The 56,551-nt window shown below is 64.5% G+C and carries 51 protein-coding genes and 1 pseudogene (2 of these 52 only partly in view); 30 read left to right on the plus strand and 22 right to left on the minus strand.

All coding sequences use genetic code 11. The features are described 5' to 3' along the window. On the plus strand, nt 1–1,213 hold the 3' portion of the coding sequence (locus GWC77_RS07745; RefSeq protein ID WP_173256317.1) for a circularly permuted type 2 ATP-grasp protein. 1,427 nt of this gene lie to the left of the window's left edge; only the last 1,213 of its 2,640 coding nucleotides appear in the window; the start codon falls outside the window, past its left edge; it ends in the stop codon at nt 1,211–1,213. Next, nucleotides 1,210–2,097 (plus strand): transglutaminase family protein, encoded by an 888-nt coding sequence (locus tag GWC77_RS07750; RefSeq protein WP_173256318.1) that lies wholly within the window; start codon nt 1,210–1,212, stop codon nt 2,095–2,097. Before GWC77_RS07745 ends, GWC77_RS07750 begins: the two co-directional genes overlap by 4 nt. A 15-nt stretch (nt 2,098–2,112) precedes the next feature. Here the strand turns inward: GWC77_RS07750 and GWC77_RS07755 are convergent, their stop codons facing one another. Beyond that, the gene (locus tag GWC77_RS07755; protein WP_173256319.1) at nt 2,113–2,688 is read right to left on the minus strand and encodes a hypothetical protein; all 576 of its coding nucleotides are present in this window, start codon (nt 2,686–2,688) and stop codon (nt 2,113–2,115) included. A 316-nt stretch (nt 2,689–3,004) separates the two neighbouring features. Between GWC77_RS07755 and GWC77_RS07760 the strand changes: the two genes are divergently transcribed. After that, complete coding sequence (locus GWC77_RS07760; RefSeq protein WP_254366871.1) at nt 3,005–3,601, plus strand: putative colanic acid biosynthesis acetyltransferase; 597 nt, start codon at nt 3,005–3,007, stop codon at nt 3,599–3,601. 196 nt (nt 3,602–3,797) lie between these two features. Further along, complete coding sequence (locus GWC77_RS07765) at nt 3,798–5,519, plus strand: FAD-dependent oxidoreductase (RefSeq protein WP_173256321.1); 1,722 nt, start codon at nt 3,798–3,800, stop codon at nt 5,517–5,519. An 82-nt stretch (nt 5,520–5,601) separates the two neighbouring features. Here the strand turns inward: GWC77_RS07765 and GWC77_RS07770 are convergent, their stop codons facing one another. Both GWC77_RS07770 and GWC77_RS07775 read right to left on the minus strand, forming a co-directional pair. Next, complete coding sequence (locus tag GWC77_RS07770) at nt 5,602–6,801, minus strand: glycosyltransferase (protein ID WP_173256322.1); 1,200 nt, start codon at nt 6,799–6,801, stop codon at nt 5,602–5,604. A 5-nt stretch (nt 6,802–6,806) separates the two neighbouring features. Next, nucleotides 6,807–8,324: a hypothetical protein gene (locus GWC77_RS07775; protein ID WP_173256323.1), complete on the minus strand. Its 1,518-nt coding sequence runs from the start codon at nt 8,322–8,324 to the stop codon at nt 6,807–6,809. Nucleotides 8,325–8,654: 330 nt separating this feature from the next. Here GWC77_RS07775 and GWC77_RS07780 point away from each other — a divergent pair, with 330 nt between their 5' ends. After that, nucleotides 8,655–9,854: an acyltransferase gene (locus GWC77_RS07780; protein ID WP_173256324.1), complete on the plus strand. Its 1,200-nt coding sequence runs from the start codon at nt 8,655–8,657 to the stop codon at nt 9,852–9,854. An 11-nt stretch (nt 9,855–9,865) separates the two neighbouring features. On the opposite strand, the gene GWC77_RS07785 is transcribed toward GWC77_RS07780, so the two are convergent. Beyond that, complete coding sequence (locus GWC77_RS07785) at nt 9,866–11,155, minus strand: glycosyltransferase family 4 protein (protein WP_173256325.1); 1,290 nt, start codon at nt 11,153–11,155, stop codon at nt 9,866–9,868. Between the two features lie 266 nt (nt 11,156–11,421). Here GWC77_RS07785 and GWC77_RS07790 point away from each other — a divergent pair, with 266 nt between their 5' ends. Together GWC77_RS07790 and GWC77_RS07795 are read left to right on the plus strand one after the other, a co-directional pair. Beyond that, complete coding sequence (locus GWC77_RS07790) at nt 11,422–12,657, plus strand: oligosaccharide flippase family protein (RefSeq protein ID WP_173256326.1); 1,236 nt, start codon at nt 11,422–11,424, stop codon at nt 12,655–12,657. Beyond that, the gene (locus GWC77_RS07795; protein ID WP_173256377.1) at nt 12,654–13,730 is read left to right on the plus strand and encodes a glycosyltransferase family 4 protein; all 1,077 of its coding nucleotides are present in this window, start codon (nt 12,654–12,656) and stop codon (nt 13,728–13,730) included. Before GWC77_RS07790 ends, GWC77_RS07795 begins: the two co-directional genes overlap by 4 nt. Nucleotides 13,731–13,791: 61 nt before the next feature. Here the strand turns inward: GWC77_RS07795 and GWC77_RS07800 are convergent, their stop codons facing one another. Next, a complete protein-coding gene (locus GWC77_RS07800; RefSeq protein ID WP_173256327.1) occupies nt 13,792–14,580 on the minus strand; it encodes a sulfite exporter TauE/SafE family protein in 789 nt (262 codons plus the stop codon). Nucleotides 14,581–14,916: 336 nt separating this feature from the next. On the opposite strand from GWC77_RS07800, the gene GWC77_RS07805 reads away from it, so the two are divergent. Beyond that, nucleotides 14,917–16,014, plus strand: coding sequence for a glycosyltransferase family 4 protein (locus GWC77_RS07805; RefSeq protein WP_173256328.1), 1,098 nt, complete (start codon nt 14,917–14,919; stop codon nt 16,012–16,014). 52 nt (nt 16,015–16,066) lie between these two features. On the opposite strand, the gene GWC77_RS07810 is transcribed toward GWC77_RS07805, so the two are convergent. From GWC77_RS07810 to GWC77_RS07825, 4 genes are all read right to left on the minus strand, one after another. Beyond that, complete coding sequence (locus GWC77_RS07810; protein ID WP_367949014.1) at nt 16,067–18,694, minus strand: FG-GAP-like repeat-containing protein; 2,628 nt, start codon at nt 18,692–18,694, stop codon at nt 16,067–16,069. Further along, on the minus strand, nt 18,691–20,166 hold the full coding sequence (locus GWC77_RS07815; protein ID WP_173256329.1) for a sodium:solute symporter: 1,476 nt from the start codon (nt 20,164–20,166) through the stop codon (nt 18,691–18,693). The genes GWC77_RS07810 and GWC77_RS07815 overlap by 4 nt, the downstream gene beginning before the upstream one ends. Further along, nucleotides 20,163–20,378 carry a DUF3311 domain-containing protein gene (locus GWC77_RS07820; protein WP_173256330.1) on the minus strand — a complete coding sequence of 72 codons (216 nt, stop codon included), beginning with the start codon at nt 20,376–20,378 and terminating at the stop codon, nt 20,163–20,165. Before GWC77_RS07820 ends, GWC77_RS07815 begins: the two co-directional genes overlap by 4 nt. Before the next feature lie 131 nt (nt 20,379–20,509). Beyond that, nucleotides 20,510–20,995 carry an aminoacyl-tRNA deacylase gene (locus GWC77_RS07825; protein ID WP_173256331.1) on the minus strand — a complete coding sequence of 162 codons (486 nt, stop codon included), beginning with the start codon at nt 20,993–20,995 and terminating at the stop codon, nt 20,510–20,512. 231 nt (nt 20,996–21,226) lie between these two features. On the opposite strand from GWC77_RS07825, the gene GWC77_RS07830 reads away from it, so the two are divergent. The 3 genes and pseudogenes from GWC77_RS07830 to GWC77_RS07840 all read left to right on the plus strand — a co-directional run bounded on the left by GWC77_RS07830 (nt 21,227) and on the right by GWC77_RS07840 (nt 25,529). After that, nucleotides 21,227–22,537 carry a DUF1800 family protein gene (locus GWC77_RS07830; RefSeq protein WP_173256332.1) on the plus strand — a complete coding sequence of 437 codons (1,311 nt, stop codon included), beginning with the start codon at nt 21,227–21,229 and terminating at the stop codon, nt 22,535–22,537. A gap of 196 nt (nt 22,538–22,733) precedes the next feature. Further along, nucleotides 22,734–23,195 (plus strand): annotated as a pseudogene (locus GWC77_RS07835) (DUF1501 domain-containing protein); the annotation flags it as partial. Between the two features lie 54 nt (nt 23,196–23,249). After that, the gene (locus GWC77_RS07840) at nt 23,250–25,529 is read left to right on the plus strand and encodes an ATP-binding protein (RefSeq protein ID WP_173256333.1); all 2,280 of its coding nucleotides are present in this window, start codon (nt 23,250–23,252) and stop codon (nt 25,527–25,529) included. A gap of 22 nt (nt 25,530–25,551) precedes the next feature. Here GWC77_RS07840 and GWC77_RS07845 read toward each other — a convergent pair whose 3' ends face one another. The 3 genes from GWC77_RS07845 to GWC77_RS07855 form a co-directional block, all read right to left on the minus strand. Continuing rightward, nucleotides 25,552–26,502, minus strand: a complete 951-nt coding sequence (locus GWC77_RS07845) for an anti-sigma factor (RefSeq protein ID WP_173256334.1) — start codon at nt 26,500–26,502, stop codon at nt 25,552–25,554. Then, nucleotides 26,492–27,118 (minus strand): RNA polymerase sigma factor, encoded by a 627-nt coding sequence (locus GWC77_RS07850; protein WP_367949015.1) that lies wholly within the window; start codon nt 27,116–27,118, stop codon nt 26,492–26,494. Before GWC77_RS07850 ends, GWC77_RS07845 begins: the two co-directional genes overlap by 11 nt. A 94-nt stretch (nt 27,119–27,212) precedes the next feature. Next, entirely contained in the window at nt 27,213–27,608 is a 396-nt protein-coding gene (locus tag GWC77_RS07855; protein WP_173256336.1) for a cupredoxin family copper-binding protein, read from the minus strand. Nucleotides 27,609–27,697: 89 nt separating this feature from the next. Between GWC77_RS07855 and GWC77_RS07860 the strand changes: the two genes are divergently transcribed. Beyond that, nucleotides 27,698–28,741 (plus strand): RNA-guided endonuclease TnpB family protein, encoded by a 1,044-nt coding sequence (locus GWC77_RS07860; RefSeq protein WP_173256337.1) that lies wholly within the window; start codon nt 27,698–27,700, stop codon nt 28,739–28,741. Between the two features lie 13 nt (nt 28,742–28,754). On the opposite strand, the gene GWC77_RS07865 is transcribed toward GWC77_RS07860, so the two are convergent. Both GWC77_RS07865 and GWC77_RS07870 read right to left on the minus strand, forming a co-directional pair. After that, nucleotides 28,755–29,720: a metallophosphoesterase gene (locus GWC77_RS07865; RefSeq protein WP_173256338.1), complete on the minus strand. Its 966-nt coding sequence runs from the start codon at nt 29,718–29,720 to the stop codon at nt 28,755–28,757. Between the two features lie 194 nt (nt 29,721–29,914). Next, nucleotides 29,915–31,897, minus strand: coding sequence for a sigma-54-dependent Fis family transcriptional regulator (locus tag GWC77_RS07870; protein ID WP_173256339.1), 1,983 nt, complete (start codon nt 31,895–31,897; stop codon nt 29,915–29,917). Between the two features lie 267 nt (nt 31,898–32,164). Between GWC77_RS07870 and GWC77_RS07875 the strand changes: the two genes are divergently transcribed. From GWC77_RS07875 to GWC77_RS07890, 4 genes are all read left to right on the plus strand, one after another. Beyond that, nucleotides 32,165–33,139, plus strand: coding sequence for an alpha/beta fold hydrolase (locus GWC77_RS07875; RefSeq protein WP_173256340.1), 975 nt, complete (start codon nt 32,165–32,167; stop codon nt 33,137–33,139). A 356-nt stretch (nt 33,140–33,495) separates the two neighbouring features. After that, nucleotides 33,496–35,223 carry a methanol/ethanol family PQQ-dependent dehydrogenase gene (locus tag GWC77_RS07880; RefSeq protein WP_173256341.1) on the plus strand — a complete coding sequence of 576 codons (1,728 nt, stop codon included), beginning with the start codon at nt 33,496–33,498 and terminating at the stop codon, nt 35,221–35,223. A 98-nt stretch (nt 35,224–35,321) separates the two neighbouring features. Then, entirely contained in the window at nt 35,322–36,563 is a 1,242-nt protein-coding gene (locus GWC77_RS07885; RefSeq protein ID WP_173256342.1) for a c-type cytochrome, read from the plus strand. A 244-nt stretch (nt 36,564–36,807) separates the two neighbouring features. After that, entirely contained in the window at nt 36,808–38,334 is a 1,527-nt protein-coding gene (locus GWC77_RS07890; RefSeq protein ID WP_173256343.1) for an aldehyde dehydrogenase family protein, read from the plus strand. Nucleotides 38,335–38,467: 133 nt separating this feature from the next. Here the strand turns inward: GWC77_RS07890 and GWC77_RS07895 are convergent, their stop codons facing one another. Next, complete coding sequence (locus tag GWC77_RS07895) at nt 38,468–39,661, minus strand: porin (protein ID WP_173256344.1); 1,194 nt, start codon at nt 39,659–39,661, stop codon at nt 38,468–38,470. A gap of 300 nt (nt 39,662–39,961) precedes the next feature. On the opposite strand from GWC77_RS07895, the gene GWC77_RS07900 reads away from it, so the two are divergent. Continuing rightward, nucleotides 39,962–41,518, plus strand: a complete 1,557-nt coding sequence (locus tag GWC77_RS07900) for a methyl-accepting chemotaxis protein (protein ID WP_173256345.1) — start codon at nt 39,962–39,964, stop codon at nt 41,516–41,518. Between the two features lie 10 nt (nt 41,519–41,528). On the opposite strand, the gene GWC77_RS07905 is transcribed toward GWC77_RS07900, so the two are convergent. Further along, the gene (locus tag GWC77_RS07905) at nt 41,529–42,275 is read right to left on the minus strand and encodes a FadR/GntR family transcriptional regulator (RefSeq protein ID WP_173256346.1); all 747 of its coding nucleotides are present in this window, start codon (nt 42,273–42,275) and stop codon (nt 41,529–41,531) included. 168 nt (nt 42,276–42,443) lie between these two features. Continuing rightward, entirely contained in the window at nt 42,444–43,487 is a 1,044-nt protein-coding gene (locus GWC77_RS07910; protein ID WP_254366872.1) for a beta-propeller fold lactonase family protein, read from the minus strand. 255 nt (nt 43,488–43,742) lie between these two features. Between GWC77_RS07910 and GWC77_RS07915 the strand changes: the two genes are divergently transcribed. Further along, a complete protein-coding gene (locus tag GWC77_RS07915; RefSeq protein ID WP_173256347.1) occupies nt 43,743–43,880 on the plus strand; it encodes an entericidin A/B family lipoprotein in 138 nt (45 codons plus the stop codon). 634 nt (nt 43,881–44,514) lie between these two features. On the opposite strand, the gene GWC77_RS07920 is transcribed toward GWC77_RS07915, so the two are convergent. From GWC77_RS07920 to GWC77_RS30270, 3 genes are read right to left on the minus strand one after another with little or no spacing between them, the layout of a single operon-like run. Then, nucleotides 44,515–44,793, minus strand: a complete 279-nt coding sequence (locus tag GWC77_RS07920) for a hypothetical protein (RefSeq protein WP_173256348.1) — start codon at nt 44,791–44,793, stop codon at nt 44,515–44,517. Further along, on the minus strand, nt 44,793–45,083 hold the full coding sequence (locus GWC77_RS30265) for a tlde1 domain-containing protein (RefSeq protein ID WP_367949016.1): 291 nt from the start codon (nt 45,081–45,083) through the stop codon (nt 44,793–44,795). The genes GWC77_RS07920 and GWC77_RS30265 overlap by 1 nt, the downstream gene beginning before the upstream one ends. Beyond that, entirely contained in the window at nt 44,987–45,280 is a 294-nt protein-coding gene (locus GWC77_RS30270) for a tlde1 domain-containing protein (protein ID WP_367949018.1), read from the minus strand. Before GWC77_RS30270 ends, GWC77_RS30265 begins: the two co-directional genes overlap by 97 nt. 262 nt (nt 45,281–45,542) lie before the next feature. On the opposite strand from GWC77_RS30270, the gene GWC77_RS07930 reads away from it, so the two are divergent. After that, nucleotides 45,543–45,872 carry a hypothetical protein gene (locus tag GWC77_RS07930; protein ID WP_173256349.1) on the plus strand — a complete coding sequence of 110 codons (330 nt, stop codon included), beginning with the start codon at nt 45,543–45,545 and terminating at the stop codon, nt 45,870–45,872. Between the two features lie 605 nt (nt 45,873–46,477). Here GWC77_RS07930 and GWC77_RS07935 read toward each other — a convergent pair. Then, on the minus strand, nt 46,478–47,119 hold the full coding sequence (locus GWC77_RS07935; protein ID WP_173256350.1) for a GNAT family N-acetyltransferase: 642 nt from the start codon (nt 47,117–47,119) through the stop codon (nt 46,478–46,480). Nucleotides 47,120–47,797: 678 nt separating this feature from the next. On the opposite strand from GWC77_RS07935, the gene groES reads away from it, so the two are divergent. From groES to GWC77_RS07955, 4 genes are all read left to right on the plus strand, one after another. Beyond that, complete coding sequence (gene groES / locus GWC77_RS07940; protein WP_173256351.1) at nt 47,798–48,088, plus strand: co-chaperone GroES; 291 nt, start codon at nt 47,798–47,800, stop codon at nt 48,086–48,088. A gap of 45 nt (nt 48,089–48,133) precedes the next feature. Further along, on the plus strand, nt 48,134–49,774 hold the full coding sequence (gene groL / locus GWC77_RS07945; protein ID WP_173256352.1) for a chaperonin GroEL: 1,641 nt from the start codon (nt 48,134–48,136) through the stop codon (nt 49,772–49,774). Between the two features lie 305 nt (nt 49,775–50,079). Continuing rightward, the gene (locus GWC77_RS07950) at nt 50,080–50,337 is read left to right on the plus strand and encodes a hypothetical protein (RefSeq protein ID WP_173256353.1); all 258 of its coding nucleotides are present in this window, start codon (nt 50,080–50,082) and stop codon (nt 50,335–50,337) included. A gap of 24 nt (nt 50,338–50,361) precedes the next feature. Further along, the gene (locus GWC77_RS07955) at nt 50,362–50,886 is read left to right on the plus strand and encodes an AlpA family transcriptional regulator (protein ID WP_173256354.1); all 525 of its coding nucleotides are present in this window, start codon (nt 50,362–50,364) and stop codon (nt 50,884–50,886) included. A 33-nt stretch (nt 50,887–50,919) separates the two neighbouring features. Here the strand turns inward: GWC77_RS07955 and GWC77_RS07960 are convergent, their stop codons facing one another. Beyond that, entirely contained in the window at nt 50,920–51,786 is an 867-nt protein-coding gene (locus GWC77_RS07960; RefSeq protein ID WP_173256355.1) for a hydroxymethylpyrimidine/phosphomethylpyrimidine kinase, read from the minus strand. 182 nt (nt 51,787–51,968) lie between these two features. Here GWC77_RS07960 and GWC77_RS07965 point away from each other — a divergent pair, with 182 nt between their 5' ends. The 7 genes from GWC77_RS07965 to GWC77_RS07995 form a co-directional block, all read left to right on the plus strand. Further along, a complete protein-coding gene (locus tag GWC77_RS07965; protein ID WP_173256356.1) occupies nt 51,969–52,139 on the plus strand; it encodes a rubredoxin in 171 nt (56 codons plus the stop codon). A 60-nt stretch (nt 52,140–52,199) separates the two neighbouring features. Further along, the gene (locus GWC77_RS07970) at nt 52,200–53,552 is read left to right on the plus strand and encodes a hypothetical protein (protein ID WP_173256357.1); all 1,353 of its coding nucleotides are present in this window, start codon (nt 52,200–52,202) and stop codon (nt 53,550–53,552) included. 218 nt (nt 53,553–53,770) lie between these two features. Continuing rightward, complete coding sequence (locus GWC77_RS07975) at nt 53,771–54,349, plus strand: YqgE/AlgH family protein (protein ID WP_173256358.1); 579 nt, start codon at nt 53,771–53,773, stop codon at nt 54,347–54,349. After that, nucleotides 54,346–54,780 carry a Holliday junction resolvase RuvX gene (ruvX, locus tag GWC77_RS07980; RefSeq protein WP_173256359.1) on the plus strand — a complete coding sequence of 145 codons (435 nt, stop codon included), beginning with the start codon at nt 54,346–54,348 and terminating at the stop codon, nt 54,778–54,780. Before GWC77_RS07975 ends, ruvX begins: the two co-directional genes overlap by 4 nt. Further along, the gene (gene pyrR / locus GWC77_RS07985) at nt 54,767–55,303 is read left to right on the plus strand and encodes a bifunctional pyr operon transcriptional regulator/uracil phosphoribosyltransferase PyrR (protein ID WP_173256360.1); all 537 of its coding nucleotides are present in this window, start codon (nt 54,767–54,769) and stop codon (nt 55,301–55,303) included. The genes ruvX and pyrR overlap by 14 nt, the downstream gene beginning before the upstream one ends. 60 nt (nt 55,304–55,363) lie before the next feature. Beyond that, nucleotides 55,364–56,386, plus strand: a complete 1,023-nt coding sequence (locus tag GWC77_RS07990) for an aspartate carbamoyltransferase catalytic subunit (RefSeq protein WP_173256361.1) — start codon at nt 55,364–55,366, stop codon at nt 56,384–56,386. Nucleotides 56,387–56,490: 104 nt separating this feature from the next. Next, nucleotides 56,491–56,551, plus strand: the start of a protein-coding gene (locus tag GWC77_RS07995) for a dihydroorotase (protein ID WP_173256362.1). It continues 1,217 nt past the right edge of the window; the window shows 61 of its 1,278 coding nt (coding positions 1–61); the start codon lies at nt 56,491–56,493; its stop codon lies off the right edge, out of view.

A 56,551-nucleotide genomic window follows, 5' to 3' on the forward strand; every position in this document is an offset into this window, starting at 1 on the left:
GCAGGTGCTGCCGGGCGCTTTCACGCGCATGGCGGGCGACCGGCAAACGAGCGTCTCGATGCAGTCCGGTGGCAGCAGCGTCGATACCTGGGTGCTGTCGAGCCGACCGGGCTCGACGTTTTCGCTGTTGCCCACTCCGATGAAGCCTGGCGATTTCGCGTATCGCCGCCGCACCGTATCGAGCCGCGCCGCCGAAAACCTGTTTTGGGCCGGGCGCTACAGCGAGCGCGCGGAAAACAGCGTGAGGCTCGCCCGCCTCATTCTCGGCTCGCTCGACGGCCACGATTCCGAGGAGATGCTGGGCACGCTCGTGGAGCTCGCCGCGCGCTTCGAGCTGATTGGACCTGCCGAACCGGCGGCCCAGACCACGCGCCATGCGTTCGAACGCGCGCTGGTGGCCAGTTTGCACGAGCACTCGGGCACGGCCAGCATCGGTCGCATCATCGCGAGCCAGGCACGAGCTTGCGGCGAAATCCGCGCGCGGCTCTCGAACGACCACTGGCGGACGATTCTCGCCGCGCGCAACGATTTTCGCGATGCGCTGCATGCGCTGTCGCTCGTGCCGCCATCGAACACGCAGGACGAGGACGCGGGGCAGGGCGAGCGCTACGATTCGTACGATCGGGTCGCGCTGATGAACGCGCTGGAGACGCTCGCGATGCAGCTTTCGGCCATCAGCGGGGCGCAGGGCGATCGCATGGTCCGCGACGAAGCATGGCGGCTGCTCTTCGCGGGCCGGCACATCGAGCGCGTGATCGGGATGACGACGCTGTTGCGCGTCGTGGCCGACGCCGGCGTGTTGGCCACGCCTGCCGGCTTCGATCTGCTGCTGCAGCTTTTCGACAGCACGCTGACCTATCGCTCGCTCTATCCGGGGCGGCTCGAGGTGCCCGCATTGATCGATCTCGTCGTCGTGGACCCGACGAATCCGCGCGGGCTCTACGGAGTCTACGAGCGGCTCGCGAAGAAACTCGACGAGATCGCCGCGGCTGCGGGCGGCGCGGTGCGGCGTCCGTTCGGCGAGGCCATGCCTCCCGTATCGTCGCTGCCGACGCTCGAGCGCCTTTGCAGTACCGACGCCGCGGGGCGCTATGCGACGCTCGCCGCGCTATGCGACGAACTGGCCTCCCACGTGGCCGCGGCGTCGAACGAGATCAGCAGCCGCTACTTCTCCCATGCGGACAACCCGCTGGCAGCGAGGCTATCGACATGAGCGGCGAGCTGAAGTTATCGGTTTCGCACGTCACGACCTATCGCTACACGATGCCGGTCGAGACGGCGCAGCATCTCGCCACACTCCGTCCGCTCGATTGCGCCTGGCAGCGTGTGGTCTCGCATCGTTTGAAGATCGACCCCGCGCCCGCTTACGAGAGCGCTCACATCGATGCGTTCGGTAACGAGGTGCGTTACTTTTCCTTCGAGGCCCCGCACGACTACCTCGAAGTCACGAGCGAAACGACAGTCCAGTTGGCCGAGCGCTGGGCGGCGCTCGATGTGTGGGCGACACCGGCCTGGGACACTGTCGCCGCCGCCCTGCGGTATCGCGCCGGCGAACCCTATATGCCCGAGAGCGAATTCCTCTTCGCATCGCCGAACATCGCGCTCGCACCGGAGCTGCGGGCGTACGCCCAATCGAGCTTCGCGCCTGGCACACCGCTCGTCGTGGGGGCCACCGACCTCATGCATCGGATCCATGCCGATTTCGTCTACGCGCCGCAGGCCACCGAATTCGATACGCCCGCGCTGCGCGCGTTTCATTTACGGCAGGGGGTCTGCCAGGACTACGCGCAAGTGATGATTGGATGCCTGCGTTCGATCGGCTTGGCGGCTCGCTACGTGAGCGGCTACTTGCGCACGGTGCCACCCGAGGGGACACCGCGGCTCATCGGCGCCGACGCTTCCCACGCGTGGGTATCGGTGTTTTGTCCCGGGATCGGCTGGGTCGATCTCGATCCCACCAACGATGTGCTGGCCGACCTCGATCACGTGACGCTCGGCTATGGGCGCGACTATACCGACGTATCGCTGCTGCGCGGCATCATCCTCGGCGGCGGGGAGCATACGGTCGAAGTCGCCGTCCATGTAGCCGCGCAGTAGTCGCGTCCTCGCGCGCTACCACGGCATCCGATAGACGGCCTGTCCGTTTGCATTGCCGTTGGCCGGGCCCTTGAACGCGTCGCGATAGGCGGCTTGCGCGGCGGCTTGCGGCGTGCGTGCGGGCCCGTTGTCGGCCCCGGCTGCGCCCCCGTTCGCGGCATCCACCGGAGGCGGCCGGCGACGACCGCCCGGCGGCAGCGGATCGTAGCCGAAGCCAGGGCCGCCGCCTGTCGGCACGCGCTCGGCCTTCATCAATTCCGTTTGGCGCGTTTCGTCCGCGACGCCAGCTGCCTGATACGGATCGCGATAAGCGGAGGGCCCGCCCATGAGCGCTTCCTCGTTACCGACGCCGCGCAACTGATTGGCAGTGGTCCGTGCGGCTGCCGTCCGGTCCGCGGCCGTGGGGGGCGCGGCTTCCGGACCCGGCGCGGCAGCCGGGTTGTTGTTGCGGGCATTGCCGGCGCCGGGCGCAGCAGCGGGCGCCGCGTTGGGTGGCTGCGCGGCGAGGGGCGCAGCGGCGCAGAGCGCAACGCATGCTGCGGCAGATACCAACGCGGCATGTATGGCCTGCGCGAGTTTGCTTTCCGGCACGCCCGCCAGTCCCTCACGGTGCGCTTTCCCGCCTTGTCCAGGTTCGGCTCGAGATCGATGCTGCGAAAACAGTGTCACAAGAAAACCCCCTTGTGCAACTTCTGACACTTCCCATGCTCGCGCGGGCAGACCCTGCCGCGCCGCCAAAACACCGTGCCGGCCCGCCATCCGTGCGGCTGCCGACAAATCGTGGCATGTGGCGCGCTCGATAATCACCCCACGAGAGCAAGAACATTCGAGGGCATCGGCGATGGAGCGCCATATCGACCACGACGAGGCCGCGCAAGCGCGCCTGGACAACGACGACCTGTCAGCGATGCGGGCCGGCAGCGCGGGCTTTGCGAGCGCACCTGGCGGCTCGGCCGCCGCGGGGCGCGTCATCGACTTGTCGCGGGCCGGCAAGGGCAATTACGTTGCACGCCGCAGCAGGCTGATCGAAGCGATCTGGTTCCTCATCGAAGCGTGCGTGATCAACAACAAGCTCCTGCCGATTTCCGCTGTCCGCGTTGCGCTGTTGCGGCTGTTTGGCGCGAAGATCGGCACCGGCTGTCGTTTCGTGCATCCGCTGCGCGTGAAGGCGCCGTGGAATCTCGAAGTCGGCGATCACTGCTGGTTCGGCGTCGATGTCTGGATCTATAACCAAGCGCCCATTCGAATCGGCTCGCACGTTTGCATCTCGCAAGGCACGTTTCTGAGCGCGGGCTCGCATGACATGTCGACGACGATGGATTTGCACGTGGCACCGATCGTCATTGAAGACGGCGTCTGGATCACCTCTAAATGCGTCGTGCAAATGGGCGTCACCATCGGGCGGTCCGCCGTGGTCACGCCGCTGTCGGTCGTGCATCGTTCGCTGGATGCGGAGGGCGTTTTCGGCGGCAATCCGTGCCGACTGCTGCGCAAGCGTTTCTGATAATGCAGATTAAAGGAGCAAAGGTGACGGTATTGCGTAATTCATCGGATCGTATGCGCAATGCTTTTTTGATTTTTAGCTTCGCTTTGCCGCTTATTAGTGATTGAACTGCAATTTCGTTGGCTGGAGGCGGCGCGAAATTGGCCGACGACGAAAATGCGCCGGCTCATTATTCCAATAAAACTGGGGAAAAAGAATGTTTGTCGATACGCGGACTGTCGATGAGGGATACATCGTCGAAGCTACGGTATGTATTGTCGGCGCGGGCGTGGCGGGGATTACGCTCGCACTTGAAATGAATCGGCTCGGCATCGATACATGCCTGCTCGAAAGCGGCGGATATAAGGCCGACGACGAAACGCGGGATTTGTATCGGGGAGAGAATGCCGGCCTGCCATACTCTTTCGCCGATGGCAGCCGCAGCCGTTTTCTCGGCGGGAGCAGCAATTGTTGGGGCGGCTGGTGCCGCCCGCTCGATCCATGGGACTTCGACAAGCGCGAGTGGGTGCCGCATAGCGGCTGGCCTTTCGGGCTCGACGAGCTGGCGCCCTACTATGCGCGCACGCATGCGTGGCTCAAGCTCGGCCCGAACAACTTCGATCCGGACTTCTGGGAGCGCGCGATCGGGCGGCCGGACGTGCGCCGCATTCCGCTCGTGACGGGCAAGGTGCGCGATACGGTCGCGCAGTTCAGCCCGCCCGCGCGCTTCGGCAAGCTCTATCGCAGCGCGCTCGAGCGTTCGGCATGCGTACGGGTTTTTCTGCATGCCAATGCGGTCGATATCGAGACCGACCGCACCGCCTCGCACGTGACGGGCATTGCAGTCGCCACGCTATCGGGCCGCCGCATCGCCGTGCGTGCGAAACAGTACGTGCTTGCCGCGGGCGGTATCGAGAACGCACGCATTCTGCTCGCTTCCAATCGCGTGCAGCCGGCGGGGCTCGGCAACGGCAACGATGTCGTCGGCCGGTTCTTCATGGACCATCCGCGCATCATGTCCGCGAGCGTCCGGTTCTCCGACGCGTGGGCGCGCAACAAGCTCTACGACATCAAGTTCCATTACCAGAACGCCGCCGTGGCCGCGTTGGGCACACCGATCTCGTCGCAGTTCGCGTTGACGCCCGACGTGCTGCAGCGCGAGCAACTGTTGAACTCGCGCGTCTGGTTCTTCTCCCTGTTCTACGGCGAGGGCAGCGCCGGCGCCGAGGCGCTGATCCGCTGCAAGCAGGCGCTGTTGAAGAAAGATCAACCGGGGTGGCGCTTGCGCGACGATGTGGCCACGATGGCCGCCCATCCCATCGATACGATCGGCTTTGGCTTGACGCGGCTTTTTCAGCCGCGTGCGCTGATCACCGATGTCAAACTGCAGGCGATCGTCGAGGCGGCGCCGAATCGCGATTCGCGCGTGACGTTGAGCGAATCGCGCGACCGGCTCGGCATGCCACGCGTCAAGGTTGCATGGCGGCTCGATTCGCTCGTGCAGCGCACGTTCGACCGGACCTTCGCCTTGCTGGCCGAGGAACTGCGTGCGACGGGCGTCGCGCAAGTGCGGCTCGACGAGCCGCTCGAGGGCCGTGCGTGGCCGTCGTCGCTCGAAGGGACCTGGCATCACATGGGCACCACACGCATGCACGATTCTCCGCGCGAAGGCGTGGTCGACCGGGACTGCAAAGTTCACGGCGTCGACAATCTGCACATTGCCGGCTCGTCCTTGTTCCCGAGCGTGGGCGCCAATTTTCCCACCATCACGATCACGGCCCTGGCGCTGCGGCTGGCCGAGCGACTGGCCTCTTCGCTCGGCAGGGTCGATGCATTCCCGGCGAGCAACGATGCTTACGCGAACGCCGGCGGCAACAACGCGAAGGTCGATTCCCTGCCGTTCGCGGCCGCGACGCTCTCGCGCATTGCAAAGGAGTGAAGAGCGGCCGCTGTGATGTCGCGCGATGTGCGGGCTGCCCGCGCGATCGCGCGGGCATTCGGCGGTTACGGGCGGACATCGTCTATGACGACGATAATCGCGCCGAACGCTCGAGCGGATAAGTCGGACGCGCCGCATCGGCCTCGAGCACGTCGATCAGCCGCCTGGCGTGCGCTTCGACAGTGAAGCGCTCGCGGAACGTCGCGGCAGCCTGCGTGCGCATGCGCGTGCGCGCTTGCTCGTCGAGTGCGAACCAGCGCCTCAAGTTGCGCTCCGTACCCGCCACGGTATCGGGGGCGACGAACCCCGCACCATCGCCGGCCACTTCGCGCCAGATGTTGACCTTGTCCGAAATCAAGACGGGCACGCCGCACGCGAGCGCCTCCACGACGGCGATGCCGAAGTTTTCCTGATGCGATGGCAACACGAACGCATCGGCGGCATAAAAGGCGCCCCATTTGAGGTCGCCCGTGAGCATGCCGGCCCAGGTGACGCGTGCTTCGATGCCGGCGCGTCGTGCTTCGTCGCGCAGCGCGGCGAGTGTGTCGTCGCTGCCCGGGCCTGCCAGCACGAGATGCGCATCGCCCGCGAGCTGCGCGAGATTGGCGAACGCGCGCAGCAGCAGGTCGCAGCCCTTTTTCGGGTGGATGCGGCCGAGAAAGAGAATGAGCCGCTTGCCCTCGAGCTCGGGCCGCGCCGCGAAGAACGCTGCGCGCAACGGGGCCGCGTGAGCGGGCGGTGCCGCCGTGCCATATGAAACCACCTGCTCGCGCGCGCGATACAGCCAGAACGATTGGCGTGCGAGTACGCGTTCCTCTTCGGTCGTGAACAGGACCGCGCGCGCATCGCGCAGCACGCGATATTCAGCCCAGGGCCAATAAAGCCACTTCTTCAAATGTTTGAGCGGATACGCACGCTTGAACCAGGGGTCGAGCATGCCGTGCGCGAACACGTAGTACGGCACGCCGAGGCCTCGCAGCGCGCGCCACGCGGCAAAGCCGTGATACTGCCAGAGGCCGTTGACGACGACGGAGTCGAAGCGCGGCCCGTGCTCGCGCAGCCATGGCACCGCATGGGGCGTGCGTCCGTATTTTCCTTGCGGCGGGCCGAGTCCGGTGACGGTCGCACCCGGCTGAGCGAGGAACGGCGCATCGGGCGCATCGAGCGAGGCGATCTCGACACGATGCCCGAGCGCGGCAAGCGCCTGCACGCTTTGCCGCACGCCTTCGGCCGGACCGCCTGCTTCCGGATCGAGCGTGGCTGTCAACTGGAGGATTCTCATAGCGTCTATTGCGGCTCGATACGGTCGTCGTCGCGGCGCTGCGTGAGCGCCGGCGTCGCAGGCATTGGCGGCGCGAGCGACGGCTCGTGCCGGTCGTCGACGCCGTCGCTCTGTCGCCGTTGCGCGCCGAGCGCGGTCTGCGGCACGGGCCGACCGACCGCCGGTTGATGTCGCACCGGTGCCGGCCTCATCTGCGCTCCCAGTCGCCGTAACTGCACGTGCATCGCGATCATCAATCCGAGCGATACACCGAATACGAGGCCGGAGAAACGCGGACCGAGCGGATTGCCGCCGATCGAGGTGGCGGGCAAGGCCGCCGTGAGCAGAATCGCGCGGCCGAGCACGGGTAGATAGGGAACATGCGGCATATGCATGCGCCATCGCCGGTAGGTGATCGTGCAACGATAGAGCGCGAAAAGGATGGCTACGGGCATGGCGACGCCGAAGAACAACCCGCCCGCGAAGAACTGATAGACCCAGAAATTGTGTCCAGCCGACCAGTCATGAATCGCGTAGAAGTCCTTTTTGGTCATCTGCCCTTGCAAATCGGGCAAATAGCTCGGCGAATAGCGGTACTCGTGTCCGTAGCCCATACCGAAGAGCGTCGATACCGGCGAGGACGTGACTTCGTCGTACTGATATTTCATTTCGGCCAGACGTGTGACGGTCGTCGGATCCTTTCCCGTCGTCGTGGCCTTTTCGGCGAAGAAAAGCCGCTGCGTCCAGTGGCCGGCCACTTCGGGAAAAAGCGTGGCTGCCCCGAATGCCATCCCGCCGAGCAGGATCGTGGCGACCGTCGCGCGCAGGAGCGCCCGCACGAGATAACGCGGCGAAGGCGCGCTCATCCAGACCGCAAGCGCAAAGAGGAGCGCCGTGCCGACGAGCAACGAGCGCGTGACACTGAGCAGTTCGATGAGGATCGTCCCCATGAACAGGACGAGCGTGAGCGCCGTGAACCGCTTGGCGATCACGAACTCGTGCAGCAGCACGCCTTGCAATCCAAGAAACGTCGCAGATACGATGCGGTAGCGCACGTCTTCGAGCGGCCCGCCCGTTGCCATGCCATAGACGAACGTGAAGGCCAGCGCAATGACATTGGCCCAAAACATGGCCTTTTCGAATTGCTCGACACGGCTTTCCTGCCACGGGCGGCAGGCGACGATGAAGCCCATCTGGAACAGCACGAAGGGCAACAGCACACGCAGGTATTGCCCGATCGGGTTGTCCACGATCAATTGCGTGACAAGACTGCCGGGCACGGCGAGCGCAATCGCGAGCCAGACGAACGAGCGCAGGCTCGAGCGGTCCGTGAGGCGCGGAGCGATCAACATCAGCATCGCTCCCCCGGCCAACGCCGGCACCGCCAGCAGGATTTGCGCGAGATGGCTCGAGGTATCGCTGACGGCCTTGTAGTCCATCGCGAGCGGGCAGATGAAGATCCAGATCCACAGACTCGCGTAGCGGTTGTTGCGTGACACGGGATGCCCGGCCAATGTCGATTGATAGGGCGGAGCGGCTGCCATTGGAGTGGTTTCTCCCTGATCGTTGTACGAGCGCCTTCGCTCGACCTTCCTCCTTCGGCCGGCGCAAAAAGCAAGCCACGGGGAATGGTTTTCCTGTCCGACTATAACGTTGGCAGGCTCTTCGAGAGCGCGGCTGGCGGATCGCGACTATCGTTCGGCGTCGCAAGGCAGACGGCACTGATGCGCGAGCGCAACGGTCAGGCCCCATGTCGCTCGTTGGCGCGATATTGGCGGACGAAGGCGGCGGGAGCATCGGAACATCCCTATAGGCAGCGCGCTTCGCAAGCAACCTGCGCGCAAAGAAGATAAAGAGAGAACGAGGTGAAACAGATGGGCACTCTCTTCGGAGGAGCCAAGGCGATCGTACGGAATCGAACGATCGAACTGGACTTCCTGCGCGGCATCGCGATCATCGCGGTGATGGGTTATCACTTTCATACAGTCGATACCGGCTTTCGTGTGATCCCCATCATCCAATACCCATTCACGCATTTCGGCCGGGAAGGGGTGAACCTGTTTTTCACGCTGAGCGGTTTTCTCGTCGGCGGGTTGCTGCTGCGCCAATACGCGAGCACCGGCGTCATCGATGCACGCCGCTTCATCGTCAGGCGGATTTTCAAGATCTGGCCTGCCTACTATGTACTCATTGCGTTTCATATGGTGGCGGGCCGTCATCCGCTGAGCACGTTCGCCGTGCAAAACCTCACGCATTTGCAGAACTACCTGGGGACGTCGATTTCCCAGACCTGGAGTCTCGCAGTCGAAGAACACTTCTATCTGCTGCTGCCGGCGCTGCTGCTCGTCTTCGCGCGGTGGAAGCTGCGTGCCAATGCGATCCTCGCGATGCTGGGCCTGATTTGCCTCGCGGTACTGATCGCACGCTCGATCACCGTCGCGCACGGCGGGCTCGAGGCCGCATTCTTTCAGACGCAATTCCGCATCGACAGCCTGCTAGCGGGTGTCATGCTCGCGGCAGTGTATTGGATGAAGCCCGATCTCTATCGCCGCCTCGCGCAAAAGAGGGGCCTGCTGCTCGCGATCGTCGGTTTCCTCGTGGCCTGGCTCGCGTTCGCGACACGCCATAATGCGCTCGACGAGAGTATCGGCTACAGCATCCAGTCGGCTGGGTACGTGGCGCTCATCGTGCTCATGCTCGAACATACGGGCTCGATGTCGCGGATGTGGCTTTTCCGCGCCATCGCATGGGTCGGCGTCTATTCGTATGGGATCTATCTCTGGCATTCGATCGCGTTCGCCCCGGCCGATATCCTGATCGCGAAGGCGAGCGCGCTCGGCTTGCCGGCGCTGATCATCTGGGCGCTCGCGCTGGCGTTTCAGATCGCGATCGCGATATCCGCGGGCTACATCACGACGCGGCTCGTCGAGTTTCCGTTCCTGCTTCTGCGCAACGCGCTGTTCCCAGCTCAGGGTGCGGCCAGCACCGAGCCGAGCGCACCGGTGCCCGTCGTGCCGAAGACGACGGCGGCTGAGCCCGAGAGCGTGCCTGTCGTCGGCAGCCAGCCGTCGTAGGCGCGGTGCGCTCAGGCCATCGCTTCTTGCAGCGTACGTTTGAATTGATCGAGCGTGTTGCGTTCGAGCAGACGCTCGTGCGCGCCTTCCGGCGCTTGCGTGCGATCGGCCGGAGCCACGCCTCGCGCAAACACCCTTTCGATCGCGGCGGCGATGGACGGTGGCGAAAGATCGTCGATGACGGGGCCCAGCGTACCGCCGCGGCAAAACCAGCCGATGAGGCCCTCGGCGGTCGCTATCACCGGTTTGCCGAACCGGTAGGCCTGCACCAGGACGCCGCTCATGCCGTAGTGCCCCTTGTAGCCCAGCCAGACGGCATCGCATGCCGAGAAGAGATCGAACTCCATCTCGTTCGTGATGAAGTGGTCCAACACGACGGGCGCAGGCGTCAAGCGCGGCGCTCGCATGCGCAGGAATTCGCGCGTCTCGCTGTCCTGTTCCCCGGCGACGACGAGTGTCGGCGCGTCATGCATCGTTTCCAACGCCGCGACGAGTTCTCGAATGCCCTTGCGGTCGGTGATCGAGCCGTACACGAGCAGATGACGCGCGTGGGGCGCGAGACCGAGCTTTGCGCGGGCCGCGGCAGGGTCGTCCGCACGCGCATCGGGAAACGGGTCGGCCAGATAACGCACGACGGCAGCACGCTGGCCGAGCGCCTGCGCGCTCCATTCGCTGAGCGTCGGGTCGATCGACAGCAACGCGCGCATGCCCTTCACGCGCACGGCCTGGCGAAACAGGTAAGCCTTTACCGCGTTGGCGACGCGCCGATCGGGGGCTTTGACGCCGACCGTTCTGTGGTGAAACGACGAGCGCATCGTGATGCCGACCCAGGGAGCGCCGCCGAACGGCGAACCGAGAAACGGCAGCGCGTAAAGAAAGTAGTCGACGTAGGGCACGACGACGAGCGAGACCGGCTGGAACTGTGCGATGAGCCGGTACGCGTAGCGGAAATAGCGGTGATGGCGCACATATGAAATGCGCTCGAGACCGGCCGCGCCGCCGGGCCGCTCCTGCTGCGGATCGACGAACGCGATTTCGAGATCGTCGCGCGCGGCGCTCGTGATCTTGCGCGCGAGGCGGTGGTCCTCGTTACGCGATTCGGTCACCACGACGCAACGATACCCCGCATCCGTGTACGCTTCGGCCGCCCACTGCGCGTACCGCCATCGATGTCCGGTGAAATTGGGCTCGATGACGAGCACGGTTTCGCGCGGTGTCGGTTTGCACGTCGCATCGGGCAGCGCCGCCGGTACCGCTTCGGGTATGGCGCGTGCGCCGGGGGGAGAAATGTCGTTTTGCATCGTCTCGTCGCTCTCGTCGCTCTCGCCGGTCTTGCGGCCTGAAGCTGTTGGGACACGATGACCGTACCACCGGCTGCGCTCCGTCATCCGTCATTTTTGCTCACGTCATGGCGGAAAAGAACAGGTCGTCTCGCCAGGATGGCGGGTTCGGCCTACTAGATGGCGCGCCGAGCCGCCGCCTACAAGGTACTTTGTGCTTTCTACTTCTGAATCGGGGCAGTTTTTCCAACGTGAGCGCATCGTGGGGCAGGGAAGTGAGATCGAGCATGTTTGCGACGCTATCGATGCGCGCGGGGCTGGGCGCGAGCGCGGCCACGTGGGTATTGCTGCAGCAGGTCGCGGTGCGGGGCCTCGTGGCGCTCAAGTTTCTCGCCATCGGGCGCATCCTGGGGCCGACCGCTATCGGTAGCGTCAGTGTGGCGCTGCTCGCCGTGGCGATCGCCGAGTCGCTGTCCGACACTGGGCTCGCGCAGGCGGTCATCCAGGGGCGGGAAGCACCGACGCACGCCGAACTGGGCGCAGTATGGACAACGCTGATGGCGCGGGGCGCGTTCGTCGCGTTGTTGCTGCTCGCGCTCGCGCCGGTGATGGCTGCGCAATTCCATCTCGATGGATCGATCCTGCTGCTGCAACTCGCCGCGGTGCTGCCGCTCCTGCGCGGCGTGGCGTCGCCGGCTTACTTCGTCGTGCAGCGCGAGCGCCGTTTCCAGCACATTGCCGCGGTCGAGATCGCCGCGGCGTGTGCCGATTGCGCAGTGGGCCTGTTGCTGGCCGTCGCGGGTGCCGGCGCGATATCCGTGTTGATCGGCATGGCGCTCGGCGAGGGGCTCAAGAGCACGCTGACCTGGGCCACGATGCGGCCGCGCCCGCCCATCGCGCTGCGCTGGCATGGCATCGGGCACTATGTCGCGTTTTCCCGCTGGATCTGGGCGAGCAGTGTCGTGAACCTCGTGCTCAATCAGTTCGACAAACTGGTGGTCGGCAAGATGCTGGGGCCGGCGCAGCTCGGTGCCTATCAGATGTCGTCGCGCCTCGCGCAGATGCTGCTCGCGGACGCTGCGATCGCCATGTCGCAATACCTCTTCCCGACTTTCTCGGCCCATCACCGCAGCGACGCGGCCCACGCCGCACGCATTTTTCACCTCTATCTCGTGGCCGCCGGCTTCGGGCTCGCGCTGATCGTCGTGCTGTTGCGATGGCTCGCGGCGCCGCTGTTTTCGCTCGTGCTCGGACCGCAATGGATGCCCGCTGTACCGCTGTTCCGAATCTTTGTCATCAACATGGCGTTGGGCGCATTGATCGCGGTGCTCGTGTCGTACCTGCGAGCCGTCGGCGACGCGCGCGCCGCAACGCAGGCGTCCGTGATGCAGGTCGTCGTACTGTTCGCGGTCGTGCCGCCCGCGACCCACTACTGGGGCGTGACCGGCATTGCCTGGGGAATGACCGCGGGACTCGCCACGGCAACGCTATGGATGCTGTACCGAACGGTAAAGGCCCGATGATGCGGATTCTTCATCTCGTGCTCGCGCCGCGGCTGTCCGGCGCCGAAGTGCTCGCTACCGAGCTCGCCTTGCATCAGCGGGCCGAGGACCACCATGTCTCGTTGACCTCGCTGTTGCCCGCGCACGACGATTTCGAGCAATTGCGTCGCGAGCTTGCGCAAGGCGATGTACCGTGCCGCTTTCCGCTCAAGCGGCACGGCATGGCCGGCAAGCTCTGGCATCTTTACCGGGTCATTCGCATCGTGCGGCCCGACGTGATCTTCGCGCATGCAACGATACCGGCGTTCTATGTCCGTGCGCTGCCGATCGCAACGCCCATCGTCTACATCATGCATTCGGCAACGAATGACTTCGAGCGGAACCTCTTTAGACGTGTCGAGCGGATTTTGTCGGCGCGTGCGCGTGCGGTGGTCGGCGTATCGCGCACGAACGTGGACGACTACATCGCCATGGTGGGGCCGCACCCGCACATGATCGTGATTCCGAACGGGGTCGACCCGGCGCGCTTTCTCCACGAGGCGCCGGCCGAAGCGAGCGGCGGCGCTCCGGAAATCGTGCAGATCGGACGCTACAACGCAATCAAGAACCAGTTGCAGACCGTGCGCGCGTTCGCGCAAGTGAAACGCGAAGTGCCCGACGCCCGGCTCGTGCTGTGCGGCGTGATCGAGGATCCCACTTACCACGCGCAAGTGATCGAGCTCGTTGCGACGCTCGGTCTCACGCATGCCGTGGCGATAGAGGGCCCACGCACCGACGTCTCGCGGATGCTCGCGCAAGCGAGTGCGTTCGCGATGCCTTCGCGCTCGGAAGGGCACAGCATCGGGTTTCTCGAAGCGCTTGCATCGGGCATTCCGGTGGTGGCGAACACCATCGAGCCGTTCCGTTTCGCGAGCGACTTTCCGGGCGTGCAGCTCGTCGACACGGATGACACGGCCGCCTATGCGAGCGCACTCGTCGCGGCGCTCAATCAAAGCCGCGTGCAACGCGAACTGACGGGGCTCACGCTCAAGGATTCGGCCGAGCGGTATCTCGACGTCGCTCGCAAAGTGGTCCGTCAAGGCGTCGTTTTCTGATTATCCGGATACCGCGCGCACCGCGTACGCCGCCGATATAAACATGGCGTTCAGGGCGACGTCACAGCACGACGAGCCGCACCCCGATCAGCACGAGCACGGCCGCCAGCAGATTGCGTAGCAGCGTTTCGGGGGCGCGAGCCGACAAGTGGCTGCCCAGCGCGATGCCGGGCAGCGAACCGATCAGAAGCGAGAGCAGCATCATCCAATCGACCGAGCCGAGCAGCCAGTGCCCCATGCCCGCGGCGAGCGTGAGCGGCACGGCATGGGCGATGTCGGAGCCGACGATGCGCGATGTCGGCAGCGACGGATAGAGCAGCAACAGCACCGTCACACCGATGGCGCCCGCGCCGACCGAAGTCAGCGAGACGAGCACGCCGAGCACGGCGCCCGTCAGGATCGTCAAGGCAGTGGTGCTGCCGGCCGAAGGCTGGCGTCGTGTGCGCGCCGCGAATCGCATCAGTTGCGGGCGGAACACGAGCGCGATCGACGTGATCAGCAACGCGGTGCCGAGGATATGCTGCAAGAGCGCTGTCGCGCGCGGCGAGTGGATACCGTGATGCTGGAGCCACCACAGCGTGAGTGCCGCTGCCGGCACACTGCCGGCGGCGAGCCGGCCCGTGATACGCCATTCGACCGATCCCTTGAGACCGTGCACGAGCGTGCCCGCCGATTTGGTCGCGGCCGCGTAGAGCAGGTCGGTGCCGACGGCCGTCGCCGGATGCACCCCGAACAGCAGCACGAGCAGCGGCGTCATCAGCGAGCCTCCGCCGACGCCGGTCAATCCGACCAGGAATCCAACCGCGAGGCCGGATATGGAGTACATGAGATCGATATGGGGCAGGGCCATGTGCGATAGGGTGTGGCCGCGGCAAACGGCGCGAAAGGACCGGAAAACGGATCGATAGCGGCGACGCGGTGGCGCGGCACACGCACGATCGACGCGCGAAAAACAGCCATTGTCGCAAAAGTGGCGCCGGAACGCTCGATAAGGTCAGATAAGACCGGTCTGTCGACCGGTCTGCCGATTTTCGCCGGCCGTGCCAGGGCGGGCCGAAACCTACTACAAGATGGCGAGCGCACTCGCCCTGCCGCACGTTATTTTGGTGCGCGGGCGGCATGCGGCAACGTCCAATGCATGCCGTGGATGGGGCAAACTTCTGCCCTTATTCGCCACTGGGACACTATGCGCATTTTCCAGCTGATCCTCGCGCCGAGGCTTTCTGGCGCCGAGATGCTCGTGAAGGGGATCGCGATCGACCATCAGCAAAGCGGACACAGCGTTTGCGTCGCTTCCCTGCTGCCGGCGCACGGCGACTTCGCGCCGGCAGCGGGCGAGCTGGCGGCGCATCGTGTCACGTGCGTCTTTCCGCCTCGGCGCTACGAAAAGCTTGGCCGCCTGCTGTTTCTCTATCGCGCGATTCGCCGCTTCAAGCCGGACGTGATCTTCGCACACGCCACGATTCCCGCGCTGTACGTGCGTGCGCTACCGGTACGCGTGCCGATCGTCTGGGTCATGCACTCGGGCGTCGATGATTTTCAGGACAACCGCCTGCAGCGTGCCGAGCGGCTTTTGTCGCTGCGTGCCAAGGCGGTGATCGGCGTATCGCAGAAGAACATCGATGAATATCGGCGCGCGATTGGCCGGCATCCGCCGCTCATCGTCGTGCCGAACGGTGTCGACGCGGAACGTTTTCGCCATCGCGAATCGGTGCGTGGGCCGCGCGGCGAGGCGGGTTCGGCCGGCGCGGCAAAGGGCGGCGATGCCGCGAAGCGCATCGTTCAGATCGGCCGTTATATTGCGGAAAAGGGGCAGCTCGACACGGTACGCGCGTTCAAGCGGGTGCTCGATGTCGAACCCGAAGCGCGGCTCTTGCTGTGCGGTGTCGTCGAAGATACCGCTTACCATGCCAAAATCCGCGCCCTGGTCGACGAGCTGGGCCTCGCTGCGCATGTCGAGGTCAAGGGGCCGCAGACCAATGTTGCAGAGATTCTGGCCGCCTCGAGCGTCTTTGCGATGCCCTCGCGCTTCGAAGCGCACAGCATCGGCTTTCTCGAAGCGCTTGCGTCCGGTATCCCCGTCGTCGCCAATACGATCGATGCGTTCGCCTTCTCGCGCGGATGGCCCGGCGTGCAGCTCATCGACACAAGCGACATCGACCGCTATGCCCAAGCGCTTGCATTAGCGCTCGGCGAGCCTCGCGCGCAGCGCTCGCTCGACGGTCTGACGCTCGAGGATACGGCCGAGCGCTATCTTGCCATTGCGCGGCAGGTGATCGGCTAGGGCGGTGCCCATCCGGTTCTCCCTCCGGCTTTCGGCAGACGCCGGCCGAGGCTTATTGCAGACGGTCCTGCCGCAGCGTCTCCGTGTATCGGCCCGGTAACGTGCCGAGCCGTTGTTCGGTTCCCAGCGCGTGCCCGTCGGCCTCGAAGTCATAGCGCGCCAACGCGGGAGCGCCGCCCCAATAGTGATACTCGTCGAGCTGGGCATCGGTTCGTTCGAACAGAACGAGCCGCGAGCGTCCGGTGCCACCTGTGCCGCTGCCGCTGCCCGACTCGCGCGTCAACGCAGGCAGCGCAGGCAGCGCAGGCAGCGCAGGCAGCGCAGGCAGTGCATCGGTCCATGCCACGTCGAGGGTGCCGATATGCGTGGGCGCCGATAACCGTTGCTCCGAGCGGTCTGTGGCAATCGTCCAGACGTCGATGCCGCCGCGACCCTCCGGTGAGGGCGCGCGCGCGCCAAGCAGTACGAGGCCGTCCTGTCCGCTCGAGTCGATCGGCCCTGCCGCGATACGTGTGAGCGCGGGTTCGAACGACGCCGGCAGCACGCGGCGATCGTGCTGCGAAAATGCCCGGCCCGAGCTTGTCCAGTGGGACAGTGCAAGCGAACGATCGTTGCGTTCCGCGGCGACCATGTCGGCACGCGGCCAGCCGGCGACGCGCAGCGCAAAGAATTGCGTCGCGGCCGCGAGCGGCTCGGCCGCCCGCCATCGCGACGGGGCATTGCCCGATGCGCCACGGCTCGTCAGCACCCAGAAGTCGAAGCCCCGGCCGTCGACGGTGCGTTGCACCGCGAGGAGATCGGCGCGGCCGTCGCCGTCGAAATCGCCCGCCAGATACTGCTGCGCGCGCACGGGTGCGAGCGTGGCGTCGCTGCGGTACCAGAGGCTCGGCGCGGCGAACGCGCTTCCAGTACTCGCGAAGCGCCAGAACGCCGTCCCGCCGCGGGCGTCCGGTGCGATCGCCATCAGGTCGGCGCGGCCTTTGCCATCGAAATCGCCGAGCACGAAGCGCGTGCTGTCGAAGCACAGTGCGTCGCCGCGGCAGCTCGGCACCATCGCGTCCGCGTCGAACCGAATGGGGTTGGCGTACCAGCGAGCCGCCCGCGCGCCCGGGGCGAGCGGCGCGACCCAGATATCGAAGCCGGGGCCGTCGGTCCGGCGCGCGAGATAAACCGCGCTGGACTGGCCCGTGCCCGAGACGTCGCCATAAAGCGCAGCATCGAGACGCAGGTCCCGCCACGGCGCCGCCAACTCCGACGTCCAGCGATAGGCGGTCGTGCGTTGCCCGCAAGCGGCGAGCGTGGGCGTGTCTCCGCTTGCGCCGAGGCAGTGGCCGAGCGGCGTACGGACGATGCCAAAGTCCCAGGGGGTGAAGCGCTGCGCGAGCGTTTCGTCGTCGCACGGTTCTTCGACGAGCCGGCCCGCGCGCTCCGCGACGCAGCGGCCGCTCGCCACGCTCATGAGGGCCGCGTCGTGCGGATTGCCGGGGTAGCTCGGCACGGGCCGCCAACGCCATGCGCGTGCGGGGGCGCCGTCGCAGGCCGCGAGCGTGATCGTACGCGTGCCAGGTGCGACGCTCGCAGCGCTCGCGGTACTTACTGTACGCGCGTCGGCACCGCTCAAGCATCGGCTCGTGCGCACGTTGACGAGATTGAAGGCGGCCATGGCGCCAGGCGACGAACGCGCTGGCGACGATAGGGGCGAGGGGTCCGAGCGGTCCGCGAACGAGGACTTGGCCGGTAGAGCCGGCGACGACGCAACGGCTCCCGACGCGCCGAATGCATAGCGCCGGGCCACCCAATTACCGTTCCATTCGTATTCACCGAAGACCTGCGCGATGTCGCCGCCGTCCATCGCGAAATAAGTGGCGACCTGATCCCGCTTCGTCTGGATTGCCTGAATGGACAGGTTCGCCGGCATGCCGGCGCTCACGTAAGTGAGGTGATAGGCGATCGGCACCTGCACGCCGGCGACGCGTGCGGCCTCGCGCGTCGCGCGTGCAGCATAGATGTGATCGGGGTGTTCGAGAAACGGAACCGTGTCGGGATTCAGCGTATAGATTTGCGTCGCATGCGCGAGTATCGCGCCGAGCGTCGCCGTCAGCGCGGGGCGATCGTAGCGGGTCGCACCGCGGCCATCGGCCGCCATCGGGTAGCTGGAAACGGATGCGCCCTCGTCCCACAACAGCGCGAGCGGCGCGCGCCCGCCGCGCACTTGCGCGCCCGGCAGCCGGAGCTCGTAGAGCGCGACGCGCGGCATCGCGTCGAGGACCATACGATGCACGGGCCGGCCGGCGATCGATACCGTCGACTCCGTCCATGCGTTACGCACCCCCGCCATGCGGGCATACGTCCGGCGGATCGCCCGCTCGCGTGTGAGCACGTAATCGAATTTCGAGTTGTCTGCACCGCCGATCAGATGGACGGTGACGATGCACCATCCGGCGCGCAGCCGGTCGGTGATGCCGGGATTGACGAACAGCAGGTCGTCATCGAGGTGCGCGACCACGGTGACCAGCGTGCCGGCGCTGCATTCGCGTGGCAGGGACATCCCCGCCTGAGCAATGGACTGACGGGTGACGGCCGCGACCGGATGCGTCGCTCCACGCACCGCGGCGAGGCCGGCCGCAACGGCGAGCGCGGCGAACGCCGCGCTCGACCGCGCACGCAAACCAACGCTCACAGCGGATGCGCCTGCGACTGACCGGCCGTGCGAGACTGAGTGAGCGCGCTGACGATGAGCAGCACGAGAATGTTGACCGACAGAGCGACGAGGCCGATGTTCGTATCCTTCAGCCGCTCGGGCAGAAACGGAAACCATTGGCCGAGCGTGGCATGCGTCAGCGTCGTGACCGTGACGACCGCTACACCCGCGACGACACCCGCGAATGCGCCTTGCCACGTCACCCAGCGCCGCGCCGCGAGGCTCGCGAGCACGGCCGGAAAAAGCTGGGTGACGAAACTGTAGCCCATGAGCAGCAGCGCGACGATCGTTTCGCCGCCATGCAGCGTGAAGCCGACCCCCACGAGTGCGATGACCGGCACCAGCACGCGGGCAAGCCGCGTCACCTGCGCATCGCTGGCATGACGCGCGACGCCGCCGCGATAGATGTCGTTGGCGATCAGCGTGGCCGCTGCATTCAGAATCATCGAACCCGGCACGAGCGCGGTCAGCACGCCGGCCGCGCCGATCACGCCCACGAACCAGGGGTCGAACGTTGCGAGCGAGAGCCGGAACAGCGACAGATCGATGTCGCCGCCCTTGAGGCCGGGCACCTTGAGCGTTGCCGCGAAACCGACGAAGAAGACGAACAGCAGAATCAGCTGATAGACGGGCAGCACGGCCGCGTTACGCCGGAAGATGCGCTCGTCGCGCGCGGTGAACACCGACGCGAACGTATGCGGCCACATGAAGAAGCCCAGTGCGGTAAGCACGACCGTCGATTGGAACCAGGTCACGCTCGAGCCTTTCTCCGGGAACGAGAGGAATCCCGGCTTCGCGGCATCGATGGCGTGGAACATCGGCGCATATCCGCCGTAGTAGTGCAACGGCAGATAGATGCCGAGGAATACCACGACACCCAGAATCATCAGGTCCTTCGTCACCGAATTCCAGGCCGAACCGCGCACGCCGGAGATCGTCACATAGGCCGTCACGACCAAGGCGCCGATCCAGATGGCGGCCGCGGGCGAGATGGCACCGTACGAAGTCGTCGCCACGATGATGCCAAGCCCCTTGAACTGAAGGACGAGATACGGCACGAGGGCGACCACATCGACGATCGCGACGAGTACGCCGAGCGCGGGGCTCGCGTATTTGCTCGCGAGAAAATTCGGCTGCGAGACGACGCGGTTGGCCTTGGCATAGCGCCAGATCGGCGGTAGCAGCCAGTACGAAAGGATATAGGCGAGCGTGGCGTAGGGCAGGATGTAGTAGACGGGGGCACCCTTGCCATATGCGAAGCCGCTGCCGCCGAGGAACGTGAACGTCGTGTAGATCTCGCCGGCCATCAACAGAAAGACGAACGCCGTGCCAAAGCTGCGTCCGCCGACCGACCACTGCTCGAGATTCATGTCGTGCCCGCGGCGGGCGCGCAGGCCCAGGCCGAGCGCCAGCAAAGTGAACGCCGCGATGATCAGGAGTGCGCTGCTCATGGGCGCACCTCCTCACCGGGCGATGCGGCCGTGCGGTTGGCCGGGTCGAGCCGGTAGACGAGCGCCATGATGACGGCGGTCAGCACGACCCAGCCGACGATCCATGCGAGCACGAGCGGCATGCCGAGCACGAGCGGCTCGACGCGATTGACGAACGGGACACCGAGCAAAATGCCGATGAACGGCAGCGCGGCGAGCAACCTGAGAACCATGATGAAATCACTCCTGGAAGGGGTGCGACATGATCGGACTGCGCGCCACACTCTATGCCCAACATCGGTGCGCCGTAAACACTTTCAAAAAAGCACTCCGGCGCCTGTCCGCCACGCTTTTTCGTAGGGCGTCAAATCGACAATCCCTGCATCCGATGGGCGAAATGCGCGCGCTCGGCTTGCTCCATCAGGGCGAGGAACTGCTCGATATCCATGTGAACGAGCGCTTCGTGGTCGCCCGCTTCGAAGTAGACGTCGGGCTCGCGCACGAGGCTTTCGTCGAGATACGTCTGCATCCCGTAAGCCATGCCGACAGGGGGCAGCGCACCGATATCGCAGTCCTTGAAGATTTCGCGAACGTCGGCCTCTCTCGCCACGGCGAGTTGCCTGCCCGTGCGCGAGCGCAGCTCGGACAGTCGGACCGCATGCGTCGATGGGAGCACGGCCGCGACGTAGCCGTTTTCGTCCGCGAGGAGCACTGTCTTGGCCAGGCGCTCGCCCGGCACGTGCGCGGCGGCGGCCGTTTCGGCGCTCGAGTGGCTATAGGCATGATGCAGTACATCGTAGCGGGCACCCCGGTTGTTCAGACACTGCTCGAGCGTAGCTGACATGGACATGGCACACCTCCGTCGTTCTAGCGAAAAACGCGTTTGAAACGCGGCCTGCATACGGTTCTCCTAGCATAGGTCGTTTGCCGCGGTGCTGCGGTGCTACGGATATCTGGAGCATGCCGCGGCGCTGCGCCGGCGTAACAGTTTTTACTCATATGTAAATGACAAGGCGTTGGAACGCGCTACATTGAACGCCGAGCCGATATGCGCAGCAGCCGGCGTCCCATGCGAGACAACATGGCCAATACAGAACATATGAGCGGCGCGGCGATCGCGTTGAATCGATTCGGGCTTGGCGCGCGCGCCGGCCAGGCCGCCCCCGACGACCCCAACGGCTGGCTGTTGGCACAACTCGACGCCTACGAGCCGTGGCCGGCCGCCTGGGCGCAGGAGCCCGGCTCGCATGCCGCACTCGAAGCCGTGACCGAGGCGCGCCGCGTGCGCAAGGAGGCGAAGATGGCCGCGAGCACGGCGGCCGCGAGCCAGGCCGGGCCGGCGGCAAGTCAGGCGGCCATCCAGGCGGTGCGCAAGGAGCTGCGCGACACCTATGTGTCGGCCGTCGACGCTCGTGTGAACAGCGCACTCGCGACGAATACTCCGTTTGTCGAACGGCTCGTGCATTTCTGGGCGAATCATTTCGCCGTGTCTGCGGACAAGCCGGAGGTCGCGTCGCTTGCCGGCGCCTTCGAGGCCGAGGCGATTCGCCCATACGTGCTCGGATCGTTCGAGGACATGCTCGTGGCCGTGGAATCTCACCCGGCCATGCAGATTTACCTGGATCAGGTCCGTTCCGTCGGCCCGAACAGCCCGGCCGCATTGCGCGCCGGCGCGCGCAACCCCGCAAAACGGCCCGGGCTCAACGAAAACCTCGCGCGCGAGATCATGGAGTTGCATACGCTTGGTGTGCGCACGGGCTACACGCAAGACGACGTGACCGAGTTCGCGCGGGCCCTGACAGGCTGGAGCATCGCCGAGGCCCCGGGCGCGGCGCCGGCGATGAGGCGCGCCGCAGGCGCCAAGGCTGTCTCGGGCACCGCGATCGCCGGCACGTTCGTGTTCCGGCCTGCGCTGCACGAGCCCGGCGGACGAACGATCATGGGCCGGCGCTATGCGGCGGCCGAAGCGGATACCGGTGCGACGCAAGCGCTGGCCGTGCTCCACGATCTCGCGCGGGCACCGGCGACGGCGCGTCATATCGGTTTGAAGCTCGCGCGCCATTTCTCGACGGACAACCCGAGCCCGGCCATGGTCGAGCGGCTCGCGCATGCATTCGAGGCAAGCGGCGGCGATCTACCGAGCGTCTATCGAGCGCTCGTTGTGTCGCCCGAGGCATGGCAGCCCGTCGCGACGAAGTTCAAGAGCCCCTGGGATTGGACGATTTCCGCTTGCCGCGGCATCGGCCTGACCCGACTCGACAATCTGCATGCGGCGCCGCTTCTCGCGCAACTGGGACAGCCGGTGTGGCGGTCCGGTTCGCCGGCGGGCTACGACGATACGAGCGCGAGCTGGGCGGCGCCCGATGCGCTGAGAGCTCGCCCACGCGCATGAGGACGTGGCGCTGCTGCCGCGCGACGCGGCCCAGGCGATCGCGTTCGCGCCGACGGGCAGCGTACGGCGCAGTTCTCGTTCCCACTTCGACGGACAGAACGTGCAGCGCCAGCGCGGTCGGCAGGCTTTCGGCATGCGCGATCGCCGCCGCGGTGGCCGGCATCGGCGCCCCGGCGAGCAGCGTTGGCGCCAGCGTGCGCGGATCGAGACCGGGGGCTGGGATACGCATAGCGCGCAGAACCCGCGGCTCGCCGCGCAACTGAAAGCGCTCGACACGATGCTCGGTGCACTGCGCGACGGGCTCGGCACCGTGTGGTCCGACACGACAGTGGTGGTCGCCACCGAGTTCGGGCGCACTGCCGCGGCGAACGGCACCGCGGGTACGGACCACGGTACCGGATCGCTGGCGATGCTCATGGGTGGGGCGGTCGCGGGCGGACGCGTCATGGCGGACTGGCCCGGCTTGCGCGCGGGCGATCTTTACGAGGGCCGCGACTTGCGCGCGACGACGTCGCTCGATGCGTTGGTCGCCGGGGCGGCAGCCGAAACGTTCGGCCTCGATCCGGCCCGTACCGTGGCCGCGCTCTTTCCGAAGCGTCGCGCGCTCGCACCGGTCACCGGTGTCGTTGCCGAAGTGGGGACAGCGCGACACGCGTGAGCCGCGGCACGGGCGTTGCTTGCCGCGCTAAGGGTATCTACATGGAGACGCTTCATGAGCAACGCCGCTCGCGCCCCTATTCCGCGGCGGGACTTCACTGAACATTTTGTCCGCTTCTACGACGACGAGTTGCCGGTCATCGACGAAGTCGTCCAGTTTGCCCTGCGCGCCTTGCGCGACAAAGGTGTAGCGATCGTCATCGCGACGGACGCGCATTTGTCGGCGATCGTGCCGCGCCTCCAGCGCGCGGCGCGGGGACCGCGTTCGGGCAAGCTGATTTGCGCGGAGGCTCAGGCCGCGCTGGCCGGGTTCATGGTCGACGGTTGGCCCGACGACGAGCGATTTTTTGCAACGATCGGCGCGCTCGTGGCTGACGCGGCGGCGCGCGCGGACGCGGCGCCGATTCACGCATTCGGCGAGATGGTGGCGATATTGGGCGCAGCCGGACAATACGATGCCGCCCTGCGGCTCGAAATGCTCTGGAACCAATTGGCGCGGCGCCATGCGTTCAAGCTCTTTTGCGCTTATCCGCAGGCGCTTTTCTCGCATCCCGAGCAACTCGGTGCGTTCAGCGAAATCTGCCGTGCGCACGGGCGCGTGCTGCCCGCCGAAATCCTGACGGACGTGGGCGCCGCCACGGCCAACCGGCTGATCGCTCCGTGGCAGCGAAAGGCGGCTGCGCTCGAAAGCGAAATACAGCGGCGGCGCGAAGCGGAAGCGGCGCTGCGCCGCCGCGAGTGCGAACTGGCCGACTTCATCATGAATGTGCCCGTGGCGGCGGCGTTCCTCGCGGGGCCCGACCACGTCTTCAGATTGGCCAATCACGGATATCGCGAGCTCGCCGGCTGTGCCGAGCCGATCGGCCGCACTTACGCCGACGTATGCCCGGGCGAGAAGCTCGGTGGAGAGATCGCTCAGTTGCTCTCGAAATGCTATGCGAGCGGCCGCTCGGTGTGCCGTGAGGAGTACCGCATCGAAATGACGCGGACCGACGGCGCGTTCGAGCCACGCTATTTTTCGTTCAATTTCAAAGCTTCGCGTTCGGACAGCGGCGAAGTGGACGGCGTCATTGCCGTCGCCGTCGAAGTGACGGAGCAGGTGCACAATCGCGAGCGCCTCGAAAAATTGCATGCCGAGCGCGAGCGGCTGCTGGTGGAACTCGAGCGCGCAAGCCGCGCGAAGGACGAGTTTCTGGCCATGCTCGGCCATGAGCTGCGTAATCCGCTCTCGCCGATCGTCACCGCGCTGCAGTTGATGCGCATGCGCTCGGATGGCCGGACATCGCACGAGCAAAGCATCATTGCGCGGCAGGTGGAGCATCTCGTGCGGCTCGTCGATGATTTGCTCGACGTCGCCCGTCTCACGCGCGGCAAGATCGAACTCCGACGGCGTACGGTGAAAGTCTCGGATGTGCTCGACCATGCGATCGAAATGGCGAGCCTGCTGCTCGAGCAGCGCAATCACCGGCTGACGGTCCAGGCCGAGCCGGACCTCGTCTGGTCGGTCGATGCGGCGCGCATGGCGCAGGTCGTCTCCAACCTGTTGACCAATGCGGCGCGCTATTCGGCGGTGGGCGAGGAGGTGCGCCTTGCCGCTTCGCACGGGCCCGGGGATACCATCGAGATCAGCGTACGCGACAACGGTATCGGCATTGCCGAGAAGATGCTGCCGCGCGTATTCGATCTGTTCTTTCAAGGCAAACGCAATCTCGATCGCGCGGAAGGCGGGCTGGGCATCGGCCTCGCGCTGGTCAAGAATCTCGTCGAACTGCATGGCGGCAACGTGAGCGCCGCCAGTGCGGGGCCGGGCTGCGGCAGCGCATTCACGATTCGCGTGCCGGCCCGGGCGGCGGGCCACGCACATCGGTCGCCGGGCGCGCGCGGTCCCTCGGTGCCGTCCGAGCGAACCGCGTCCGCTGCGCCGCCCCCGAAAAACGGCTGCCGCATCCTGCTCGTCGACGATAACGTCGACGCCGTCGAAGCGCTCGCGCTGCTGCTCGGCGAGTCCGGTCATCGCGTCGAGGCCGTCCACGATCCCGCTGCCGCGTTGCAGATCGTCGGGCGCTTCAAACCCGAGATCGCGGTCGTCGATATCGGCCTTCCCGTGATGGATGGCTATGAGCTCATCGGCAGCCTGCGCGCGATGCCCGCCACGCGTGGCTGCATGTTCATCGCGTTGACCGGGTACGGACAGCAGGCCGATCGCTTACGCAGCGAGGCGGCGGGTTTCGATCATCATCTCGTCAAGCCGGTCGATCTGACGCATCTGACGCGTCTCATCGACGCATTCCAGGCTGAGAAAGCGGCGCACTCGGCCGAAAGCCACGGCCCGTGATCGCTGCTTGCCCGGCCGGCTGTCACATCGACTCGCCCGACGCCGGGCGCCCGGCAGCCGTGTTTTGCGCGGCCTGCAGTTTCGTCTCGAGCGCCGTCTCGAAGCTGGCCAGCACATTCGGCTCGGCGTCCGTCACGGCCCACCAGACCATTCCGTTCGCGCGCCAATGCAAGAGGGCATAGCCGTCGCGCACGAGCGTGGCGGACCCGCTTTCGCCGCCGCTGTCCGACGCCTCGCGCTCGGGCATCACGTAGACATCGATCACGTGCAGGCGATAGCGGTAGATGAGCACGGCAACACGCCGATGCGCCACGTAATCGAGGCGTCCGCCCGCCAGCGCGAAGCCCTCCGCAGCGAGATCGACGACGGGCGGCGTGTAATCGAGGCGGCCGTTGAACCACGGCTTCACCGTATGCTGATCTGTCGAGATGACGTCGATGCCGTGCCCCGACAGTTGCGCGCGGACATGCGCGCCGACGAGTTCATCGACGAAGAGCTCGCCGCGATTCGGGCCGCGTAGCGAAGGCGTCAACGCGAGCGTCGCGGCAACGGCCAGCGCAACGGCAACGGCGCTCAGCCCGGCGAAGGCTGCGACCTGGCCGCCGCCCATTCGCCCGGCGGCGAATCCCTGCCATGCGGGCCGACGCGAAGCGGGCCGATCCGAACGGGGCTGACGCCAAAGCTGCTTCAACCAACCGAAGCGCGCGTCTCGCGGCGGCGCGGCGCGATCGGCGGCAGCAGACGTTCGGCCGGCTTCGCGCTCGAGCGCGGCCGCGATGCGCGTACGCAGTGCATCGGGCGCGTGGTGATACTCGGCGCGCCGCACGCTGCGGCGTATCGCAAGCAGGGCTTGCTCTTCGGCGCGGCACGCGGCGCACGTTTCGAGATGTTGTCGGACCGCGCGCGCTTCGCCTGACGGGAGTTCGCCGTCGAGGCTCGCATCGATGCGAGGACGGATGTCGTCACATTCCATCAGGCCTCTCCTGCTGACCGTCGGTCGTACGCACGTGCTCGGCCCGGCGTTGCGGCTCGCGCGACGTGACGATGGCGGCGAATTTGCGCCGCGCGCGGGCGATGCGCGACATGACCGTGCCGATCGGCAATTCGGTGACCGCCGCAATTTCGCGGTAGCTCAAGTCCTCGAGCTCGCGCAAGATCAGAACCTCACGGAATTCGACGGGCAGCTCCGCAAGCGCCTCGTGCACGAGCCGCGTGTCCTGCTCGCGGATCATCAGCGTTTGCGGATCTTCGGGCGCCGTGCCCCAGCCATCGATCGGCGTGTCGTCGAGCTCCTCGTCGAACTGCACGACCTCATGCGACGATGCGCGACGGCGCCACTCCGAATACCAGGTGCGGCGGACGATCGCGAGCAGCCACGGCCGGGCGCTGTCGCCTTCAAACGAATCGAAAAAGCGCAGGGCGCGCATGAATGCCTCCTGGACGATGTCTTCGGCATCGGCCGAATTGCCACTCAACCAGCGCGCAAGGTTGTATGCCGCATCGAGATGCGGCAACGCCAACGCCTGGAAACGGCGAACCCGCTCACCGTCGTCGCGCTTGCGCGCGGCCTGTCGATCGCTGCTGGTCACCCCGGCTCCTTCGCCTCCACCGATGCACCATCGGCCACCCGTCGAGTGTAGTTCGCTTTTGGGCATATCGAGGGTCCGTTGCACCACGACGTTTTCACCGGACCACGATCTTGCCGACCATCATCGGATGAATACTGCAGAAGTAGGTGTACGTGCCCGACTTCGTCAGCACGGTCGCGTACGAATCGTTCGTATCGAGCGCGGGGGAACTCTTGAACGCGCCACTCGTGCTGACGACGATATGCGGCTCTTCATCGCGATTGACCCAGACGATCCGCGCGCCGGCGGGCACGTGGATTTCGTTCGGCTTGAATGCGAATTGGCTGATTTCGACGCGATAGACGGCCGGTTGCCCGGCGCCGGCGCCACTCCCGCCGGCCGGTTGCGCGTCGCTGTCCGTTGCCGCGCGCGAGGCGCTCGTGGCACATGCCGCCATGGCGGCGATACAGAAGGCGGCCGCGAGCCGGCCGCGAGGATACCGTGCTTTCATCCGAGTTTGCTCCGAGAAACGTGGGACTTTAGTCCGAGGAGGACGGGAGCGCCGCCGCAAGGCGGCATTCCCAGGGTAGATTCGGGGGAATGATTCTTGTCTATCGTTACCGCGTGAGATCCCTGAACGGCCTGCTCAATCGGCAAAGCCGTGCGGTGAACTTCGTCTGGAACTTCTGCAACGACACGCAAAAGCACGCGCTTAAGTGGAACAAGAAGTGGCCAAGCGGCTTCGACCTGAACGTGCTGACCACGGGCAGCAGCAAGGAACTGGGGATTCACTCGGGCACGATCAACGCGACGTGCGAACAGTATGCGAAATCGCGCAGCCAGCACCGGCGTCCGTACCTGCGCTATCGCGGAAAGCGTAGCCTCGGGTGGGTGCCGCTCAAGGGGCGTGACCTCAAGCGCGAGGGCACGGCGTTTCGCTTTGCCGGCAATACGTTTCGAGTCTTCTATAGCCGCCCGCTGCCCGAAGGCAAGATCAAAGACGGCACCAGCTTCGCGCAGGATGCGCGCGGCAACTGGTTTCTGAACATCGTGATCGAGGTGCCCGAGCCGCCGGCGCGTCCCGTCAGGCGTGCAATTGGCATCGATCTTGGACTCAAGGACTTTGGAAAGCTGTCGAACGGCGAAACGCTGCCGAACGATCGCTATGGTCAGCGCGCGGCCGAGAAGCTCGCCAAGATGCAGCGTGCGCGCAAGCACAGGCGTCACCTCGCCAAGCTGCACGCGAAGGTCGCCTACGCCCGCGCGGACTTTCAACATAAGGCGGCGCTCGATCTCGTGCGCCGGTTCGACCTGATCCGTGTGGGCAACGTATCGGCTTCGAAACTCGCCAGGACCAAGATGGCGAAAAGCGTCTACGACGCATCCTGGTCGTCGTTCCGAGACAAGCTCCGCTACAAGGCGATTGCGCACGGGGTGCTGTTCGAAGAAGTGAACGAAGCGTTTTCTTCCGTAACCTGTTCTGCGTGCGGTACGCGCAGCGGCCCTACCGGGCTGAAAGGCTTGCGAATGAGAGAGTGGCAGTGCGGTGCCTGCGGTTATGTACATGATCGTGATGTCAATGCTGCGCTAAACATTCTCCGATGCGGGCGTGCATCGCCAGTGGTGGGAATCCACCGCCTTTAGGCGGCGGAAGACGTCAAGACAGCGTCTCCTCGGTGAGGGCGAGCGTGCGTGCCGTCTCGACATGGCGCACGACGCGCACGCCGAGATAATCGGCCAGCTTGCCGGCCGGAATCTCCTTCAGCGGCCCGGGTCCCGGGCCCACGCCTGGCGCGGGTTGCGGATAGGCCGTCGAACGGGCCGTGAAGAACGTCACGTTGCCTTCGACCTTTTGCTGAATCTGATGAATATGGCCGTTGAGCACCGTCACCGAACCGAAGCGGCGCAGCAAGGCGAGCGCTTCGCCGGCGTCGTCGGTGCCCCAGCCCCATGAGGGATACAGCGACCACAGCGGCATATGTGCGAACACGACGATCGGCGTTTCCGACGTGCGGCTCGCGAGATCGCTGCGCAGCCAGGCAAGCTGGTCGCTGCCGAGCGAGCCGAGGCCGCCGGCTTTCAAGTTCAGCACGTTGATCAGTGCGACGAAGTGCACGCCGCGATGATCGAAGCTGTACCACCCGCCCCGCGTGGCTTCGCTCCCGAAGCGACGGAAAAATTCCGCTCCGTTGTCGCCGATCACGTCATGCTCGCCGGGAACGAAGAACTTCTGCTTCGTACGCGTCTGCCGCATCAACTCGGTGACCGTATCGAACTCGTCGGGCTTGGACAGATGGGTGAGATCGCCCGTATGCACGATGAAGTCGGGCTGTACACGTGCCGCATCGATATGGGCGAGCGCCCGTTTGAAGGTCCCGACGACATCGTCGTTCGGCGCCTTGTTGAAGCCGATGTGCGAATCGCTGACCTGCACGAACGTGAATGCCGCGTTTTTGGCATCGTCTTGCGCGCCGTCGCCCAGCGTGCGCGCCTGAAGCACACCGCCTTGCATGAACCAGAGCGTGCCGGCTCCGGCCAACGCCATACATTTGAGAAATTCGCGCCGCGCGCCGGCCGGCTGCACGTCGCGGCCGCCGTCCTTGTCGTCTTGCTTGCCATCCATGATCGGACTCTCCTGGTCGTGGCGAGCGCGGCCGGCAAGACCGCGCTCGGAGGACCGGCACTGCGAGCGCAGCGGGCTCGATGAGCTGTCCTCATCAAGCGTTACCGCGCCATGCGCGCGCTTATTCCCGCCAGGAGAAAAAAAGCGAATGTTTCGGACGAGGGCGTCCGATGAGGATGAGGGGCGCTTCCGGCCTATTCGTCGTTGGAGGCGCGGCCGAGCCCGAATGCCGCGGGCAACTTGCGGTAGATCGTGGTCCGGGAGACCCCGAGTGCGCGCGCGGCTGCGGAGACGTTGCCGCCGTGCCGCTCGATCGCGGCGACGATGACGGATACGGCCACGTCCTGCAAGCGCGCATCGCGCGGCACCGCGCCAAGGAGGGGCGATGCGGCCGGAACGTTGGCAACGTTTGCGCTGGTTTCGGCTGCGGCGATATCTTCGAAGAAATCGTCGGGCAGATGCTGGCGGTGGATCTCGCCATCATCATCGACCATGGCGGCGGCCGTGCGCAGCAGGTTGCCGAGCTGCCTGAAGTTGCCGGGCCATGCGCATTGTTCGAATAGCGCCATGACCTCGGGCGAGACGCTGAGGCTGCGGCCGTTGCAGCTCGCCATGGACTCCTGTTCGAGCATCTTGTCGATGACGACCGCGAGGTCGGTCCGCTCGCGCAGCGGCGGGAGTTTGACGACGAGTCCGTTCAGGCGGTAGTAAAGATCCTCTCGGAAGCGGTTCTGCGCAATCATCTCCCGCAGGCTGCGATGGGTTGCGCAGACGACGGAAATATCGACGGGAATCGATTTGGCCGACCCGAGCGGGTTGACGATGCGCTCTTGCAGTACGCGCAGCAGGCGCACTTGCAGCGGATACGGCATATCGCCGATCTCGTCGAGAAACAGCGTGCCGCCGTTCGCCTGCACTAGCTTGCCGAGGGCGCCCTTGCGCCGCGCTCCGGTGAAGGCCCCTTCCTCGTATCCGAACAACTCCGATTCGATCAGCGTTTCGGGAATCGACGCACAGTTCACGGCGACGAACGGACCGTCCCGGCGCGGCGAGTCGTTATGGATCGCCTGCGCGAGCAGTTCCTTGCCGGTACCCGTCTCGCCGGTGATCAGAATCGGAATGTCCTTGCCGATGACCTTGCGCACTTTCGCAATCACGGCGGCAACTTGCGGATCGCCCGTATCGAGGCTCGAAAGCCGCACACGCGTGCTCGTCGACGCCGCCTGTGCGACCGCGCGCGATACGCGTTGTACATCGGCTACGGGGCCGTCGGCGAACGACGTGCGCTTGATGCCGATGCGCGCGCGGACCACCGTGCCGTTGTGCAGATTCAGCGAGACGACTTGATCGGGATGGGCGCGCACGCGATCGAAGAGCTGTGCGCTCGTGAGACCGAAAAGCGAGGCGAGGGTATGCGCGCGCAATCCGGCGAGCGGGACGCCGAGCTGGAATTGCGCGCTGCGATTGGCGGACAGAAAACGGCCGTCGAGCGTGAAGGCGGCGATGCCTTCCATCAGCGTGCCGAGGAATTCGGGGCGGCCATGAAAGGCGATTTGCAGCGTGTCCTGGAACGTGCTCGTGAACAGATGATTTTCGATCATCTGCACCGACATCTTCGCGAGCGCCATCGTATGCTGGTGATAGCTGCGGCAATCGCCCGTCACGTCGAGCACGCCGACGACCTCGCCGTAAGGGGCGAGGATCGGCACGCTCGAACAGGTGAGGAACCGGTTGGCCGCCAGATAGTGCTGATCGCCATGGACGACGGTCGCGCTGCGCTCCGCCAGCGCGGTACCGATGGCGTTCGTGCCCTGGCGGTCTTCGGCCCAGTTCGCGCCCGGGCGAAGCGCGACCTTTTCCGCGCGCTGAAGGAAATCGTCGTCGCCGATGGAATGGAGGATGAGGCCTTGCGCATCCGTCAGCACGATCATGCTCTGCGTATTGACGATCTGCTCGTGCAGCGTTTCCATGACGGGCAGGGCGTGCGCCGTCAGTACGCGGTTTTGTTCGAGCTTGAGCGTGAGGTCGGCACCGGTCAGCACGTCGTAGTCGGGCCGCGTGCACGTGTGCAGGCCGAAGCCTTCCGAGCGTTCGTGCGCTTTCTGTATGCAAGGGGTCAACCAGCCGCTTTCGCCGTTCGTGAGCGAATTCGGGGCGTGACGGGCGTCGTCCGGCATTGTCTCCTCCATTGAGGCCTCAGGTAGGCCCTCGTACCGGCGCGTAGCCGATACGTTGTGGTGCCGCTTGGAGCAAGTTACGCGCCAGAAACGCCACTTCGAGCCGAAGCCGGGCTGAAACGCCATGCTGCGACCGATCACGGCGCGGCATCGACTTTCGACTGCATCGTTTACGATGGCGCCATTGCCGAGTAGGCGGAATCGGGAGTTATCCGTAGTTTCCCGAGGTTTCCGCCGCGGCCTCTCAGCCTCCCGAACCGGCCTTCAATGAACGCGTCTCATTCGAAACTCCGAGCGCTCCAGCAAGCAGCAACGCATTACGGTATCACGCGCGATGGCCATCGCATCGCGTTTGCCGTCGCAGGTGCGCTCGACGGCGTGCCCGTCGCCGTCCTGCACGGCGGGCCCGGCAGTGCCAGTGCGATGAGCGTGCTTGCGCGCTTCGATCTCGCGCGCTGTCGCGTCGTGCTGATCGATCAGCGCGGCGCCGGCGCGTCGAGACCGCGCGGCAGCCTGCGGCATAACCGCACGGACCGGCTCGTCGGCGACATGGAAGCCGTTCGCGAGCGGCTCGGATTCGCGCGATGGGGTATCGTCGGTGGATCGTGGGGCGCGGCGCTTGCGCTCGCCTATGCGGGCGCGCAGCCGCAGCGGGTGACAGGCGTCGTGCTGCGCGGCCTTTTCCTTACATCGCGGCGCGAAGTGCGAGGCTTGTTCATCGGCTCGCGCGGCCGCGCCCCGCACGCATGGCGCGCGCTCATGCGTGCGGCACATTGCGACCGGCCGGCAGCGCTCGTCGCATGCTGCGAGCGGGCGTTGCGCCAGGGCGCCCCATGGCCGCGGCAGCGCGGCGTCGCGCTTGCGTGGCGCGATTACGAAGACGCGGTACTCGCATCGGCGCATATCGGCCGTCCACGCGGCACCGCGCGGCGGACGCGCACTGGGCACGCGAACGCGTTGCGGCTGACGAAGAAATACCGCATCCAGGCGCACTATCTGACCCATGATTGTTGGCTCGGCGAACGGCGGCTGCTCTCGCTGGTGCGCCGCGCCGCGACGAACGGCATACCGCTCGCGGCCGTTCACGGCATGCGCGATCCCGTATGTCCGCCCGGCAACTTGCGGCGCCTCGCGCGGGCCGTTCCGAACGTCAGGCTCACGCGCGTAAACGCAGGCCATCTCGGCAGCGAATCGGCGCTTGCGGCGAGTCTCGCTGAAGCGATTCGAGCGATGTTCGGCTGAAGCCGTTCGGCTTCGTTTGGGGTCGACGCTCTCTCGGCCCTCTGCGGTTTCCCTCCTGCCTGTTCCCAACGTGAACAGTGTCCGCACCGCCTGTACCGAATTGGAACAGCTGCGACGTAACGACACATCGAACGACCCGATTCGGCGGGCACGCGCATCGGCTGCAATGCCGCGCGGCACCGGGCGATCCCACCTCAATGGCATACGACTTGCGTTGAGCCGCCCGCCGCGGTTGCCGAATGAAGCGTGAAGCGCGCAGTTCGAAATACCGCCGCAATCAATCGATAAATCCTCGGCCGCGCGTGGCATCGGACTCAGGCGGATTCAGCGCTCGGCAGGGAGCCTTGGAGAGAGACATGAAAAGAAGTTCGGCTTCGGCCTTGTTGCTCACGGCACTTGCGAGCGCGCTCGCGGGCGTTCTCGGTCTCGATGCACCTCGTGCCGGCGCGGCCGACACGTATCCCCCGGTCACGTTCGAGCGCATGACGAACGCGCAAGAGGACGCGGGTTGGCTCACCTACTACCGCACCTACAGCGGGCAATCGCATTCGCCGCTCAAGCAGATCGATACCTCGAACGTCAAACGGCTCGTGACGGCATGGAGCTACAAGTTCCCTGCCGAGCTGCAGCAAGGCTTCGAAGCCACGCCGATCGTCAACGGGCGTTATCTCTTCGTCAGCACGCCCAAGGACAACGTCTACGCGTTCGATGCCGCAACGGGCAAGACGCTCTGGAAATTCGAGCCCAAGCTCGGCGCCGAATCGTTCAAGACGGCCTGCTGCGATGTCGTCAACCGCGGCGTCGCGCTCTACGGCAAGAACGTCTATGTGGCCATGCTGAGCGGCGAGGTAGCCGCGCTCGATGCGCAAACGGGCAACCTGGTCTGGAAGAAGCAGATGTTCGATCCCGGCCTGGGCTATGCGTTCTCGCTCGCACCGCTCGCGCTGGACGGTGCGATCGTCGTCGGCAGTTCGGGCGGCGAGTATGGCGCACGCGGCTTCATCGCCGCGCTGAGCCCCGAGGATGGCAAGGTGCTCTGGAAGCGCTTCACGGTGCCGGGTGCGAAGGAGAAGGGCGGCGACACCTGGCCTGACGGCATGCAGGATCACGGCGGCGCGCCGGCCTGGCTGACCGGCACCTACGACGCGGCGACGAAAACGCTCTACTGGGGCGTCGGCAACCCTGGACCGTGGCTGGCCGATTTGCGTCCCGGCGACAATCTTTATTCGGACTCCTTACTGGCGCTCGACCCGAAGACCGGCGCGCTCAAATGGCACTTCCAGTACACGTCGCACGACACATGGGACTACGACGGCGTGAATACGCCGGTGCTCGCGAAGATCAGCTACGAGGGTAAGGACTACGACGCGATCATCCACGCGGATCGCAACGGCTACTTCGATGCGATCGATCGCAGCAACGGCAAGCTCATCTATGCGAGGCCGTTCGTCAAGGCCACTTCGGTGACGGGATACACGGCCGAGGGCAAGCCGATCCAGGACGGCGCGAAATATCCGAAGGTCGGCTCGACGATCGATACGTGTCCGAGCTTTCTCGGCGGCAAGAACTGGTGGTCGATGTCCTACGATCCCGAGCGGCATCTCGCGTTCGTGCCTGCGCTGCACGCCTGCATGAGCCTGTCGGGTAAATCGGTGAGCTACATGGAAGGGCTGCCCTATCTGGGCGAAGGCTTCGAAATCAAGGCCGAGCCCGGCAGCAAAGGCTATGGCGAGCTGCAAGCGATCGACGTGAACACGGGCAAGAAGGTCTGGAGCCATTGGACGAAGATGCCTTGGAACGGCGGCGTCGCGAGCACGGCAAGCGGCATTGCGTTCAGCGGTTCGCTCGACGGCCATCTCTATGCGTTCGACGCGGCCACGGGCAAGGTGCTTTGGCAAAGTCCGAAACTCGCGAGCGGCATCATCGCGCAGCCGTCGATCTTCGAAGTCGACGGCAAGGAGTATGTCGCCGTGCTGGCCGGCTACGGCGGCGCGAATCCGATCTGGGGTGGCCCGATGGCGAAGATTGCCGAGAAGGTTCCGCGCGGCGGCACGCTCTACGTCTTCGCGCTCGGTCGCAGCTGATCCGTCCTCTGCATTGCAGCCTTTATTGGTCGCGAGTCTGCACGGTATTCGACGCATGACTCGCGGCACCGCCTCACGCATTCATCGGTAGCATCGCCATGAAAATCTCTTCGTTGCCTCTCGCCGCCGCAAGCGTCTTCGCTGCCGGCGCTTTCCTCGCCTCCGCGCCGGTCCCCGCGGCCGTGCGTGTCTGTACGTTCCCCGGCAGCCCGTCGGCCAGCCTCGATCGAGCCGTCGCACGCGAAGCGTTCAAGCGCGCGCGAATCGATGCGTCCATCGTCAGCGATGCGCTCGGCTCCAGCGATGACGACGGCGTCTCGCTCAAGGAACTGCGCCGCGCACTCGCGAGCCGCTGCGACGTCATCGCGGGCTTTCCGCGCTCGCCGACCGCCAACGCCGCAAGCCCCGAGTTGCAATTCTCGCGCGGCTATTTACGAGCGGACTATGTCGACCTGAGCGTGGCCGCATCGTCGTCGACGCCTCGTCCTGCCAATGTCGTGGCCGCGACCTATGCGAGTCCCGCGCAGCTGATCGCCGTGCAGCAGTTCAGCGGTGCGCGGCTCGACCTCGAAAACACGCCGGAGTTGACCGTCGCCGCGGTCGCGGGCGGCCGCGCTGAGCGCGCGATCGTCTGGTACCCGGCTGTGGTGGCCTATCGACGCTCGCACCCCGAGCAACGCTTCGAGCTCGGCGCGACGCGCTCGGTCTACGCGCAGTGGCAATTGGTCTTTGCATTCGATGCGAAGCGAGCCGGGATGCATGAACGCATCGACAAGGCGTTGGCGGCCATGCAAGCGGATGGCCGGCTCGCCGCGCTCACGCGCGACTGGGATCTCCCGGCGTTGGCCGAAGCCCGGGCTGACCGGCCTCTGCATAAGCCCGAGCTTGCCTATCGCGATGGTGCCGCGCGGTATGCCGACGGGGCAGTACGCACGGCAACCTACGATCCATCGATAAAAGGCGCTTTTGTGCGCGTGTCGGCGACGTCGCCCGGCGACACGCCCGCGTTCGACCATGCGCAGATCGAACACGGCAAGCGTCTTTATGCGAGCGCGTGCGCCAAGTGTCACGGTGCGACCCTGCAGGGCGTGACGGCGCCGGCCTTGACCGGTCCCGCGTTCGCACCGGCCAGCAATTCCCACCTCACGATCGGAGGCATCTTTGGCTACATGTCCACGAACATGCCGGCAGACCGCCCGGGCAAGCTCAAGCCGCAGGACTACGCCGACATCATGGCGTTCCTGCTCTATTCGAACGGGTATCGACCGAAAACCGAGAAGCTCACGGCCGATGTCGCGCGCGCGTCGGTGACGCCGCTCAACGCGGGGCCGGGGCAATGATCGATCGCACGCGCGGCGATCGGTTCGTTCGACCGTTCCAGTTGTTGTTCCACTTGTTTCAGTTGTTCCAATTCGGAACGGTCGTCGATGCAGCTTGGAACACTGTTGCAGTCGGCACCGATCGATGCAGGTCTGTATCGATGCCCAGGCGGGCTTCAGACACGTGGGCATACATGTTGCCTCGTTGAGCCCACCGCCGGATGGCGCACAACCCAACACAATTTTGGATTCAAGGAGACACGCGATGGACATGTTAGACCTCAAGAAGCTGGGACTCGACATCGAGTATCCGTACCTTCAGCAGTACGAGAACTACATCGGCGGCAAGTGGGTCCCGCCCGTTGCAGGCGAGTACTTCGAAAACGTCTCGCCGATCAACGGCAAGCCGTTCTGTCGCGTTCCCCGTTCCAGCGCAGCCGACGTCGAGCTCGCGCTCGATGCGGCTCACAAGGCGCGTCGCGCCTGGGGCAAGACTTCGACGACCGACCGGGCCAATCTGCTGCTCGCGGCAGCCGATCGGATGGAGAGGAATCTGAAGCTGCTGGCCGTGGCCGAAACGATCGACAACGGCAAGCCGCTGCGCGAGACGATGGCCGCCGACCTGCCGCTCGCGGTCGATCATCTGCGCTACTTCGCCGGCTGCATTCGCGCGCAGGAAGGTGGCATTTCGGAGATCGACGACAACACCGTCGCGTATCACTTCCATGAGCCGATGGGCGTCGTCGGCCAGATCATCCCCTGGAACTTCCCGTTGCTGATGGCGGCATGGAAGCTTGCCCCCGCGCTTGCGGCCGGCAACTGCGTCGTGCTGAAACCGGCGGAGCAGACGCCGGCTTCGATCCTCGTGCTGATGCAGATCATCGGCGATCTGTTCCCGGCCGGCGTCGTCAACATCGTGAACGGCTTCGGCCGCGAGGCGGGCGAAGCGCTTGCCACGAGCAACCGCATTTCGAAGCTGGCCTTCACGGGCTCCACGCCGACGGGCAAGCACATCATGCGCGCGGCCGCCGAGACGTTGATTCCGACGACGGTCGAGCTCGGTGGCAAGAGCCCGAATATTTTCTTCGCCGACGTGCTCGATCGCGACGATGCATTCCTCGACAAGGCGCTCGAAGGCCTCGCGATGTTCGCGCTGAACCAGGGCGAAGTCTGCACGTGCCCGTCACGCGTGATGATCCAGGAATCGATCTACGAACGCTTCATCGAAAAGGCGATCACCCGGGTGCAGGCGATCAAGGCCGGCCATCCGCTCGATCCGTCGACGATGATCGGCGCGCAGGCTTCGCAGCAGCAGCTCGACAAGATCCTGTCGTACATCGATATCGGCCGCGGGGAGGGTGCGCAGTGCCTGACGGGCGGCGAGCGAAGGAGTCCCGCCGAAGGCCTGTCGAGCGGCTACTACGTGATGCCGACGATGCTGCTCGGTAACAACAAGATGCGCGTATTCCAGGAAGAGATCTTCGGGCCGGTCGCGTCGGTGATGACGTTCAAGGACGAAGCCGAAGCGATCGAACTCGCCAACGATACCTACTTCGGACTCGGCGCGGGCGTCTGGACGCGCGATGGCACGCGCGCGTACCGGATGGGCCGCGAGATCGAAGCGGGCCGCGTATGGACCAATTGCTATCACCTGTACCCCGCGCATGCGGCATTCGGCGGCTACAAGCAATCGGGCATCGGGCGCGAGACGCACAAGATCGCGCTGTCGAACTACCAGCAAACGAAGTGTCTGCTCGTGAGCTACGACGCCAAGCCGCTCGGCTTCTTCTGATCGCGGGCAGTACGCGATGCGGTGCTGTTCACAAAGAAAAACGCCAGGGTCGTGAGACCCTGGCGTTCAAGTGCTCGCACCGAAGTTTGAGCAGCGCGGCGTCGACGAAGCGATGCCGCGCAGTCGTTGTTGCTTAGAAGCGGTGGATGATGCCTGCGCCGATCGCAACTTGGTTCTGGCTCGCCGACGCGCTGATGCCGTCGCCGATTTGTGCCGTTGCGTTGATGATCGCTGCGCCGTTACGCGTCTTGCCCGTGGCGTGCTGGTACGCTTCGACCACGTAGAAGCCCGTGCGCTTCGACAGTGCGTAGTACTGCGACAGGTTGAACTGGTGGTACTTGGCAGCGCTCGTGATGCCGTTGGCTTCCGATGCGGCCGTGTAGCTATAGCCTGCCGCGAGGTCCAGAGCAGCCGTCGCCTTCCAGTGCAGCACTGCGCCGAACGTATTGAACACGGCTTCGTTCGTGAACGTCGAACCGGCGCCCGGCACGTAGATCACGTTCGTGTACGACGCGGAGACGTCCCACGCCGGCGTGAACTGATAGCCCGCCGTCACGCCGAGGCGGCGCTGTGCGACAGCCGTCTTGTAGCCGTTGTTGATGGCCGACACGGCTTCTTCAGCACCGTTGTTGCTCGCAGCCGACGTCCACGTAGCACCGTTGGCGTTCTTGATGTTCTGGTAGCCGACGCCGATACCGATCGGGCCGTTCTTGTATTGCGCAGCCACGCTCCACACCGAGTTCGCTGCGACGCTGCCCGGCGTGCCGCCGAACGCGTAGCCGCCGCTGAACGTGAAGCCGTAGAGGTTCGGCGACGTGTAGATGACTTGGTTGTTGGTACGGTAGTTCGTATCCAGCGAGTCGATATCGCCCGGATGCGCGCCGAATGCGCCCGTCAGCCACGTCGTCGGGCTCCACGGCGAGAGCAGCGTGTAATACGGCGTGTACTGACGTCCCATCGTGACCGTACCGAAGGCGTCGTTCGTCAGGCCAACCCAGGCTTGACGGTGGAATTCGAGACCGGCCGTGCTTTGCGTGCCGTTCATGATGTTGAAGCCTTGCTCCAACGTGAAGATGGCCTTCGTACCGCCGCCGAGATCTTCGCTGCCCTTCAAGCCGAAGCGGTTGCCCGCCCACACGCCGTTGTTCATCTTGACCAGCGACTTACCGCCCGACGTGGCGCCTGTCGAAGGCGCGACGTTGTTGATATAGGCGAAGCCGTTGTCCACGATACCGTAGAGCGTAACGCTGCTTTGCGCTTGCGCAGCGCCAGCAACGAGGCTCGTCGCGGCTGCGGCCACCATCGTGGCGAGTACTTTCTTCTTCATCAGATCTCCGTGCAGGTGCTGAGAGGGACTTCTTATCGATACCGATACGCGGTGGCACCGGTACTTATATGTCATCGTATGACTGTAACTGCCAGTAAAATTGTCGGGGCGGCCCCAAGGTGGGCATACTAGGGAAACTACTACGTGCAAACGCGCTAGCTCCTGCTTGTAAGACAACGTATGATGTGCGCCGCCGCGTATTTACGTCCGAACTAAACGGCCCGGGCTTGATTTAAGTCATTCAAGAAAACCCGAATAAGACCGATAAATAGGGGATCGACGTAATACGGGGGACACAAGATGCGCAACTGGACAGTGCGACACAGCCTGCTCGCGGTATTGACCGTCTTCGCGGTCATGATCATCGTGGGTGGCGTAGTGGGCGTCGTGGCACTCGATCGCTCCAACGGCAACGCCCGCTTTCAGCGCCAGGTCGCGCGTCAGGTCATTCTCGCCAACGACGGCTACAAAGACACCACGCGTACCCGCTCGGCGCTCACCCGCGCCTACGCCGCGCTCAAAGAGAACAACGACAAGGCGACGCGCGACTCGGCGCTCAAGAGCGCCCAGACCACGATCGACCGCGCCGCCGAGGAAACGGAGGCGTTTCGCCGTGCGGACCGGTTCGAGGGGCAGGATGACGCGTTAAAACAACAGTTGCTCGACGCGTCCGATCAGCTCGCAACCCACCTGAAAGCGGCATTCGTGGCGTTGCAAAATGACGACACTGCGGCCTACGTGACGATCAACGATGGGGACATCCGGAACGCCGGCATCGCCTATTCGGCGGCTGTGGAGAAGTTTCAGCGGCTTGCGCGCACGTTGGCCGATGCCTCGGCCGAGCGCACCGAGGCGGAATTCAAATGGGTATTCGGCATGGTGATCGTCGGCGTGTCGTTCGCGCTCGTCCTCATCGTCGCCACGCATTTCGCGCTTCGCCGCATCGTGCTCGGGCCGCTGCGGCAGGCAGTCCACATGCTCGATCGGATTGCCGCGAACGATCTGACCGTCGAGGTGCCCGAAGCCGGCAGGAGCGAAGTCGGCCAGTTGTTCGGCGCCATGCGGCGCATGCGGCTCGGATTATGGCGGACCGTTTCGGACGTACGCACGAATTGCGATGCGATTCACACCGCCGCGCGGGAGATCGCCGCCGGCAATCTCGATCTGTCGAGCCGGACCGAACAACAGTCCGCGTCGCTGCAGCAGACCGCGGCGAACATGGAGCAACTCACCTCGACCGTCAAGCGCAATGCCGATAGCGCGCAGCAGGCGAGCAGCCTCGCGTCGAGTGCCGCGCAGGTGGCGACGCGCGGAGGCGATGTCGTCGCGCGCGCGGTGCAGACGATGAACGCGGTGTCCGAAAGCTCGCAAAAGATTGCCGATATCACCGGCATGATCGACAGCATCGCGTTCCAGACGAACATCCTCGCGCTCAATGCGGCTGTCGAATCGGCCCGGGCTGGCGAGGCCGGGCGCGGCTTCGCCGTGGTCGCGTCGGAGGTGCGCGCACTCGCGCAGCGCAGCGCCGCCGCGGCCCACGAGATCAAGACGCTCATCGGTACATCGGTCGCGGACGTCAAAAACGGCAACACGCTCGTGGTCGAGGCGGGGCAGACGATGAACGAGATCGTGACGGCCGTGAGCGAAGTCGCGGGCATCATGGCCGAAATCACCGCGGCCACGGCCGAGCAAAGCGTCGGCATCGCTCAGATCGGCGACGCCGTCAGCCAGATGGATCAAGTCACCCAGCAAAACGCCGCGCTCGTCGAAGAATCGGCGGCCGCGGCCGGCGCGCTCGAGCAGCAGGCGCAAGCCACGGCTTCCGCAGTCGCCGCCTTCAGGCTCGCAGCCTCCTGATACCGCGCGTTCAGTCGAACTCCGTCGGCGCGTGCTGATTCGCGCGGCGCAGCCGCTCGCGGCTGTTCGAAAGATGCATGCGCATGGCCGCGCGCGCGCTTTCGGCATCGCGCCGCGCAATCGCATCGAAGATGCTCTCGTGCTCGCGGTTCACGAGCGAGAGATAGGCGCTCGGATCTTCGCGCGCGATGCTGGCGGAATCGACGCGCTCGCGCGGAATCAAGGCCGTGCCGAGCTGCGCGAGAATATCGACGAAGTAGCGATTGCCGGTGGCCTGCGCCACGGCGACATGAAAGTCGAGATCCGCTTCCACACTGTCCGAGGCATTCGCGCGTTTGGTCGCGATCATATCGAGCGCGGCGCGAATGCGCGCGATGTCGGCTGACTTCGCCCGTTGCGCGGCAAGCCCCGCGCATTCGGTCTCGAGGCTGATTCGCAGCTCGAGAATCGCCAGTACGTCGCGCAGCGTCGTGCCCGGGATCACTTCAAGGCCAATCGATTGTTTGGTCGGCTGGAGCACGAAGCTGCCGATGCCATGGCGCGTCTCGATCACTTTTGCGGCCTGCAAACGGGAAATGGCCTCGCGAATGACGGTGCGGCTGACGCTCATCGTTTCCATGAGCTGGGATTCCGTCGGCAGCTTGTCACCGGGCTTGAGGACGCTTGCCTCGATTTGCTCCGTCAAGCGGCTGACGACGAATTCCGCCAAGTTTCGAGCCCGTCTTTGTGGGACGGCAGGGGTGGGCGGCGCGGACATCGATGTACCTCGTGGGGACAGCATTTTATGAGTGTGAATGCGTTTTCATTATAGCTAGTCACGCCCGCGAGTTGTCTGATGACGGACGTTCGATGGGCGAGTAAATCGCATGGACCGGCCGAGGCGCGCCATGGGCGGCCCAAGCCGGCTTCCCCGATGCTGCCTGCGTTACTCGAACGTGACCACTTCGACCCAGTTCGGATTCTTGCCTGTATCGGCACCGCCGTTCCCCGTCAGTGCGCCGGTCTTGCGATCGATACGATACTCGGTCAAATGATTCGAGAGTTGTCCTACCGCGAACAGATATTGACCGGATGCGTCGATGCCGAAGCCGCGCGGCTGCTTTTCGGTCGGCCATGTTCCGATGCGTTGCAGCTTGCCCGAGCGGCGATCGACGCGGTAGCCCCCGAGCGTGCTCGATGTGCGCTCGGATACATAGAGGAAGTTGCCGTCGGGCGTCAGATGAACGTCCGCGCCCCACGGTTTTCCGGTGAACTCGGACGGGAGGATGGAGATCGTCTGAACGGGACGTGCCATATCGGCCTTCTTGTCGAAGGCCAGCACATGGAGCTTGCCGTCGAGTTCGTCGATCAGATACACGAAGCGTCCATCGCCCGAGAACACGAAGTGGCGGGGGCCCGAGCCGTGCGGCAGCGAGTAGGCCGGCTTCGGGTCGAGCGTGAGCGTGCCGGTGTCGCCATCGAGCGCGAGCTTGAGCCAGGCGTCCGCGCCCAGCACCGAAGCGAAAGCGTACCGATTGTCGGGCGAGGTACGAATGGCGTGTGCCATCGGGCCCGTCGGGACGGTTTCATGCGCATCTTCAGGCATGCCCTTCGCATCGATGCGGCTCATCGACAGCAGGTTGCCGCCGTACGATGCGCCGAACAGGAAGCGGCCTGTGGCGTCGGTGGAAATGTAAGCCATGCTCTCGGGCAACGCCGCGGTGCCGATCCGCGTCAGTGTGCCGTCGAGCGGATTCATGAACAGCGTCGCGACGCTGTACGGCTTCGAGCGCAGTCCGACATAAAGATGCGGCCGGTTCGGCGAACGCGCCATCGGCATGGCCGTGCCGCCGACCGCGAGCGTTTGAATCGATGTGAGCGCGCCCTGTCGTTCGTCGAGTTTGAATGCCGAGATGTCTTGGCTGTCAGCGTTCGAGACATAGATATAGGTACGGCTCGCATGCGCGGTGCCGGCGAGCGCGCAAGCCATCAGGCCGGCTAGCGCCACGCGCACGAGCGTCGCGCGTTTGGCCGCAATAGCAGGGCCCCTCCGGCGCATTGAAATACGACTCAGCATATCCATTTCTCCTCACTGTTATTGATGACGGTAATGTACGTCATCTTATGTCTGATAACTAGACGGAGAAAGTGGGGCGGCGCGAGTGGGCCGGAGGAGGGGCACGACGATTGCTCGAGACCCGTTACCTGAAACGTCGGGCGACTCGGCTCGCAAGGGAGGACTTCCATGAAACGACTCATCGCGCTCCTGGTACTTGCCGCAACGGCGGCGCTGACAGCCTGCCACACCGTTGCGGGAGCGGGAGAAGACATCTCGAAGGGCGGTCACGCCATCACGAACTCGGCCGAGAAGCATTCGGATTGACGTCGGTCGAAGCTGCAATCGGGCGGCGTGTTGTGCGCCGCCCGCCATTTACTTAGGCCGCGACATTCCCCAAGGGTGCTCGCGGCCGCGTCATATCAGGCCGAAGTCCGGCCCCGTCGGCGCGGGTGGTCTCGCCGCGCTCGGCCGTCTTCAGACGCGATCTGCCGACCGGCGCGCCGACCACATGCGGGCCGCTATTTCGCATGCGCGGCGCTTGCTGGCGGCCGCCGCGCGATTGGGTCGTTCGTCGGCTTGGTGGGGCGCTTGACCGGCATGTTGTCGGGGTTGTGAGCGTTCACTCCGCTTGCGGGGGACTGTGGGGGCTGGACCATGGACGCGCCGGCATTGGTCGGCGCGCTTTGGCTTTGTGCGTGGGCCAGACCGACTCCGGCCAAGCCGGCCCATGCAACCGTGGCAACCGCAAAGGCGTGCCCGAGATCTCGATCGATCGCACTCATCATCGGCTCCTCGGCGGGAAAAGCCGCCGTGTTCATATGGAGCAGCAATCGGAGGACCCGTTTCGAGGCGAACCGCGCCGCTAGGGGCGCGGGTCATTCAATGCATCGCTGGGAAGCCCTGAAATTGGTAGTACCAAAGCACGCGTGCGATTTGGCGACCGCGGCACCGCGCGCCGTCATGAGCGGCGCGCGAGCCGCCAGCGGTGAAACGCCAGATTCAGTACCCAGACTATCAGCGCGGCGGCAGCGAGAGACAGCAGGATAATGACCAGCAATCCGACCGTCTCTATGTCATCTGCGTTGTTGACCGTATCGACTCCAAGCTTGCGCATGACCAGCGCAATCACCGCCGGCAGCGGCGGGAACTCATAGGGAAGGCTGGCGATGAACCGCGACAGCGCAAAGCCGATGACAACGGTTGCCAACATGTTGGCGCCGTAGCGGACAAGCTTCATCAACGAACCTCCAGCGTGCCGTAAGCCTTTACACTCGTACCGGGAACGGTAAGCGTTGGTCCGCCGCTTCTCAGGTACGTGCTGAGCTGTTTGAATTGTGCCGGGTTGACGAGCGCGATGCATCCTTCGCTGCGACGCTGCGGCCCAATGGGATGCAATCGAAACGCACCTCGTCGTACGCCGTTGACGTAGGTCACATCGTCGATGGCACCGTCGTTTCTGTACAGCGCGAACCATTCATTGCGGTCGGTATACCGTAGCCGTGAGTTCGAAGGAAGTCGTAAAGCCACCCTAGGTGCCCGCCAGATTGACGATCAAGGATGTAGTATCGCCCCCGTGGAAGCGGTCCGGACTCGGCGTTGCCTTCGGCGGCAGGATTATTTCGGTCGGCCGGCATACCGGAGAAGGCTGCGAAAGTGCCAACGCCAGAACACGAGAGCGACGTAAGCGGTTGGTTATTCAGCAAAAACGTGCAGTTGATTGGCATTACCCGGAGCTTGTGGTCGATCAAGCCGGCAATGTTGACATGCTCGCCGACCGAGCCGCAACCGGCGGCTCGGTCTGTCTATCGGTGCTGCGGACGAGCAGGGAGCGGCGCATATGTGCCTAAACCTCCATTTTTCGGGCGCGATGCGGCACTTACCTAGGCGCTGCACCACGCGATTTTTCATTGTTCAGCACGTCAGCGCCGTGTCGATCGCGCCGACATCGGCAGCCCCAAACTCGGACGCAGACTACCAAGTCGACAGATGAACGAATCAAATCGCAGGCAGCAGGCTACAGGAGTGCCGTCCTTTCGCATCCGCCGACCCTCCGAATTGGAGATAGAGACGGTCGTCGTCGCGGCTGGCGGAAAGCGCGCGCATCTTGATGCCGACAGGCGGAGTCTGCGCGGTGCCGACTTTGTCTTAGGCTCCAGTGTCATTGAGTTGAAGATTCTCGAAGACGAGGGCTTCAACAAGCCGGAGCGGCAAGGGAAGCTCGCAAAGCTGTTTCGTGAACATTATCCTGTTCGCCTACCATCGTACTTGATCGGGGCGTGCTCGATGCCCAAGGGCGACGCGTCTACGACAGGATAGTCGAGGGGCCGGTGAAGTCCGCTGTCAGTTCGGCGCGACAGCAGCTCCGGCAGTCTCGTTCCGAACACGGTGCGACGAACACGGTTCTGTGGGTCATAAATAATGGTTACTCGTCATTGAGCCATACCGCGTTGATGGAATTGGTTGCGAAACGCGCGAGAAATGACTCAAGCGACATCGACACTAGAGAACGATAATTATCTTGGCCGGTCGCATTGACTCAGGTTTCCGAACTAGGCTCGTTGCCTCAAGTATTTTGCTACCTGTCAGACGGCTGATGGGTGCGACGCCGTCGTTCTGAGGCGCAGTTGCCTTGCGGCGCGCGTCGACTGGCCGTTACGGACGGCGGGCGGATCTAGCGATGCGACGACGCTACAAGCAGGCGCCAACGGATTGGGCCCAGATTGGGCTCGTGCTGATGGTGATTCTGGGGTGGCAGAGAATGGCCATGGGCCGATACCGCCTCGATGCCACAGCCCGCGCATTTGTATATGCCGGAGAACGGCGCGGTTGCACCGGGATTATGAAGTGTGTCGAACGCGTCGTTGTTGACGTGTGACAGCTGATTCCCGTATTTGTATTGCGCCATGAAGTCACCGGCTCGGTTACACCGCAAAGTTTTGATTAAGTTCAGCAACATCGGGTGTCGGCAACGCCAAAGGCGTGTCCCCTTCCGGTGAGTATAAATCGCGGTACATCAGGACGGTACGAGGCGCGTCGTCCTGTGCGCCGCGCTGTGGACGTTTCTTGCTCACCGTCGACTGACGCACTTTGTTGTGCGCGGCGGCTTTAAACCCATTGCGTTCATAGAACTGGATCGTGCGCGGATTGTCGTCCGCATCGACCGTCAGTAAGCGCACCGATACGCTGTTGCCGTAGGCAATCGCCTCGATCGCTCGGGTCAGCTCGCGTCCGATTCCGGCCGATTGCAGGTCTGATCGCACTGCGAGCTTGGTGATCTTGATTGCGGGGAAATACTTGATCGAACACTCGAACGGCAGTCCCAGCTCGAACGCCTCCGATAAGTTCAACGGAAGCCCATCGGCGGACAGACTGAAAAATCCCACAGGGACCACGTCGTCCTGGGCGTAGGCGACAACCGTTTCAGTCAGGCCGTGTATGGAATAGTCGCGAGCGCTTTCTGTCAGGAACGAATCCAGGCCTTGATTGCCGCACACGAAACCCGCGAGCTGTGCGGAGGTCAGGTCACAGATGTTGCGGAGCGCAAGCTGCGCGAGAGTCGGCACCGACGAGCGTTAACCGCGACGCACACCGTGCGGCAGGGGTGCCGCGAACGCTTGTTGGAGATCCGCAGCATATCGACGCAATTGTTCGCGGCGTTCGTCCGTCAGAGTGACGGACGCGACGCTACGGACGAGCGCGCGACTATCGCGGCGCGTCAACCTGCGGGTGGACTGAATGATGGGCTTGGCTGCCATGTTGTTACTTCAGATTACGTAAGCACATCGCGCAACCGCCGGTTTTGCGGCACCTGCGCACATTATCGGACGCGATACGAGAACCTAAGAGCGATCCGCGAAAAGGTCAACCGCAAAACGTACACTCTGCACAGCGGGCGTTGCGGTAAAAGATTCCGATCGAAAACCAGCCGCGATTTTCGCACGACCTTGTTGGGTCGAAGCGATTAGAGCACACGAATGATACATGGTTCACTTAACGGACGCAGCAGCGCCGAATGGCCGCGGCCACCGACGTCCAACGCATCGCCGGTGGCCTACATGGCCGGTGTCCTACCTCTGATTTGCAACGATTCTCACTTCCTCGTCCGACCCTTCTTGAAATCGGGGCAACCCGTCCATATAATTAGCACTCGCTGCACGTGAGTGCTAACAAGTTCCGTCCGGGTCGCTGGGCGGCCTACCAAGCTAAGCGTTCTTCAGTCTCAATCAAGAGAGGAGTGTTGTATGAACCTTCGTCCTTTGCACGATCGCGTCATCGTGAAGCGTCTGGATCAAGAAACCAAGACCGCCTCGGGTATCGTGATCCCCGACGCTGCGGCCGAAAAGCCGGACCAGGGTGAAGTGCTCGCGATCGGGCCGGGCAAGCGCAATGACAAGGGTGACCAGATTTCGCTCGACGTCAAGGTCGGCGATCGCGTGCTCTTCGGCAAGTACGCAGGCCAGACCGTGAAGGTCGACGGCCAGGAACTGCTCGTCATGCGCGAAGAAGACATCATGGCGGTCGTTCAGAAGTAATCACGCTTCCGATCCATATTCACTGAGATTTCAAGGAGTTAGAAGATGGCAGCTAAAGACGTCGTATTCGGCGACAGCGCACGCGCCAAGATGGTCGAAGGCGTGAACATTCTCGCCAATGCGGTGAAGGTCACGCTGGGCCCCAAGGGCCGTAACGTCGTGCTCGAGCGCAGCTTCGGCGGCCCGACGGTGACCAAGGACGGTGTCTCGGTCGCGAAGGAAATCGAGCTCGAAGACAAGCTCCAGAACATGGGCGCTCAAATGGTCAAGGAAGTCGCTTCCAAGACCAGCGACAACGCCGGTGACGGCACGACGACGGCCACGGTGCTGGCTCAGTCGATCGTCCGCGAAGGTATGAAGTATGTCGCGTCGGGCATGAACCCGATGGATCTGAAGCGCGGCATCGACAAAGCGGTGATCGCCGCCGTCGAAGAGCTGAAGAAGATCAGCAAGCCGTGCACGACGAACAAGGAAATCGCCCAGGTCGGTTCGATTTCGGCCAACAGCGACACCTCGATCGGCGAACGCATCGCCGAAGCGATGGACAAAGTCGGTAAGGAAGGCGTCATCACCGTCGAAGACGGCAAGTCGCTCGCCGACGAACTCGAAGTCGTCGAAGGTATGCAGTTCGACCGCGGCTACCTGTCGCCGTACTTCATCAACAACCCCGACAAGCAAGTCGCCGTGCTCGAGAGCCCGTTCGTGCTGCTGCACGACAAGAAGATCTCGAACATCCGCGATCTGCTGCCGGTGCTCGAGCAAGTCGCGAAGGCTGGCCGTCCGCTGCTGATCATCGCCGAGGACGTCGAAGGCGAAGCACTCGCCACGCTGGTCGTGAACAACATTCGCGGCATCCTGAAGACCGTTGCGGTCAAGGCGCCGGGCTTCGGCGATCGTCGCAAGGCGATGCTCGAAGACATCGCGATCCTCACGGGCGGCCAGGTGATCGCCGAGGAAACGGGTCTTTCGCTCGAAAAAGCCTCGTTGCAAGAGCTCGGTCAAGCGAAGCGCATCGAAGTTGCGAAGGAAAACACGACGATCATCGACGGTGCGGGCGACGGCGCCAACATCGAAGCACGTGTGAAGCAGATCCGCACGCAGATCGAAGAAGCCACTTCGGATTACGATCGCGAAAAGCTGCAAGAGCGTGTGGCGAAGCTGGCCGGCGGCGTGGCAGTGATCAAGGTCGGCGCTGCGACCGAAGTCGAAATGAAGGAAAAGAAGGCACGTGTCGAAGACGCGCTGCACGCTACGCGCGCGGCCGTTGAAGAAGGTATCGTGCCCGGCGGCGGTGTGGCGCTGATCCGCGCTCGCGCGGCGATCGCCAACGTCAAGGGCGAAAACGCCGACCAGGACGCCGGTATCAAGATCGTGCTGCGCGCGATGGAAGAGCCGCTGCGTCAGATCGTGTCGAACGGTGGCGAAGAAGCCAGCGTCGTCGTGGCAGCCGTTGCCAATGGCAAGGGCAACTACGGCTACAACGCAGCCACGGGCGAGTACGGCGATCTGGTCGAAGCAGGCGTGGTCGATCCGACGAAGGTGACGCGTACGGCGCTGCAAAACGCCGCTTCGGTTGCCGGCCTGCTCCTGACGACGGACGCGGCTGTTGCCGAGTTGCCGAAGAAAGACGCGCCGATGCCTGGCGGCATGCCCGGCGGTATGGGCGGCATGGGCATGGACATGTAAGTCTCGCGCAACGGCGAGCAGCATGAAGGACGCGCCTTACGGCGCGTCCGTCCAGACGAAACCCCGCAGCGATGCGGGGTTTTTTTTTGTGCCGATGCAAGGTTCATTGGCCGTTTGGCGGATTTCTACGCACCGCACTTTGCGGGAGCATGAGCCTTTCCACTTTCATCGGAGAAGGCCATGTTTCATTGCGCGACAAGCCCTGCGCTTGCGCTCCTCGCCCCCTTGAGCTTCGCCGAAACGGCGTCCGAATTCTGCAGTTGTCATTTGACAACCTCGTCATTTCCCCCTATTCTGGGGCTCGTATGACTCGTCCAGTGCATCCGAAGAAGGAAATCGAGGAGGCGCTGCGGTACGCGCAAGCGAACGGCTGGACCATAAAGGTCGGTGGAGCGCACGCTTGGGGAAGGCTTTACTGCCCATACAACGATGCGGAGTGCCGTTGCGGAGACTTCTGCATCGTCGGTATTTGGAGCACCCCGAAAAACGCGGGCAACCACGCGCGAGCGTTACGGCGGGTCGTCGATCACTGCACGACGCACCAGACGAACGTGCGGCAATAAAAGGCTGTGCCAAGGAATAAGCCAATGGAATACGTATTCACGTTGAGGTATCAACTGCCGGTCGAACTGTGCGATCCGGCGGAACTGATGGAGCGGCTCGGGGCGGCGGGGTGCGAAGATGCGCTGGTCGGGATGGGCTTGCCGGGGCGAGTCGCGCTGGAGTTCACGCGTGAAGCCGTATCTGCGCAAGTGGCGTTGGTGACTGCCTTGTCCGACGTACGTCGCGCCCTTCCTGGCGCAACGTTGATCGAGGCGGTGCCGGACTTCGTCGGCCTGAGCGATGTCGCGGACGTTGTCGGCGTGAGCCGGCAGAACATCCGCAAGCTCATGCTCACCCACGCGGCGAATTTCCCTGCCCCCGTGCATTGCGGCACCACCTCGATCTGGCACCTCGCCGAAGTCCTCGCATGGTTGCAGGACAAGGGCAGCTATGAACTGAAGGCCGAACTACGCGAGACGGCTGCCGCCGCAATGCAGATCAACCTTGCCAAGGCGGCGCGTCAGGCATTGCCGCGTGTTCAGCAGCAAGTGAGCGGCCTCATCGCCTGAACGAGGCATACGGCGAAACGGCACAGCCGCGCATCAAGGCGGCGGCTGCCGATAACGGGGCACAGCGGCGGCGCCTTCGACCCGCACTTCTTCGTTCTCGTCGTCATGTGCCCAAAAGAAGCGATCGAGCAGGTAGGCGCCCATACCGGGACGGAACGCATGTAGCGTTGCCTGATAGAGATATTCCTGGGCTTCGCGGGCGGCCTCGGCGGGCTCTTGCCCGTTCGCGAGCAGTGCGGCAATGGCCGCGCCTAGCGTATCGGTCGTGCCCATCAGCCGGTGAGGAGGGCGGTCCCACATGTCTTGCCGCAGTTGCCCTTCTTCGCCGAACAGCGTGTTGACGAGCCGATGGGTGCCCGTCTGCATCGACAAAATGTACTCGGCCCCTTGCGAGAGCAAATGCGCAATCGCAGCATCGAGGCCCGGGGCATCGGCGTCGCCGTCGGGTTGCGCCAGCGCGGCGAGTGTCGCCTGATCCGCCACGAGCAGGGTGGTTTGCGGCGCGAGCAAGTCGGCGATCGACTCTCGCAAGTCGTCGGCGGCGAGGACGTGCTCGTCATCGACGGTGAAATCTGGCGCAAGGATCAGCGGGATGTCGTCGTAGTCGGCTACGACTTCGGCGATCGCACTCACCACCTCCGCGCGCGTCGCTGCGCCGATTTTGAATGCGGCGATCGGCATGTCTTCGAGCAGCATGCGCGCCTGCGTGGCTACCACCTCGGGGTCGAGTCCTGTGACTTCGTCGCAGTTCGCGGAGTCGCGGACCGTATAGCCGGTGAGAACGGAGACGCCGTGGCAGCCCATGCTCGCGAGCGTAAGCAGGTCGGCCTGGATGCCGAAGCCGCCGGTCGGATCGGAAAGACCGAAGGTGAGAACAATGGGAGGAGCGGCGCTGGGCATGGCGGAGGTTGAGGCAAGGACGGGGTTGGGACGTCGCAAAAATGCGGTCGGCTCAATTATGCGGCTTTATTGATTCGGATGGCACGATCGGCGCGCTCAATTCACGGGCGTAGCCAGTGCGGCATCAAAAACGGTACCATCATGGCTCTTTTAATCAACGGACCTTTCGACGCGGCATACGAATGGAATATAAAAGCTGGATGTGCCTCATTTGCGGCTGGATCTACGACGAAGAGGCCGGCCTTCCGGAAGAAGGGATCGCTCCCGGAACGAAGTGGGAAGATGTCCCGCTGAACTGGACCTGTCCCGAATGCGGAGCCCGCAAGGAAGACTTCGAAATGGTTCAGATTTGATCCGCGACGCGAGCGGCTGTCGGCAGGCCGCTCGTCATTTTGCGAGCGCGCGCTGCCCCTATGAGTTCTCCTCTCACGTCGAACTTCGAAGCGCTGCCGAACCCCCGCGGGGCGGCAGTGCGACCGGCTGAAAACGCTCTTGCTGAAGCGCGCCGAGCCCTCGATTCTCATGCTGCGACCGGCGCGCCGCTGCGTCGCGCAGCCGAGGCGTTGGCGCATGCCGGCTGGTTGCCGGCGCAACGGTTCGCCGAAACGCTGGCGCTCGCCTCGCCGTTCGCCGACGGCGCGTTCGAGGAGCGATTCGGTGCAGCGCTCGCCGATTTCCATGCCGCGCTCGTGCGGCGCAATCTGCGCGAGCTTGCTTGCTCGACGGTCCTGTTCGAGCACTACCGCGATCTGCGCTCGCGCATCGCGGTGCATGCGGGCTCGTCGGACATCGCTTATGAGGATGTGGCGCTGGCGGGCAAGCCGATCGCCCCCGCAACGATGAGATCGATTGCGACGCCGCAGCTGGCGCGTTTGCGCGCGTGCTACGAAAGTGTGCTGCTCGAGTGGCTGCGCGGGCGGGAATCGGCGCACGGGGCGCTGGGCGATCTGGACGGTTACATCGAGCAGCTCGCCGGGCCCGATCCATACGACGTTTGGCGGCTCGCGGCCGCGTGTGCGCGAGCGCTGCGGGTGACCGGGCGTACCACCACGGGCGATGCCGATGCGAAACGCTTCTATGCGCGATGCAACCTGCTGCTCGGGGAGCAGGCGCATGGACTCGTACTCGCGCCGAAGTCGTTCGTTCGAATGGCGCTTGCTTTGCTGTGGCGCGACTATGCGCTTTACGGCGCTGCGGCGGAAGATGCCGATCAGGTGGCGCTGCTCAACGACTATGGGTTGACGGTCGATTGGCATGTCGCCGGCAACATGGATTCCGAGGCGCTCTGGGAGGCCGAGGCGGCACGCGAAGGGGCGCAAACGGGCGTTCGAGACGGATCGACCGTGCGCGAGCTCGGAGTGCTGTCGATCCATGCGAACGCTTACGAGGATTTTCTACAGACGGCCGATATCGCGATGTCGGCACTCGGGAATCGCCCGGAGTCCGCGGACGCATTGGCGGCGCTGAAGCTCTCTGAGGCAGCTTATCGGCTGGGGAGCGCCGGCTGCGCGCTGGGCCTCGGACACATCGCCGCGCTTGCCGACGCACTGGCGCTCGCCTGGCGTCTGACGGCGTGCGCGTGGCAGTCCGCCGCGCCGGAACGCCAGCCCGACCCCCAAGCCGTGGACGCGGCTGCCCAGGCGCTGCGCGCGATGCTGCTGCGCGTGGCGGCTGGCGTGGCTACGTCCGAATCTGGCGCGCTTCATGCGTTGACCCAGTCGATCGAGCGCGCCGCGCCGGCGCCCTCGCGCCCGGCCCATTTCTGATCTCCCGCTCGCGGCCCGTGCGGGCGGGCGCCCGCGTTGCACGGGCGCGGACAGCCGGCTGCGCGGCGCGGCTGAAAGGCAGGGCCGACGTGATAGAGTGTGCAGTAATGAGGCATGTCGCCCCTTGGCGGCACGGCGGGCGGCGCCCGGTGCGCGGACGTGCGCTGGCGCCCGAAGTCGCGGGCCGGTCCCGCACTGTCTTTGCTAGAATTCGAACCATGCCCAAGAGTAACGATCGCATCAACCTGACCAACCAGTTCCTGATCGCCATGCCGAACATGGCCGATCCCACGTTCTCAGGGACCGTGGTCTATCTTTGCGATCATAGCGATCGCGGAGCGCTCGGCCTCGTCATCAACCGGCCGACCGACATCGATCTGGAATCGCTTTTCAGTCGCATCGATCTCAAACTCGAAATCGAACCGCTGTTGCACGTGCCCGTCTATTTCGGCGGCCCGGTGCAGACCGAGCGCGGCTTCGTGCTGCACGAGCCTGTCGAGGGCAGTGCCTACACGTCGTCGATGTCGGTCACGGGCGGCCTCGAAATGACCACCTCGAAAGATGTGCTCGAGGCCGTCGCGAGCGGAAAAGGGCCGCAGCGCTTTTTGCTGACGCTCGGCCATGCTGGCTGGGGGGCGGGTCAGCTGGAAGAGGAAATTTCCAAGAACGGCTGGCTCACGGTCGAGGCCGATCCGCGCATCGTGTTCGATGTGCCGGCGGAAGAGCGTTTCGAGGCTGCGCTGGCATTGCTCGGCATCTCCGCATCGATGCTTTCCGGTGACGCAGGGCACGCATGAGCAAACCGGTCGGGCGTGAGGCGACGCTGCTTGCGTTCGACTACGGCGAAAAGCGCATCGGCGTGGCTGTCGGCAATATGCTGACGCGTCAGGCGCGCGCGCTGGTGGTCGTGCCGAACACGAACCGTGAGTATCGTTTCGAAGCGCTCGGCAAGCTGATCGGCGAATGGAAGCCCGATGCCCTCGTCGTGGGGTTGCCGCTGCATCCCGACGGCACGCCGCACGACATGACCCGGCTCGCCAAGCGTTTCGGCAATCAATTGAACGGCCGCTTCAATCTCCCGGTGGCATGGGTCGACGAACGCTACAGCTCGGTTCAGGCCGCCGCCGATTTGCGCGATGCCGGCGTGCGTGTCGACATGATCGATGCCGAAGCGGCCCGCATCATTCTTCAACAATATCTGGACGGACTTTCCGATGAGCTGCATTGACGCCGAAGCGTCTTATCGCGCTTTGCTCACGCAAATCCGCGATGCATACGGCCACCTTTTCGGCAGTGCCGACGCGCCGGAGCTGGCCGGTATCCATAGCGGCGGCGCCTGGCTCGCGAAGCGGCTCGCGAGCGATCTGGGCATCGAGCGATTCGGCGTGATCAATGTCGCCTTGCATCGCGACGATTACGCCAAGAAAGGCCTGCATAGCCAGGCGAGCCCCACGTCGTTGCCGTTCGATGTCGACGGGCGGCGAATCGTGCTCGTCGATGACGTGCTGTACACCGGCCGAACCGTGCGCGCCGCGATCAACGAACTCTACGACTACGGCCGCCCGGCGGCGATCGAACTCGCCGTGCTGGCCGAGCGCGGCGGCCGGGAGTTGCCGATTGCGGCGCGTTTCGTCGGCGCCCATGTGGAGCTCGCCGACGACACCACGCTCGTGCTCGTGCGCGAGACGCAGGGCGAAGGCGCAGGCGAAACCGAGCGCTTCACGTTCCGCACCGAGCCGCGTACCGATTGACGCGATGAACGCGCGCACGCTCTTGCACGCTACCCGACCCACGTTTGCAGCAGGCAGAATATGAACACCGTCACCCCGGGGCAGGCCGACCATGCAACTTCAGCAGACCGTTTTCGCTACGGTTTCCTGAAGGGCAATCCGCAACTGACAAAGAACGGCGAGCTCAAGCATCTGCTGACGATCGAGGGATTGCCGCGCGCGATCGTCACGCACATTCTCGATACGGCCGAGCAGTTCGTGAGTGTCACGGATCGCGAGGTGAAGAAGGTGCCGCTCTTGCGCGGCAAGTCCGTCTTCAACCTGTTCTTCGAGAACTCGACGCGCACGCGGACCACCTTCGAGATCGCGGCCAAGCGTTTGTCGGCCGACGTCATCAACCTGAACATCAATGCATCGTCGACGAGCAAGGGCGAATCGCTGCTCGATACGATCAACAATCTGTCGGCGATGCATGCCGATATGTTCGTCGTTCGCCATGCGTCGAGCGGGGCGCCCTATCTGATCGCGCAGCACTGCGCGCCGCATGTGCACGTCATCAATGCCGGCGACGGGCGCCACGCGCATCCGACGCAGGGCCTCCTCGACATGTACACGATTCGTCATTACAAGCGCGATTTCACGAATCTGCGCGTGGCGATCGTTGGCGACATTCTGCATTCGCGCGTTGCGCGCTCCGATATCCATGCGCTCACCACGCTCGGCGTGCCGGAGGTACGCGCGATCGGCCCGCGCACGTTGTTGCCGGGTGGGCTCGAACAGATGGGTGTGCGTGTCTTCAACAATCTCGACGAGGGATTGAAGGGGGTCGACGTCATCATCATGCTGCGGCTGCAGAACGAGCGGATGAGCGGGGCGCTGTTGCCTTCGGCGCAAGAGTATTTCAAGAGCTGGGGGTTGACGCCGGAGCGCCTTGCGCGTGCGCAGCCCGATGCGATCGTGATGCACCCGGGGCCGATGAACCGCGGCGTCGAGATCGATTCGCAAGTGGCGGACGGCCCGCAATCGGTGATTCTCGATCAGGTGACGTTCGGCATTGCCGTGCGCATGGCCGTGATGGGCATCGTGGCCGGCAACAACGATTGAAACGGTCGGCCCGATTGGGGGCACTGACCCGCGCCGATGCACCGGCGGCAGGTACGCGCACGGGAATGCGAAAACAAAGACGGACGGAATAAAGAAGGCAGCGCATGAAGATTCATATCGAAGGCGGCACGTTGATCGACCCCGTGGCGGGCAGCGAGGCGCGGG

Origin of the sequence: Paraburkholderia sp. NMBU_R16 (genome assembly GCF_013282575.1) — a bacterium.
Lineage (GTDB): Bacteria > Pseudomonadota > Gammaproteobacteria > Burkholderiales > Burkholderiaceae > Trinickia.

Excerpts from the sequence above, each read along its gene's own strand:
- GWC77_RS07750 (WP_173256318.1), top strand. The coding sequence starts at position 1,210 with ATGAGCGGCGAGCTGAAGTTATCGGTTTCGCACGTCACGACCTATCGC.
- GWC77_RS07760 (WP_254366871.1), top strand. The coding sequence starts at position 3,005 with ATGCGGGCCGGCAGCGCGGGCTTTGCGAGCGCACCTGGCGGCTCGGCC.
- GWC77_RS07765 (WP_173256321.1), top strand. The coding sequence starts at position 3,798 with ATGTTTGTCGATACGCGGACTGTCGATGAGGGATACATCGTCGAAGCT.
- GWC77_RS07770 (WP_173256322.1), bottom strand. The coding sequence starts at position 6,801 with ATGAGAATCCTCCAGTTGACAGCCACGCTCGATCCGGAAGCAGGCGGT.
- GWC77_RS07775 (WP_173256323.1), bottom strand. The coding sequence starts at position 8,324 with ATGGCAGCCGCTCCGCCCTATCAATCGACATTGGCCGGGCATCCCGTG.
- GWC77_RS07780 (WP_173256324.1), top strand. The coding sequence starts at position 8,655 with ATGGGCACTCTCTTCGGAGGAGCCAAGGCGATCGTACGGAATCGAACG.
- GWC77_RS07785 (WP_173256325.1), bottom strand. The coding sequence starts at position 11,155 with ATGCAAAACGACATTTCTCCCCCCGGCGCACGCGCCATACCCGAAGCG.
- GWC77_RS07790 (WP_173256326.1), top strand. The coding sequence starts at position 11,422 with ATGTTTGCGACGCTATCGATGCGCGCGGGGCTGGGCGCGAGCGCGGCC.
- GWC77_RS07795 (WP_173256377.1), top strand. The coding sequence starts at position 12,654 with ATGATGCGGATTCTTCATCTCGTGCTCGCGCCGCGGCTGTCCGGCGCC.
- GWC77_RS07800 (WP_173256327.1), bottom strand. The coding sequence starts at position 14,580 with ATGGCCCTGCCCCATATCGATCTCATGTACTCCATATCCGGCCTCGCG.
- GWC77_RS07805 (WP_173256328.1), top strand. The coding sequence starts at position 14,917 with ATGCGCATTTTCCAGCTGATCCTCGCGCCGAGGCTTTCTGGCGCCGAG.
- GWC77_RS07815 (WP_173256329.1), bottom strand. The coding sequence starts at position 20,166 with ATGAGCAGCGCACTCCTGATCATCGCGGCGTTCACTTTGCTGGCGCTC.
- GWC77_RS07820 (WP_173256330.1), bottom strand. The coding sequence starts at position 20,378 with ATGGTTCTCAGGTTGCTCGCCGCGCTGCCGTTCATCGGCATTTTGCTC.
- GWC77_RS07825 (WP_173256331.1), bottom strand. The coding sequence starts at position 20,995 with ATGTCCATGTCAGCTACGCTCGAGCAGTGTCTGAACAACCGGGGTGCC.
- GWC77_RS07830 (WP_173256332.1), top strand. The coding sequence starts at position 21,227 with ATGGCCAATACAGAACATATGAGCGGCGCGGCGATCGCGTTGAATCGA.
- GWC77_RS07840 (WP_173256333.1), top strand. The coding sequence starts at position 23,250 with ATGAGCAACGCCGCTCGCGCCCCTATTCCGCGGCGGGACTTCACTGAA.
- GWC77_RS07845 (WP_173256334.1), bottom strand. The coding sequence starts at position 26,502 with ATGGAATGTGACGACATCCGTCCTCGCATCGATGCGAGCCTCGACGGC.
- GWC77_RS07855 (WP_173256336.1), bottom strand. The coding sequence starts at position 27,608 with ATGAAAGCACGGTATCCTCGCGGCCGGCTCGCGGCCGCCTTCTGTATC.
- GWC77_RS07860 (WP_173256337.1), top strand. The coding sequence starts at position 27,698 with ATGATTCTTGTCTATCGTTACCGCGTGAGATCCCTGAACGGCCTGCTC.
- GWC77_RS07865 (WP_173256338.1), bottom strand. The coding sequence starts at position 29,720 with ATGGATGGCAAGCAAGACGACAAGGACGGCGGCCGCGACGTGCAGCCG.
- GWC77_RS07870 (WP_173256339.1), bottom strand. The coding sequence starts at position 31,897 with ATGCCGGACGACGCCCGTCACGCCCCGAATTCGCTCACGAACGGCGAA.
- GWC77_RS07875 (WP_173256340.1), top strand. The coding sequence starts at position 32,165 with ATGAACGCGTCTCATTCGAAACTCCGAGCGCTCCAGCAAGCAGCAACG.
- GWC77_RS07880 (WP_173256341.1), top strand. The coding sequence starts at position 33,496 with ATGAAAAGAAGTTCGGCTTCGGCCTTGTTGCTCACGGCACTTGCGAGC.
- GWC77_RS07885 (WP_173256342.1), top strand. The coding sequence starts at position 35,322 with ATGAAAATCTCTTCGTTGCCTCTCGCCGCCGCAAGCGTCTTCGCTGCC.
- GWC77_RS07890 (WP_173256343.1), top strand. The coding sequence starts at position 36,808 with ATGGACATGTTAGACCTCAAGAAGCTGGGACTCGACATCGAGTATCCG.
- GWC77_RS07895 (WP_173256344.1), bottom strand. The coding sequence starts at position 39,661 with ATGAAGAAGAAAGTACTCGCCACGATGGTGGCCGCAGCCGCGACGAGC.
- GWC77_RS07900 (WP_173256345.1), top strand. The coding sequence starts at position 39,962 with ATGCGCAACTGGACAGTGCGACACAGCCTGCTCGCGGTATTGACCGTC.
- GWC77_RS07905 (WP_173256346.1), bottom strand. The coding sequence starts at position 42,275 with ATGTCCGCGCCGCCCACCCCTGCCGTCCCACAAAGACGGGCTCGAAAC.
- GWC77_RS07910 (WP_254366872.1), bottom strand. The coding sequence starts at position 43,487 with ATGGCTTGCGCGCTCGCCGGCACCGCGCATGCGAGCCGTACCTATATC.
- GWC77_RS07915 (WP_173256347.1), top strand. The coding sequence starts at position 43,743 with ATGAAACGACTCATCGCGCTCCTGGTACTTGCCGCAACGGCGGCGCTG.
- GWC77_RS07920 (WP_173256348.1), bottom strand. The coding sequence starts at position 44,793 with ATGAAGCTTGTCCGCTACGGCGCCAACATGTTGGCAACCGTTGTCATC.
- GWC77_RS30270 (WP_367949018.1), bottom strand. The coding sequence starts at position 45,280 with ATGCCAATCAACTGCACGTTTTTGCTGAATAACCAACCGCTTACGTCG.
- GWC77_RS07930 (WP_173256349.1), top strand. The coding sequence starts at position 45,543 with ATGAACGAATCAAATCGCAGGCAGCAGGCTACAGGAGTGCCGTCCTTT.
- groES (WP_173256351.1), top strand. The coding sequence starts at position 47,798 with ATGAACCTTCGTCCTTTGCACGATCGCGTCATCGTGAAGCGTCTGGAT.
- groL (WP_173256352.1), top strand. The coding sequence starts at position 48,134 with ATGGCAGCTAAAGACGTCGTATTCGGCGACAGCGCACGCGCCAAGATG.
- GWC77_RS07950 (WP_173256353.1), top strand. The coding sequence starts at position 50,080 with ATGACTCGTCCAGTGCATCCGAAGAAGGAAATCGAGGAGGCGCTGCGG.
- GWC77_RS07955 (WP_173256354.1), top strand. The coding sequence starts at position 50,362 with ATGGAATACGTATTCACGTTGAGGTATCAACTGCCGGTCGAACTGTGC.
- GWC77_RS07960 (WP_173256355.1), bottom strand. The coding sequence starts at position 51,786 with ATGCCCAGCGCCGCTCCTCCCATTGTTCTCACCTTCGGTCTTTCCGAT.
- GWC77_RS07965 (WP_173256356.1), top strand. The coding sequence starts at position 51,969 with ATGGAATATAAAAGCTGGATGTGCCTCATTTGCGGCTGGATCTACGAC.
- GWC77_RS07970 (WP_173256357.1), top strand. The coding sequence starts at position 52,200 with ATGAGTTCTCCTCTCACGTCGAACTTCGAAGCGCTGCCGAACCCCCGC.
- GWC77_RS07975 (WP_173256358.1), top strand. The coding sequence starts at position 53,771 with ATGCCCAAGAGTAACGATCGCATCAACCTGACCAACCAGTTCCTGATC.
- ruvX (WP_173256359.1), top strand. The coding sequence starts at position 54,346 with ATGAGCAAACCGGTCGGGCGTGAGGCGACGCTGCTTGCGTTCGACTAC.
- pyrR (WP_173256360.1), top strand. The coding sequence starts at position 54,767 with ATGAGCTGCATTGACGCCGAAGCGTCTTATCGCGCTTTGCTCACGCAA.
- GWC77_RS07990 (WP_173256361.1), top strand. The coding sequence starts at position 55,364 with ATGAACACCGTCACCCCGGGGCAGGCCGACCATGCAACTTCAGCAGAC.